The organism is Aeromonas sp. s3, assembly GCF_040907805.1.
GTDB lineage: Bacteria > Pseudomonadota > Gammaproteobacteria > Enterobacterales > Aeromonadaceae > Aeromonas > Aeromonas dhakensis.
On record NZ_JBFOCQ010000012.1, the window covers coordinates 113,136 to 169,784 of the forward strand.

55 protein-coding genes and 2 tRNA genes (2 of these 57 running past the window's edge) are annotated in these 56,649 nt (G+C 62.1%); 24 read left to right on the plus strand and 33 right to left on the minus strand.

What is annotated here, in order from left to right; translation table 11 throughout:
• The 8 genes from rodA to AB5Y98_RS06510 all read left to right on the plus strand — a co-directional run.
• On the plus strand, positions 1-1,053 hold the 3' portion of the coding sequence (rodA, locus tag AB5Y98_RS06475) for a rod shape-determining protein RodA (RefSeq protein WP_005298235.1). Its footprint begins 51 nt before the window's first position; 1,053 of the gene's 1,104 nt are visible here — the last part of the coding sequence; its start codon lies off the left edge, out of view; the stop codon is at positions 1,051-1,053.
• Positions 1,053-2,051 (plus strand): lytic murein transglycosylase B, encoded by a 999-nt coding sequence (mltB, locus tag AB5Y98_RS06480; protein WP_368231555.1) that lies wholly within the window; start codon positions 1,053-1,055, stop codon positions 2,049-2,051. Before rodA ends, mltB begins: the two co-directional genes overlap by 1 nt.
• Complete coding sequence (locus AB5Y98_RS06485) at positions 1,993-2,958, plus strand: septal ring lytic transglycosylase RlpA family protein (RefSeq protein ID WP_368231556.1); 966 nt, start codon at positions 1,993-1,995, stop codon at positions 2,956-2,958. Before mltB ends, AB5Y98_RS06485 begins: the two co-directional genes overlap by 59 nt.
• A 194-nt stretch (positions 2,959-3,152) precedes the next feature.
• The gene (locus AB5Y98_RS06490) at positions 3,153-4,343 is read left to right on the plus strand and encodes a serine hydrolase (RefSeq protein WP_368231557.1); all 1,191 of its coding nucleotides are present in this window, start codon (positions 3,153-3,155) and stop codon (positions 4,341-4,343) included.
• Between the two features lie 294 nt (positions 4,344-4,637).
• Entirely contained in the window at positions 4,638-4,901 is a 264-nt protein-coding gene (ybeD, locus tag AB5Y98_RS06495; protein WP_005298227.1) for a DUF493 family protein YbeD, read from the plus strand.
• A 95-nt stretch (positions 4,902-4,996) separates the two neighbouring features.
• Positions 4,997-5,689, plus strand: coding sequence for a lipoyl(octanoyl) transferase LipB (gene lipB, locus AB5Y98_RS06500; RefSeq protein ID WP_005298220.1), 693 nt, complete (start codon positions 4,997-4,999; stop codon positions 5,687-5,689).
• Positions 5,686-6,651, plus strand: a complete 966-nt coding sequence (gene lipA, locus AB5Y98_RS06505) for a lipoyl synthase (protein WP_005298218.1) — start codon at positions 5,686-5,688, stop codon at positions 6,649-6,651. The genes lipB and lipA overlap by 4 nt, the downstream gene beginning before the upstream one ends.
• A gap of 161 nt (positions 6,652-6,812) precedes the next feature.
• Entirely contained in the window at positions 6,813-7,382 is a 570-nt protein-coding gene (locus AB5Y98_RS06510) for an RBBP9/YdeN family alpha/beta hydrolase (RefSeq protein ID WP_368231558.1), read from the plus strand.
• Between the two features lie 48 nt (positions 7,383-7,430).
• Here the strand turns inward: AB5Y98_RS06510 and nqrE are convergent, their stop codons facing one another.
• The 6 genes from nqrE to AB5Y98_RS06540 form a co-directional block, all read right to left on the minus strand.
• Positions 7,431-8,030, minus strand: coding sequence for an NADH:ubiquinone reductase (Na(+)-transporting) subunit E (gene nqrE, locus AB5Y98_RS06515; RefSeq protein ID WP_043170220.1), 600 nt, complete (start codon positions 8,028-8,030; stop codon positions 7,431-7,433).
• Positions 8,031-8,190: 160 nt separating this feature from the next.
• Positions 8,191-8,484, minus strand: a complete 294-nt coding sequence (locus tag AB5Y98_RS06520; protein WP_082033526.1) for a hypothetical protein — start codon at positions 8,482-8,484, stop codon at positions 8,191-8,193.
• Positions 8,485-8,802: 318 nt separating this feature from the next.
• Positions 8,803-9,306: a GNAT family N-acetyltransferase gene (locus AB5Y98_RS06525; protein WP_368231559.1), complete on the minus strand. Its 504-nt coding sequence runs from the start codon at positions 9,304-9,306 to the stop codon at positions 8,803-8,805.
• A 40-nt stretch (positions 9,307-9,346) separates the two neighbouring features.
• Positions 9,347-10,528: a MerR family transcriptional regulator gene (locus AB5Y98_RS06530; RefSeq protein WP_368231560.1), complete on the minus strand. Its 1,182-nt coding sequence runs from the start codon at positions 10,526-10,528 to the stop codon at positions 9,347-9,349.
• A 149-nt stretch (positions 10,529-10,677) separates the two neighbouring features.
• A complete protein-coding gene (gene recJ / locus AB5Y98_RS06535; protein WP_368231561.1) occupies positions 10,678-12,408 on the minus strand; it encodes a single-stranded-DNA-specific exonuclease RecJ in 1,731 nt (576 codons plus the stop codon).
• Positions 12,371-13,090, minus strand: coding sequence for a disulfide isomerase DsbC N-terminal domain-containing protein (locus tag AB5Y98_RS06540; protein WP_368204560.1), 720 nt, complete (start codon positions 13,088-13,090; stop codon positions 12,371-12,373). The genes recJ and AB5Y98_RS06540 overlap by 38 nt, the downstream gene beginning before the upstream one ends.
• Before the next feature lie 258 nt (positions 13,091-13,348).
• Between AB5Y98_RS06540 and mscL the strand changes: the two genes are divergently transcribed.
• Both mscL and AB5Y98_RS06550 read left to right on the plus strand, forming a co-directional pair.
• Positions 13,349-13,759 (plus strand): large-conductance mechanosensitive channel protein MscL, encoded by a 411-nt coding sequence (gene mscL / locus AB5Y98_RS06545; protein WP_005298202.1) that lies wholly within the window; start codon positions 13,349-13,351, stop codon positions 13,757-13,759.
• A gap of 168 nt (positions 13,760-13,927) precedes the next feature.
• Positions 13,928-15,466 (plus strand): diguanylate cyclase, encoded by a 1,539-nt coding sequence (locus tag AB5Y98_RS06550; protein ID WP_368231562.1) that lies wholly within the window; start codon positions 13,928-13,930, stop codon positions 15,464-15,466.
• Here AB5Y98_RS06550 and xerD read toward each other — a convergent pair.
• Positions 15,463-16,362 (minus strand): site-specific tyrosine recombinase XerD, encoded by a 900-nt coding sequence (gene xerD / locus AB5Y98_RS06555; protein ID WP_017783707.1) that lies wholly within the window; start codon positions 16,360-16,362, stop codon positions 15,463-15,465. The two genes, AB5Y98_RS06550 and xerD, sit on opposite strands and share 4 nt — an antisense overlap.
• Positions 16,363-16,545: 183 nt before the next feature.
• Here xerD and fldB point away from each other — a divergent pair, with 183 nt between their 5' ends.
• The 4 genes from fldB to AB5Y98_RS06575 all read left to right on the plus strand — a co-directional run bounded on the left by fldB (position 16,546) and on the right by AB5Y98_RS06575 (position 20,671).
• Entirely contained in the window at positions 16,546-17,064 is a 519-nt protein-coding gene (fldB, locus tag AB5Y98_RS06560) for a flavodoxin FldB (RefSeq protein ID WP_005298196.1), read from the plus strand.
• Between the two features lie 298 nt (positions 17,065-17,362).
• Complete coding sequence (locus tag AB5Y98_RS06565) at positions 17,363-18,763, plus strand: TldD/PmbA family protein (protein WP_368231563.1); 1,401 nt, start codon at positions 17,363-17,365, stop codon at positions 18,761-18,763.
• Complete coding sequence (locus tag AB5Y98_RS06570) at positions 18,763-20,103, plus strand: TldD/PmbA family protein (RefSeq protein ID WP_368231564.1); 1,341 nt, start codon at positions 18,763-18,765, stop codon at positions 20,101-20,103. The genes AB5Y98_RS06565 and AB5Y98_RS06570 overlap by 1 nt, the downstream gene beginning before the upstream one ends.
• A gap of 175 nt (positions 20,104-20,278) precedes the next feature.
• A complete protein-coding gene (locus tag AB5Y98_RS06575) occupies positions 20,279-20,671 on the plus strand; it encodes a VOC family protein (RefSeq protein ID WP_368231565.1) in 393 nt (130 codons plus the stop codon).
• 72 nt (positions 20,672-20,743) lie between these two features.
• Here the strand turns inward: AB5Y98_RS06575 and AB5Y98_RS06580 are convergent, their stop codons facing one another.
• The 5 genes from AB5Y98_RS06580 to AB5Y98_RS06600 all read right to left on the minus strand — a co-directional run bounded on the left by AB5Y98_RS06580 (position 20,744) and on the right by AB5Y98_RS06600 (position 26,461).
• Positions 20,744-21,670 carry a L,D-transpeptidase family protein gene (locus AB5Y98_RS06580; protein WP_324043595.1) on the minus strand — a complete coding sequence of 309 codons (927 nt, stop codon included), beginning with the start codon at positions 21,668-21,670 and terminating at the stop codon, positions 20,744-20,746.
• A 276-nt stretch (positions 21,671-21,946) separates the two neighbouring features.
• A complete protein-coding gene (locus AB5Y98_RS06585; RefSeq protein WP_368231566.1) occupies positions 21,947-23,227 on the minus strand; it encodes a glycosyltransferase in 1,281 nt (426 codons plus the stop codon).
• Positions 23,227-24,102, minus strand: coding sequence for a TauD/TfdA dioxygenase family protein (locus AB5Y98_RS06590; protein WP_368231567.1), 876 nt, complete (start codon positions 24,100-24,102; stop codon positions 23,227-23,229). The genes AB5Y98_RS06585 and AB5Y98_RS06590 overlap by 1 nt, the downstream gene beginning before the upstream one ends.
• A gap of 10 nt (positions 24,103-24,112) precedes the next feature.
• Complete coding sequence (locus AB5Y98_RS06595; RefSeq protein ID WP_042006910.1) at positions 24,113-25,087, minus strand: L-tyrosine/L-tryptophan isonitrile synthase family protein; 975 nt, start codon at positions 25,085-25,087, stop codon at positions 24,113-24,115.
• A gap of 525 nt (positions 25,088-25,612) precedes the next feature.
• Complete coding sequence (locus tag AB5Y98_RS06600) at positions 25,613-26,461, minus strand: patatin family protein (RefSeq protein WP_042049666.1); 849 nt, start codon at positions 26,459-26,461, stop codon at positions 25,613-25,615.
• Positions 26,462-26,601: 140 nt separating this feature from the next.
• On the opposite strand from AB5Y98_RS06600, the gene AB5Y98_RS06605 reads away from it, so the two are divergent.
• From AB5Y98_RS06605 to fumC, 3 genes are all read left to right on the plus strand, one after another.
• The gene (locus AB5Y98_RS06605; RefSeq protein WP_368231568.1) at positions 26,602-27,966 is read left to right on the plus strand and encodes an endonuclease/exonuclease/phosphatase family protein; all 1,365 of its coding nucleotides are present in this window, start codon (positions 26,602-26,604) and stop codon (positions 27,964-27,966) included.
• 310 nt (positions 27,967-28,276) lie between these two features.
• Positions 28,277-29,005 carry a dipeptidase PepE gene (gene pepE / locus AB5Y98_RS06610; RefSeq protein ID WP_368231569.1) on the plus strand — a complete coding sequence of 243 codons (729 nt, stop codon included), beginning with the start codon at positions 28,277-28,279 and terminating at the stop codon, positions 29,003-29,005.
• 73 nt (positions 29,006-29,078) lie between these two features.
• Positions 29,079-30,473, plus strand: coding sequence for a class II fumarate hydratase (gene fumC, locus AB5Y98_RS06615; protein ID WP_368231570.1), 1,395 nt, complete (start codon positions 29,079-29,081; stop codon positions 30,471-30,473).
• Between the two features lie 67 nt (positions 30,474-30,540).
• Here the strand turns inward: fumC and AB5Y98_RS06620 are convergent, their stop codons facing one another.
• A complete protein-coding gene (locus tag AB5Y98_RS06620; protein WP_010633120.1) occupies positions 30,541-30,915 on the minus strand; it encodes a DUF1090 domain-containing protein in 375 nt (124 codons plus the stop codon).
• 178 nt (positions 30,916-31,093) lie between these two features.
• Between AB5Y98_RS06620 and AB5Y98_RS06625 the strand changes: the two genes are divergently transcribed.
• Positions 31,094-31,447 carry a DsrE/DsrF/TusD sulfur relay family protein gene (locus AB5Y98_RS06625; protein WP_005298170.1) on the plus strand — a complete coding sequence of 118 codons (354 nt, stop codon included), beginning with the start codon at positions 31,094-31,096 and terminating at the stop codon, positions 31,445-31,447.
• Positions 31,448-31,581: 134 nt separating this feature from the next.
• Positions 31,582-32,664 carry a protoglobin domain-containing protein gene (locus tag AB5Y98_RS06630; protein ID WP_010633118.1) on the plus strand — a complete coding sequence of 361 codons (1,083 nt, stop codon included), beginning with the start codon at positions 31,582-31,584 and terminating at the stop codon, positions 32,662-32,664.
• On the opposite strand, the gene AB5Y98_RS06635 is transcribed toward AB5Y98_RS06630, so the two are convergent.
• The 16 genes from AB5Y98_RS06635 to rlmE form a co-directional block, all read right to left on the minus strand.
• On the minus strand, positions 32,658-33,875 hold the full coding sequence (locus AB5Y98_RS06635; protein ID WP_368231571.1) for an MFS transporter: 1,218 nt from the start codon (positions 33,873-33,875) through the stop codon (positions 32,658-32,660). The genes AB5Y98_RS06630 and AB5Y98_RS06635 overlap by 7 nt on opposite strands.
• Before the next feature lie 129 nt (positions 33,876-34,004).
• Positions 34,005-36,143: a polyribonucleotide nucleotidyltransferase gene (gene pnp, locus AB5Y98_RS06640; RefSeq protein WP_005298164.1), complete on the minus strand. Its 2,139-nt coding sequence runs from the start codon at positions 36,141-36,143 to the stop codon at positions 34,005-34,007.
• Positions 36,144-36,310: 167 nt separating this feature from the next.
• A complete protein-coding gene (rpsO, locus tag AB5Y98_RS06645) occupies positions 36,311-36,580 on the minus strand; it encodes a 30S ribosomal protein S15 (protein WP_005298162.1) in 270 nt (89 codons plus the stop codon).
• A gap of 143 nt (positions 36,581-36,723) precedes the next feature.
• Complete coding sequence (truB, locus tag AB5Y98_RS06650) at positions 36,724-37,674, minus strand: tRNA pseudouridine(55) synthase TruB (protein WP_019839525.1); 951 nt, start codon at positions 37,672-37,674, stop codon at positions 36,724-36,726.
• Position 37,675: 1 nt separating this feature from the next.
• A complete protein-coding gene (gene rbfA / locus AB5Y98_RS06655) occupies positions 37,676-38,110 on the minus strand; it encodes a 30S ribosome-binding factor RbfA (RefSeq protein ID WP_005298154.1) in 435 nt (144 codons plus the stop codon).
• A 55-nt stretch (positions 38,111-38,165) separates the two neighbouring features.
• The gene (gene infB, locus AB5Y98_RS06660) at positions 38,166-40,868 is read right to left on the minus strand and encodes a translation initiation factor IF-2 (RefSeq protein WP_005298153.1); all 2,703 of its coding nucleotides are present in this window, start codon (positions 40,866-40,868) and stop codon (positions 38,166-38,168) included.
• A 20-nt stretch (positions 40,869-40,888) separates the two neighbouring features.
• Positions 40,889-42,391, minus strand: coding sequence for a transcription termination factor NusA (gene nusA / locus AB5Y98_RS06665; protein ID WP_005298150.1), 1,503 nt, complete (start codon positions 42,389-42,391; stop codon positions 40,889-40,891).
• 14 nt (positions 42,392-42,405) lie between these two features.
• The gene (rimP, locus tag AB5Y98_RS06670) at positions 42,406-42,864 is read right to left on the minus strand and encodes a ribosome maturation factor RimP (protein WP_005298148.1); all 459 of its coding nucleotides are present in this window, start codon (positions 42,862-42,864) and stop codon (positions 42,406-42,408) included.
• A gap of 166 nt (positions 42,865-43,030) precedes the next feature.
• A tRNA-Met gene (locus AB5Y98_RS06675) sits at positions 43,031-43,107 on the minus strand.
• Positions 43,108-43,199: 92 nt separating this feature from the next.
• Positions 43,200-43,284 (minus strand) — tRNA-Leu (locus AB5Y98_RS06680).
• A 7-nt stretch (positions 43,285-43,291) separates the two neighbouring features.
• Entirely contained in the window at positions 43,292-43,618 is a 327-nt protein-coding gene (secG, locus tag AB5Y98_RS06685; RefSeq protein ID WP_010633113.1) for a preprotein translocase subunit SecG, read from the minus strand.
• Positions 43,619-44,383 (minus strand): triose-phosphate isomerase, encoded by a 765-nt coding sequence (gene tpiA, locus AB5Y98_RS06690; RefSeq protein ID WP_005298144.1) that lies wholly within the window; start codon positions 44,381-44,383, stop codon positions 43,619-43,621.
• A gap of 131 nt (positions 44,384-44,514) precedes the next feature.
• On the minus strand, positions 44,515-45,849 hold the full coding sequence (gene glmM, locus AB5Y98_RS06695) for a phosphoglucosamine mutase (RefSeq protein WP_005298142.1): 1,335 nt from the start codon (positions 45,847-45,849) through the stop codon (positions 44,515-44,517).
• A gap of 17 nt (positions 45,850-45,866) precedes the next feature.
• Complete coding sequence (folP, locus tag AB5Y98_RS06700) at positions 45,867-46,712, minus strand: dihydropteroate synthase (protein WP_336290592.1); 846 nt, start codon at positions 46,710-46,712, stop codon at positions 45,867-45,869.
• A 62-nt stretch (positions 46,713-46,774) separates the two neighbouring features.
• A complete protein-coding gene (gene ftsH, locus AB5Y98_RS06705) occupies positions 46,775-48,724 on the minus strand; it encodes an ATP-dependent zinc metalloprotease FtsH (protein ID WP_017765155.1) in 1,950 nt (649 codons plus the stop codon).
• A 45-nt stretch (positions 48,725-48,769) separates the two neighbouring features.
• Positions 48,770-49,399, minus strand: coding sequence for a 23S rRNA (uridine(2552)-2'-O)-methyltransferase RlmE (gene rlmE, locus AB5Y98_RS06710; protein WP_005298136.1), 630 nt, complete (start codon positions 49,397-49,399; stop codon positions 48,770-48,772).
• A 97-nt stretch (positions 49,400-49,496) separates the two neighbouring features.
• Here rlmE and yhbY point away from each other — a divergent pair, with 97 nt between their 5' ends.
• Together yhbY and AB5Y98_RS06720 are read left to right on the plus strand one after the other, a co-directional pair.
• On the plus strand, positions 49,497-49,793 hold the full coding sequence (gene yhbY / locus AB5Y98_RS06715) for a ribosome assembly RNA-binding protein YhbY (RefSeq protein ID WP_005298134.1): 297 nt from the start codon (positions 49,497-49,499) through the stop codon (positions 49,791-49,793).
• Between the two features lie 105 nt (positions 49,794-49,898).
• Positions 49,899-50,492, plus strand: a complete 594-nt coding sequence (locus AB5Y98_RS06720) for a PilZ domain-containing protein (RefSeq protein ID WP_368231572.1) — start codon at positions 49,899-49,901, stop codon at positions 50,490-50,492.
• A gap of 48 nt (positions 50,493-50,540) precedes the next feature.
• Here AB5Y98_RS06720 and greA read toward each other — a convergent pair whose 3' ends face one another.
• The 3 genes from greA to pomA all read right to left on the minus strand — a co-directional run bounded on the left by greA (position 50,541) and on the right by pomA (position 52,835).
• Positions 50,541-51,017, minus strand: coding sequence for a transcription elongation factor GreA (greA, locus tag AB5Y98_RS06725; protein ID WP_005298120.1), 477 nt, complete (start codon positions 51,015-51,017; stop codon positions 50,541-50,543).
• A 154-nt stretch (positions 51,018-51,171) separates the two neighbouring features.
• Positions 51,172-52,068 (minus strand): flagellar motor protein MotB, encoded by an 897-nt coding sequence (locus AB5Y98_RS06730; RefSeq protein WP_336290593.1) that lies wholly within the window; start codon positions 52,066-52,068, stop codon positions 51,172-51,174.
• Positions 52,069-52,076: 8 nt separating this feature from the next.
• On the minus strand, positions 52,077-52,835 hold the full coding sequence (gene pomA, locus AB5Y98_RS06735; protein WP_005298116.1) for a flagellar motor protein PomA: 759 nt from the start codon (positions 52,833-52,835) through the stop codon (positions 52,077-52,079).
• A 219-nt stretch (positions 52,836-53,054) separates the two neighbouring features.
• Between pomA and xseB the strand changes: the two genes are divergently transcribed.
• From xseB to dxs, 3 genes are read left to right on the plus strand one after another with little or no spacing between them, the layout of a single operon-like run.
• Positions 53,055-53,306, plus strand: coding sequence for an exodeoxyribonuclease VII small subunit (xseB, locus tag AB5Y98_RS06740; protein WP_005298113.1), 252 nt, complete (start codon positions 53,055-53,057; stop codon positions 53,304-53,306).
• Positions 53,307-54,197, plus strand: a complete 891-nt coding sequence (ispA, locus tag AB5Y98_RS06745) for a (2E,6E)-farnesyl diphosphate synthase (protein WP_324053346.1) — start codon at positions 53,307-53,309, stop codon at positions 54,195-54,197.
• A 21-nt stretch (positions 54,198-54,218) separates the two neighbouring features.
• Positions 54,219-56,084 (plus strand): 1-deoxy-D-xylulose-5-phosphate synthase, encoded by a 1,866-nt coding sequence (gene dxs / locus AB5Y98_RS06750; protein ID WP_042049657.1) that lies wholly within the window; start codon positions 54,219-54,221, stop codon positions 56,082-56,084.
• 77 nt (positions 56,085-56,161) lie between these two features.
• Here dxs and AB5Y98_RS06755 read toward each other — a convergent pair whose 3' ends face one another.
• Positions 56,162-56,649 carry the 3' portion of an ABC transporter permease gene (locus tag AB5Y98_RS06755; RefSeq protein WP_005298107.1) on the minus strand. The gene runs 454 nt beyond the window's last position, so the window shows 488 of its 942 coding nt (coding positions 455-942); its start codon lies off the right edge, out of view — the gene reads right to left on this strand; it ends in the stop codon at positions 56,162-56,164.

Here is a 56,649-nt window from a genome sequence, read left to right on the forward strand (position 1 = left end):
TTGCCGCTGCTGCTCGGCCTGCTGACCCTGATGTCCCTCTCCATGGTGGTGCTCTACTCCGCCTCCGGTCAGGATGTCGACTCCATCGTGCGCCAGCTGGTGCGTGGCGGACTGGCGTTCGCCCTGATGATCGGCATGGCCCAGCTGCCACCCTCCCTCTATGCCCGCTGGTCGGTGCCCCTGTTTGCAGTGGTGGTGCTGCTGCTCATCGCGGTGGACGTGTTCGGCCACATCGGCAAGGGTGCCCAGCGCTGGCTGGACCTCGGCTTCATGAAGTTCCAGCCCTCCGAGGTGATGAAGCTCTCCATGCCTATCATGGTGGCCGCCTGGCTCAGCCGCCATTCGCTGCCGCCCAAGTTCAGCCACCTGGTGCTGAGCCTCATCATGGTGCTGCTGCCCACTCTGCTGATCGCGGCCCAGCCCGACCTTGGCACCTCCATCCTGGTAGCCGCCTCCGGCTTCTTCGTGATCTTTCTGGCGGGGATCAGCTGGTGGCTCATCGGCCTCGCGGTGCTGCTCATCTGCGCCTTCATGCCGGTGCTCTGGTTCTTCCTGATGCACGACTACCAGCGCCAGCGGGTGCTGATGCTGCTAGACCCTGAGAAGGATCCGCTCGGCCGTGGCTACCACATCATCCAGTCCAAGATCGCCATCGGCTCCGGCGGCGTGTTCGGCAAGGGCTGGCTGCAGGGCACCCAGTCCCAGCTCGAATTCCTGCCCGAGCGCCACACCGACTTTATCTTCGCAGTGTTCAGCGAGGAGTTTGGCCTGGTGGGGGTCGCCCTCCTGCTGGTGATCTACCTCTACATCATCAGCCGCTGCCTGTTTATCTCCATGCAGGCCCAGAACAGCTTCGAGCGCCTGCTGGGCGGTGCCCTGACGCTGACCTTCTTCGTCTATGTGTTCGTCAACATGGGGATGGTGAGCGGCATCCTGCCGGTGGTGGGGGTCCCCCTGCCGCTGGTGAGCTACGGCGGCACCTCCATGGTGACCCTGATGGCCGGCTTCGGCATCCTGATGTCCATCCAGACCCACAGAAGGCTGCTGGCCTGATGCGACTGGCCGGTTTGCTGCTCTCTCTCGTTGCCCAGGCCGCAGCGGCGGCCGTCGAGCCCCCCGGGCTCGCCCGGCTCGCCGAGCAGCAGCAGGTGCCGCTGGCCGAGCTACAGGCCGCAGCCGCCCAGGCCAGCCTGCGCCAGGAGGTGCTCGACACCATCAGCCGCCCCTGGGAGGCCAAACCCTGGCATCGCTACCGGCCGCTGTTCATCACCCCGGAGCGGATCCGGGACGGGGTCAGCTTCTGGCAACGCCACGCCGCCACCCTGGCGCGGGCCGAGCAGACCTATCAGGTGCCGGCCTCCCTCATCGTCGCCATCATCGGCATCGAGACCTTCTACGGCCGCCAGATGGGCCGTCATCCGGTGCTCGACAGCCTCTACACCCTGGGCTTCCACTACCCCGAGCGGGCCGACTTCTTCGCCAAGGAGTTTGCCCAGCTGGTGCTGCTTGCCCGGGAAGAGAAGTGGCCACTCACCCTTCTCAAGGGCTCCTATGCCGGCGCCATGGGGATGGGTCAGTTCATGCCCTCCAGCTATCGCCACTACGCGGTCGACTTCGACAGTGACGGCAAGCGCGATCTGTTCGCCAATCCGGTGGATGCCATCGGCAGCGTCGCCAACTATTTTGCCGAGCATCAGTGGCGCTGGGGGGAGTCGGCGGTCGAACCCGCCTTGATCGGACTGGCGCCAGTGGGTACCCTGCTGGGGCCTGCCCCCGAGCTGACCCAGACCTGGGCCGAGCTGGCCGCCGCGGGCATTGAACTCGCCACCCCGCTGGCACCCGACACGCCGGTGAAACTGCTGGCATTGGAACAGGCCGATGGACCGGAATACTGGGTCGCGCGCCACAATTTTTACGTGATCACCCGCTATAACCGCAGCCCGCTCTATGCGATGGCGGTGCATCAACTCAGTCAAGCAATCCAGGACGCGTATGCATTACAGCCACAAACTTTTCCCGCTCAGCCTGACCTTGTTGCTGGCCGCCTGTAGCAGCCAGCCGGAACAGCTTCCCCCGCCTCCCGAACCGGTCCAGCCGGAAAAACCCCAGGTCATCGAGATCCCGCAGGCCACCGGTGCCATCCCGCGCCCCGAGCCCCTGAGCGCCAGCGGCAACCGTGACTACTGGATAGGCAAGCAGAAGAACGAGGTGTGGCGCGACATCAAGCACTACAGCGAAGAGGGAACCGCCAGCTGGCTCTCCCAGGATCTGGACGGCCAGAAGACCGCCAACGGCGACGTGCAGGACAGCAAGCTGTTCAGCGCCGCCCACCGCAACCTGCCGCTGCCAAGCTATGTGCGGGTCACCAACCTGGAGAACGGACAGGAGACCATAGTGCGGGTCAACGATCGCGGCCCCTTCGGCAGCGATCGGCTGATCGACCTCTCCCATGCCGCCGCCAAGCAACTGGGGATGGTGGAAGGGGGCGAGGCGCGGGTAAGGCTCGAGCTCATCAACGACACCCCGGATCAGATGGTGCTCATGGCCCCCATGAAGCCCATCGAGATGACGCCGACCACCCCGGCCGCTGCGGCCCCCGTCGCTCAGGACGGCTTCGTCGGCCAGCCCACCGAGCTGGCCATGGCCACGCCGGCGGCAGAAGAGCCGGCCCCCGTCAAGGCGCCGGTCACCAAACCCGCCAAACCGGCAGCGGCCAAGACGGCGGCGCCCGCCAGCAGCGGCGAGGGCAAGATGATCCAGGTGCTGGCCAGCGGCTCGCAGGCACGGGCGGAGGCGATGGGCAAGGTAATGACCCAGCGTCACGGCCTGCCCTATCGGGTGGACGCCCATGGTGCCATCTTCCGGGTGCTGATCGGCCCCGTGCCTGCCGACCAGCAGGCCGCCACCCTGGAGAAAGTGCGCCAGGGGGGGCTGGAGCAAGCCTTCATCGTCCCCTGAGCGTCTCAAGCTCAAGCTGACCGAACCGCCCTCTGTGGCCCGCCATCACGTCGTTTCCCGGCGTGATGGCGGCAACGGAGGGAGAAAAAACCAGACCAGATGGCACGTCGGGCTTTGACCGACGGTCGCTTCTGGTATAGTGAAGCCCGCATTTTTAACTTGGGTTACCCCAACCAGGCACCAGGAATTTCAAGATGTCCAAATTTGCCCGTTCAGTTATTCTGGCCTCCCTGATAAGCGCCACCGCCCAGGCCAACACGCCTGTACCGACGCCGAACGCCAACCCCGTGGTGGTTCCGGCCGCGCCGGAGATCTCCGCCAAGGCCCACATCCTGATCGACTACTACTCCGGTCAGGTACTGGCCGAGCAGAACGCCGAAGAGCGTCTGCCGCCCGCCAGTCTGACCAAGATGATGACCTCCTACATCATCGGCCAGGAGCTGCTGAAGGGGAACATCAAGCGCACCGACATGGTGACCATCAGCCAGAACGCCTGGTCCAAGAACTACTCCGACTCCTCCAAGATGTTCATCGAGGTGGGCAAGCAGGTCTCCGTCGATGACCTGAACAAGGGCATCATCATCCAGTCCGGCAACGACGCCTGCGTCGCCATGGCCGAATTCCTGGCGGGCAGCACCGACTCCTTCGCCAGCCTGATGAACAGCTGGGCCGCCAAGCTCGGCATGAACGACAGCCACTTCATGAACCCGCACGGTCTGGATGCGGAAGGTCACTACAGTACCGCTCACGACATGGCGCGCCTGGGCCAGGCCCTGATCCGCGACCTGCCGGAGGAGTACAAGATCTACGCCCAGAAATCCTTTGTGTTCAACGGCATCACCCAGCACAACCGCAACCGCCTGCTGTGGGATCAGTCCCTGCAGGTTGACGGCATCAAGACCGGCCACGTCAGCCAGGTCGGCTACAATCTAGTCTCCTCCGCCACCAACAACGAAGGTATGCGTCTGATCGCCGTGGTACTGGGCGCCAGCAGCGAGGCCTCCCGCGCCGCCGAGAGCAAGAAGCTGCTCACCTACGGTTTCCGCTTCTTCCAGAGCCTGACCCCCTACAAGGGCGGCACCGAGCTGGTGACCCAGAAGATCTGGATGGGCGACAAGCCGGAAGTGAAACTGGGCGTCGACAAGGACGTCTCCGTGCTGGTTACCCGTGGTCAGGGCAACAACCTCAAGGCGGACTTCCAGCTCGAAAGCGAACTGAAGGCACCGCTGGCCAAGGGTCAACGGGTCGGCACCGTGTTCCTCAAGCAAGGGGACAAGGAGATCAAGCAGGTACCGCTGGTCGCCCTGGAAGAGGTGCAAGAGGGTGGCCTGATGAGCCGTCTGTGGGACTACCTGGTGATGCTGGTTTCCAGCTGGTTCAAGTAATCCGCACGCAGGATCCCGACCAAACAGCGGCGCCAACAGGCGCCGCTGCTGTCTTTTTGGGGTCGGGCCAGTCAATAACCCTGTAAACTGCAGGTTCCGCCGACTGACGATTTGTGGTAAAAAGCAGCACCTCCATCCCTTGTCTGCCGGTCCGGCCTTGATCCCGGCCCGGGCAATGCCCATATACACTTGAGCAGTGCCCCGCACAGACGGGAGCATGGCGGCCCCGAGGGGCCAACGGCCATTAGCCACAAGCAAGAAAGTCGTCTCGCGACGACCGCAAAAGGTGAGTAAATGAATACCAAGTTTGATGAACTGCTGGAGTTCCCCTGCAAGTTCCCGTTCAAGGTGCTCGGCGTTGCCGACCCGGCCCTGCCGGACATGGTGGTGGAAGTGCTGCAGCAGCACGCCCCCGGCACCTACAGCCCGACCGTCCAGCCCAGCTCCAAGGGCAACTACCACTCGGTCCGGGTCACTGTGACTGCCCAGAGCAAGGAACATATCGAAGCCATGTATACCGCCCTCGGCAACATAGAACTGGTTCGCTACGTCCTGTAAGTCGCCTCTTTCGCCCCGCCACCGGGGCGACTGATTATTTGCCGCCGGCGACCAGCGCCGTGCCGGCCGACCCAAGCGCCTGTCAGTGAGGAAAGATGTCACCCCAAACTCCCGCCGAGTCATCACAGTCCGCCAGCCAGCTGCTGGTGAGACAGCTGGGCCGTCGTCCCTACCAGCCGGTATGGGATGCCATGAAGGCCTTCACCGACAGCCGCACCCCCGACACCCCGGACGAGTTCTGGGTGGTGGAGCATGACCCCGTCTACACCCAGGGGCAGGCCGGCAAGGCCGAACACCTGCTCGCCCCCGGCGACATCCCGGTGGTGCAGAGCGATCGCGGCGGTCAGGTGACCTATCACGGCCCGGGCCAGCTGGTGCTCTACGTGCTGGTGGACGTGCGCCGCAGCAAGCTGACGGTACGCGAGCTGGTGACCTGCCTCGAGACCGCCATCATCAATACCCTGGCCAACAGCGACATCAGCGCCTATGCCAAGGCCGATGCCCCCGGGGTCTACGTGAAGAACGAGCTCGGCATGGAGGCCAAACTGGCCTCCCTTGGCCTGCGCATTCGCAAGGGCTGCTCGTTCCACGGGCTGGCCCTCAACATCAACATGGACATGACCCCCTTCCTGCGCATCAACCCGTGCGGCTATGCGGGCATGGCCATGACCCAGACCAGCGCCCTGGGCGGCCCGCAGAGCGTGGCCGAGGCGCAATCCATCCTGGTGGCCGAACTGGCCCGCCTGATTGGTTATCAAACAATAACAAACACCGAGAGTGAATCATGAGCAAACCCGTTCGTATGGAGCCGGGCGTCAAGCTGCGCGATGGCGACAAGATGGCCCTGATCCCGGTGAAATTCATGCCGGATCCCAACGAGGAAGTGCTGCGCAAGCCTGACTGGATGCGGATCAAGCTGCCACCGTCGAGCCAGAAGATCGAGCACATCAAGAGCACCCTGCGCAAGAACAAGCTGCACTCGGTGTGTGAGGAAGCCTCCTGCCCCAACCTGGCGGAGTGCTTCAACCACGGCACCGCCACCTTCATGATCATGGGCGCCATCTGCACCCGTCGTTGCCCCTTCTGCGACGTGGCCCACGGCCGCCCGCTGGCGCTCGACCCGGAAGAGCCGAAGAAGCTGGCGCTGACCATCAAGGAGATGGGGCTGAAATACGTGGTGATCACCTCGGTGGACCGCGACGATCTGCGCGACGGCGGTGCCCAGCACTTCGCCGACTGCATCAAGCAGATCCGCGAGCACAGCCCGCAGACCCGCATCGAGATCCTGACCCCGGACTTCCGCGGCCGGATGGAGCAGGCACTGGAGGTGTTCCGCGAGACCCCGCCTGACGTCTTCAACCACAACCTGGAAACCGCCCCGCGCATGTACCGGGTCGCCCGCCCGGGTGCCGACTACAAGTGGTCGCTGGAGCTGCTGCGCCGCATCAAGGAGATGCACCCCCATGTGCCGACCAAATCCGGCGTCATGATGGGGCTGGGCGAAACCAATGAAGAGATAGTCCAGGTGCTCAAGGACCTGCGCGAGCACGGCGTCAACATGCTGACCCTGGGTCAGTACCTGCAGCCGAGCCGCCACCACCTGCCGGTGAAGCGCTACGTGCCGCCCGCAGAGTTCGATGAGCTCAAAGACGTGGCCATGGAGCTCGGCTTCAGCCACGCCGCCTGCGGCCCCTTTGTGCGATCCTCCTACCACGCGGATCTGCAAGCCAAGGGGGAAGAGGTCAAATAAGCCTCTGCCCGCCGACAGCAAAAGAGCGCCTTATGGCGCTCTTTTTTATGCAAGTCGCAAAGCACATCCTGCTGGTTGGCGCCCCCGAAACGGGCATGTCGAGAGGCCTTGACCGCTGTTATGATGTGGCCGCCGTTATCGTCAACCGCCCAGGATATGTCATGTCTCAAACCCGCCTCTTCATCGTGCACGGTTATACCGCCTCCCCCGACGCTCACTGGTTTCCCTGGCTCAAGGCCGAGCTCGAGGCCCGGGATGTCCGAGTCGAGGTGCTGGCCATGCCTGACCCACACCACCCAAAGCCCGCCACCTGGGACGCGGCCATGGACAGCCTGGTGCGGGATCTCGACGAGCGCACCTTCCTGCTCGGTCACAGCCTCGGCTGCATCACCATACTGCGCCAGCTCGACCGGCTGCCCGCCGGCAGCCAGGTGGGGGGGATCCTGCTGGTCTCCGGTTTCGATCAGCCGCTGCACACCCTGCCGGAGCTGGATCCCTTCATGACTCCGGATTATGACCCGGCCCACATCATGGCACTGGCCCCCCGCCGGGTGGTGATCGCCTCCCGCGACGATGCCATCGTGCCCTATCCCTACAGCCAGCACCTGAGCGAACAGCTGGCTGCGCCGCTCTACAGCCTGGAGCATGGCGGCCACTTCCTAGACCGGGACGGCTTTCTGACCCTGCCGCTGGTGCGCGACCGGCTGCTCGCCATGCTGGCGGAGGGCTGAGGCAGACAACAACGGCCACCAGGGTGGCCGTTGTTGTCTTCGACCCGGCTAGAACGACATGCCGGAGAAGGACATGAAGCCGAGCGACATCAGCCCGGCCACGATGAAGGTGATGCCAATCCCCCTCAACCCCTCTGGCACATCCGCATATTTCATCTTCTGGCGCAGGCCGGCGATGGCGACGATGGCCAGCAGCCAGCCCAGGCCTGAGCCCGCTCCATACACCACGGATTCGATGAAGTCGTAGTCCCGCTGCGCCATGAACATCACCCCGCCGAAGATGGCGCAGTGCACCGTCAGCAGCGGCAGATAGATGCCCAGCGCGTGATAAAGCGCCGGAAAGTGCTTGTCCAGCACCATCTCCATCACCTGCACCAGCGCCGCCAGCACCCCGATGTAGACGATGAAATCGAGAAAGCTCAGATCAAACTCGCCGAGAAAGGTGCTCTCCGGGCGCAGGATATGGCGGTAGATCAGGTTGTTGAGAGGAATGGCGATCACCATGACCACCAGCACCGTCAGGCCAAGGCCGAAGGCGGTGTTGATGTTCTTGGAAACGGCCAGGAAGGTGCACATGCCAAGGAAGAAGGCCAGCGCCAGGTTTTCGACAAAGATCGATTGAATGAAGAGGTTTACGTAATAGTCCATCGGGTCGGCTCACAACGGGTACGAACGGGAGCCGCCTCCCTGCGCGCAAGCGGGCACGAAGGCGGAGCAAGAGGCGCCGGATCGGAGCCTGGCCCGCAGGCAGTACTCTGTGGCTGGGATCAGGATCGGATCGAACGGGCGCACGGCATACAGCCGGCCTCTAGTCGCTGTGACAGAACCGAAATTGCAGATGGTGGCAGCATCGCAGCCGCCGATGCAGATAGCCGAAGTGGTCGGCCAGCTGCCTGAGGTAGATGAGGGGCAGGAAGAACAGCAGGCCACAGAGCAGGCCGAGGATCTCGTGCTGGAACCAGGCCAGCAGCATCTGGTAGAGCTCGGCATGAGCGGCCCCTTCCAGTCGCCGCCCCTGCTCGAAGCCGAGGCGCCACTGGGAGGCAGGCGGCAGGCTGGCGCTGTCGAGCAGCCCCCGCTGGGCCGGCTCGTGCAGCTGCATCGAGCCCTCCTGCCCTCCCGTTGCCGGCCCCGGGGTTGCAACGACCCCTGCCGCGCCAGAGGCGGCAAGCCAGAGAAGGCAGGCGATGGCGAGGGCCATCGACCAGGTCGACAGTCGGCCAGGGGGCAGCAAGGGATGCATCCGGTTCAAACAAAGAGGAACAAGAGGGGCGAATTTATCACAATTCCTCGATTTATTGAATTTACCATATGGGAAATCAGCTTTAATCGATGCTAAAAACCCTGATTATCAAAAAATCCAGCAATTAAAAACCACCATGAGAGCAAGCGCCATGACGCCTGCTCTCATGGTGAGGACTCACCCCTGCTCAAAGGCCTGATGGTAGCGCACTTCACCACTGGGCATGGCGGCGCCGAACGAGCGGGCCATGAAGTACTCGGCCGGCACGCCGGGCAACGTCAACCCCGGCTCGGACACGAAGCCGAAACGGCCGTAGAAGCCGGGATCCCCCAGCACCACGCAGCCGGCCGCCCCCATCCCCTTGAGCTCGGCCAGACCCGCCTCCATCAGCCGTGATCCCAGCCCCTTGCCGTGCAGCTCGGGGGAGACGGAAATGGGGCCAAGGCCATACCAGTGCGGGCTGCCATCGCTGATGGTCACCGGCAAGAAGCAGAGGTGGCCGACCACTCGCCCCTCCTGCTCCGCCACCAGCGACAGACTGAGTGCCCCGGCCTGGCGCAATGCGCGCACGATCAGCTGCTCGTTGTGATCGGTATGGGGGGCCTTGAGGAATGCGTCCACGGTCACCGCTTCAATGGCGTCGTGATCGGCTCCCGTTTCCGGTCGAATGAGGATGTTCATAAGGGTTTCTCCGTTTGCTCTCTTTCAATGGTTGGTTTGATCAGACTGCCTGCAGGCAGCAGATCACATAGCCGTAGCAGCCCAGGTATTGGCGGTGGATGGCCACTTCCCGGCTCAGATCCTGCCAGGCTGGGCTATCCCCCAGCTCGGCGCGATGGCGCGCCAGATTGCGCTCGATGGGATCCAGATAGTTGTGCCAGGCCCTTTGCGGCAACTCGGTGTGCCACAGGCAGCGATACCCCGCCTCCTGCACCGCCTTGAGCAGGCCAGCCAGGGTCTGCATGGCGGGATAATCCCGTTGCCAGAACGCCAGCGCCTCCTCTGGCGGCGTGTCCGTCAGCCATACCAGGTCGCTCAGCACGATACAGGCATCAGGGCCGGCAAGGTGCGCCCGCCAGGCTTTGAGCGCATTGGCCACCCCTATGGTGTAGGCGCTCCCTTCGGCCCAGATAAGGTCGGCGGGGGCCAGCTCCACCGGCAGCGCCGCCATGTTGGCGCACAGGGTGGTGACCTGCTCAAAGCCAGCCGCGCTGACCGATCTGGCCACGGCGGCCAGCGCCTCCTCGTCGAGGTCAATGGCCACGATGGCGGCATCCGTCACCTGTGCCAGCGCCAGGGTGGCGGCGCCGCGCCCGCAGCCCATGTCGAGGATCCGGCGAGGTGCCATGGGCAGCGCGGCAAACTGCTGCTGAGTGAAGGCGCAATCCCCCGGCCCCCAATAACTCATGCCATCCAGCAGCAGCTTGAAATCGCGGATATAGCGCTCATGTTCATTCATGTCTTTGCTGAGCCACTGCAGGTGATAACGCTCTTTTTCACTGAATCCCTGCTTCATCATCCAGGTAAAGTAGGCCTGCGGGGCTTGATGCTGCAATTGCCGCTGCCAGGCCTTGAACTCGTCGCCGGAGTCCGCACGCAAACCGGCGAGATCCGCCAGCAGATCCCTGGCGCGTTGCATCCGCGCCAGCTCCTCATCCAGCTCCCTGACCCGGGTCTGCAGCGTTGCCTGCTCCAGCTCCCCCGCCAGACAGGCGAGGCACTGCTTGAGGCTGAGCCCGCCGGCCTGCAGGGCCTGCACCATCCGCAACCGCTGCAGATCTTCATCGTCGTAGTGGCGATAACCGTTGGCGCCCCTTGTGCCCGCAATCACCCCCAACTTCTCGTAATAGAGCAGGGTGGAGCGGGCCAGGCCGCAGCGCCTGGCCAGTTCGGATATTTTCATGACAGCGACTCGCAATGGGGTCCGTGACCCGATGAAGGGAAGCTTAAACTGTGAAGCAATAGACGGGTCAACGGCAAAATCCGGGTTCATACCATAAAAAAACGGCCACCCTGAGGTGGCCGTCATCGGCAGCAAGAGAGACTCACGGATCAGAGGCCGGCGGCTTCCAGATGCTCCACCAGCAGTTGCACGCTGCGGTTGCCGCGCCACTCGTTGACGTCGAGCCGGTAGACCAGCCGCACCCGTTTGACCGAGGCATCGGGCCAGCGCTGCAAGTCGACCCCGAAGGCGATGGCATCCACCGCGTGGCCGGAATCCGTGGTCAGCATCATCTTGAGGTGCTTCTCCCCCACCAGCCGCTGCTGCACCAGCACGAACTCGCCGTCGAACAGCGGCTCGGGGAAGGCCTGACCCCAGGGGCCGGAGGCACGAATAAGCTCCGCCAGCTCGAGGGTGAGCTCGTCCGGCAGCAGTTCGCCGTCGGTGAGCAGCACCCCGGTCAAGATCTCAGGGGTCACCAGCTCGCCGATGACCGCCTCGAAGGCGCGACCGAAGGCCTCGATATTGGCCTTGGGCAGGGTCAGCCCCGCCGCCATGGCATGACCGCCAAACTTGCCCATCAGGCCGGGGTGACGGGTGTCGAGCAGTTCCAGCGCATCGCGCAGGTGCACCCCGGGGATGGAGCGCCCGGAGCCCTTGAGCTCGGTCTCGCTGCTCTCGGCAAACGCGATGACCGGGCGGTAGTACTTCTCCTTCACCTTGGAGGCCACCAGCCCCACCACTCCCTGATGCCACTCATCCCGGTGCAGCACGATACCGGAGGGCACCTCGCCGTCACGAAACCGGATCTGCTCCAGGGTGGCCAGCGCATCCTGCTGCATCCCCTGCTCGATCTCCTTGCGCTCCTGGTTGAGGCTGTCCATCTCGGATGCTAGCTGGCGCGCCAGGTTGAGGTCGTCACTCAGCAGACAGGCGACCCCGAGGGACATGTCGTCGAGCCGGCCCACCGCGTTGAGGCGCGGCCCCAGCGCAAAGCCGAGATCGGCGGCGCACAGGCGACGACCGTCGCGACCGGACACGTCCACCAGCGCCTGGATGCCGGGGCGGCAGCGGCCGGCCCGGATCCGCTGCAGGCCCTGATGGACCAGGATGCGGTTGTTGCCATCGAGCGCCACCACGTCGGCCACCGTGCCAAGGGCCACCAGATCCAGGTAATCCGCCACATTGGGGGCGCGCAGCCCCTGGCGCTCATACCAGCCGCTCTGGCGCAGATGGGTGTTGAGGGCCGCCATCAGGTAGAAGGCGACCCCGACCCCGGCCAACGACTTGGAGGGGAAGTCGCAGCCATGCTGGTTGGGGTTCACTATCGCGTCGGCGTCAGGCAGCTCCTGGCCCGGCAAATGGTGATCGGTAACCAGTACCTGCATGCCGGCCGCCTTGGCTGCCGCCACCCCGGCGATGCTGGAGATGCCGTTGTCCACCGTGATGAGGAATTCGGCGCCGCGGGCCACCGCCAGCTCGACGATCTCGGGGGTGAGGCCATACCCGAACTCGAAGCGGTTGGGCACCAGAAAATCGATGTGGCGGCCACCCATGGCGCGCAGGGCCAGCACGCACAGGGCCGAGCTGGTGGCGCCGTCACAGTCGAAGTCACCGACGATGAGAATGCGCTTTTGCGCCGTCAGCGCCTCGGCCAGCAGGGGCACCGCCTGCGCCATGCCGAACAGGCGCTGGGGTGGCAGCAGCTGATTGGCGCTGCGCTCCAGCAGGGCAGGGTCTTCGACTCCACGGCTGGCGAAGATTTGCCGCAGCAAGGGATGAAGGGTGGCGGGCAGATGGGAATCATCCACGCGCGGACGACGACGGATTAGCAGGGGCATCGATGTGATCCAGTATCTTGAGCAGTTGTTCAGGGCTCTGATAACCGCGCAGCAGGTCGCCATTTGGCAGGACCCAGCTCGGCAGCGCCTTGATCCCGAGCCACTGGCTCAGGCCGATATGATGGGCAAGGATCTCATTACAGCCGCTCTCAGGCAAACGATCACTGAGTTCGAGTTCACGAAGCAGCCCGGGATCGCACCAGCGCGCCTGCGCCTCGGCCAGTTCGGCAAAGGGGCCGAGCACCGGCAGCAGTTGCACACTCACCCCCCTCGCCTGCAAGGCGGGCAGCTCATCCAGGGTGGTGCGACAGCCGCGGCAGGCGAGATCGGTAAACAGGGTGAGGCGGTGGCGCTCGGGCACGGCCTTGAGCTGCATCCGCCGCTCGCCGATCTGGGCTAGGGCCAGCTGCCGCTGTTGACGCTGGCCCAGCATGGTGAGGTTCTTCATGTCGTGGGCCAGATCCAGCATGGTACCCAGCAGCACATGGTCGCCCCTGGCATCGGTATAGAGGGGCCCCTGCGCGGTGCCAAGCAGATAGAGGCCGGAGACCGGCGTCTCGTCCACCAGATAGACCTGCACCCCGAGCCGCCGCTCTATGGTCTGTTTCAACAGTTGGGGATCCATCCCCGCGCTGACGGCAAAAGAGCCCAGCAGCATCATTCCCAGCAGTAAATAGTGCACTTTTTTACTCACTTGGCATGAACGAATGGACTCACAAGGTTACTCAGCAAATATGCTCGCCTCAACTGCTTGATTACTGATTGGTTAATAGAAGGGTCGCAAAAAAATCCCGATCTGACAGGTTGCCAATCGGGCAAAGCCCCAGCAAGCTAACCGGGACGACAGGAAACACGACGGTCATCCTCTGTTTTCCTGATGCTTTATTATTCAAACACCAGGGCGGCTCAGGCCGCTGCTAGCCCATTTTTGGAGGGGAAAATGAGTCTGATTCAAGAGTTCAAGGCCTTTGCATCCAGAGGCAACGTCATCGACATGGCGGTCGGTATCATCATCGGGGCCGCCTTCGGCAAGATCGTCTCCTCCTTCGTCGGTGATGTGATCATGCCGCCCATCGGCCTGATCCTGGGGGGCGTGGACTTCAGCGACCTCGCCGTGACCCTGAAGGCCGCCGAGGGCAGTGCGCCGGCCGTGGTCATCGCCTACGGCAAGTTCATCCAGACCATCATCGACTTCCTGATCATCTCCTTCGCCATCTTCATGGGGCTCAAGGCGATCAACACCCTGAAGAAGAAGCAGGAAGAGGAAGCCGCGGCACCGGCCGGCCCCACCAAGGATCAGGAGCTGCTGACCGAGATCCGCGATCTGCTCAAATCCCAACAGGGAAAATAAGCGCCAGCTCCTGTCGTGTACTGGAAAAAAACCGCCTTCGGGCGGTTTTTTAGCTACATCAGCAACGGAACACTTTACACTTGGCATCACCCAGACCCTGATCTGCATCCGCCCCCCATCCCACGCACATCATGCTTGAATGAATGTAAACCTACAGGAATCATCGCCATGACATCCCCGACAGTGAAGACCAGAGCGAAACATGGTTTCATTCTGCGCTATTTGCTGTTGCTCTCCCTGCCCCTGCTATTGATGACAGCCAGCAACCTCTATCTGTTTTTCATCAAACAACAGAACGTAGTACGCGAGCGCATGGAATTTTTCAGCAGCAGTACGGCCCAGCAATGGGACAACGCGCTGAGCTCGGTCGAAGAGCAACTCAATATTCTGGCGGTGGATCTCGCCAACCATGACGGCGTGCTCCCGCCGGAAATGCGGGCGCGGCACTACTCGGTGTGGCAGCAGCTCAGCCGCTCGGGCAGCCTGCTGAAGGGGCTCTACTATGTGCAGCGGGACAATACCCTGGTCAACTTCAACCATCAGCTCCCCCCTTCCCCCCAGGCAATGGCCAAACAGGCATGGTATCTGGAGGCCATCCATACGCCGGGTATCAATATCTGGAGTGCCCCCTATCTCGACACCGTCCAGCACATCCCGGTGGTGACCCTGTCGCGGGCGGTCTTGAACCACAGCGGCAAGATAGTGGCCGTGATTGGTCTGGACGTCGAGCTGTCGCGAGTCTCGGACCGGATCGGGCGCATGCTGCAGGGCGGCAAGCAGATGACCTACCAGCTCTACGATCGCAGGTATCAGCGCATCGTGGCGCACAGCAACCCGCTGCTGAACGCCACCCCGCTAGACGAGCCCTGGTTATCCCAGCTCCAGGGGAAAAATGGCGCGATCCAGAGCCAGGATGACGAACTCATCGCCTACTACACCCTGGCCAACAACCCCGGCTGGCAAGTCATCATCATCTACCCCTTCAGCAACTCCTTCGTCATCAGGGAGCTGCTGCCCAACATGATGATGGGGCTGTTGCTGTCGCTGGTCATGTTCATCCTGGTGGCCGTCATCTTCCATCAGCGGCTGGAGAACACCATCGGCATGCTGGTGCAGGTGGTGCGCCAGTTGCGGATCACCCCGCCGGGACAGCCCCTCATCATCCCCCGCATTCCGGGCATCGAGGAGCTGGAGGACGAGATCACCCTGATTTCCGACCAGATGCAGGCGGAGAGCGAGAAGGCCCAGCGCGATGCCCTGACCGGGCTCTACAACCGCCGCTACATGGACACCCTGCTGAGCGAGCTGCACCAGCAACATAGCCCCTATGTGCTGGCCATCATCGACATCGACAACTTCAAGCAGATCAACGACCGTCATGGCCACCCCGCCGGCGACAGCGTGCTCAGACGCACCGCCTCCCTGGGCAGCCAGTTGCTGGAGGGCAAGGCCACCCTCTGCCGCTTTGGCGGCGAGGAGCTGGTCGCCATCTTCGAGCAGGGGCGGCTTAAGGAGGCACAGCAGCAGATGGATCAGTGGCGCCGCGCCATGGCCACGCAGAACTGGCGCGAACCGGGCTTGACCGTCACCTTCAGCGGCGGGCTGGCCGAGGCGCTGGATGCCCCGCCCGCCGAGGTGCTGGCCCAGGCGGATGCCGCCCTCTATCGCGCCAAGCAGGAGGGGAAAGATCGCCTCTGTCTGGCCTAGGCGCGCGGGTGGTGCTGGCCGTGCAGCGCCTTGAGCCGCTCGTTGGCCACGTGGGTGTAGATCTGGGTGGTGGAGAGATCCGCGTGACCCAGCAGCATCTGCACCACCCGCAAGTCGGCGCCGTGGTTGAGCAGGTGGGTGGCGAAGGCGTGGCGCAGGGTGTGGGGAGATAGCTCCCCGCTGATGCCGGCCCGCAGGGCATAGAGCTTGATGCGGTGCCAGAAGGTCTGGCGGGTCATCATCTGGGCCCGCTTGGAGGGGAACACCACGTCCGAGCTGGTGCCCCCCAGCAGCAGGCCGCGCCCCTCACGGTAGTAACGCTCCAGCCAGTACACCGCCTCCTCCCCCATGGGGACCAGCCGCTCCTTGTTGCCCTTGCCCACCACTCGCACCAGCCCCTGGCGCAGGCTGACATGCTCGGCGGTCAGCCCCACCAGCTCGGAGACCCGCAGCCCGGTGGCGTAGAGCAGCTCGAGCATCGCCTTGTCGCGCAGCTCCAGCGGGTCATCCACCAGCGGCGCTTGCAGCAGCGCCTCCACCTCGGCTTCGCTGAGATCCGATGGCAGCTTCTTGGGCAGCTTGGGCCCCTCCAGCAGCACGGTGGGATCGTCGCTGCGCAGCTTCTCCCGATTGAGATACTGGTAGAAGCGGCGCAGGGCCGACAGGAAACGGGCCGTGCTGCTGGCCGCGAACTGCTGGTCCACCCGCCAGGCGAGGTAGTGCTGGATGTCGTCCAGCCCGGCCAGCAGCAGGGAGCCCCCCTGCTCGTCGAGCCAGAGGGAGAATTTTTCCAGATCGGTGCGATAGGAGCTGACCGTGTTGTCGGAGAGGCCCCGCTCCAGCCAGAGGGCGTCGAGAAACGGCTCGATCAGGGGATGGGATTCAGCTTTGCTCATGGTACGCCGCGCTCAGGGAAACAGTCCCCCATTGTAACGTGTCGACCCACCCGGCCCGCAAGGCAGGCTTGTCCATGGCCCGGCAAGAAGTGAAGCGCGCCGGGCAATCTGCTAGACTGGCGCCCACCCCGGGCGCCGCTGTGCCGGTCACGCCCCTTGCCTACTGCGATCAAGAGAAGAGCGATGAAGATTGGTTTGTTTTACGGCTCTACCACCTGCTACACCGAGATGGCCGCCGAGAAGATCCGCACCCTCATTGGCCCGGAGCTGGTCGATCTCCACAACATCAAGGACGTGCCCCTCATCCGCATGCAGGAGTACGACATCCTGATCCTAGGCATCTCCACCTGGGACTTCGGCGAACTGCAGGAGGACTGGGAATCCCGCTGGGAAGACATTGCCGACCTGCATCTGGAGGGGCGCATCATCGCCCTGTTTGGCCTCGGCGATCAGCTGGGCTATGGCGAATGGTTCCAGGATGCCCTCGGCATGCTGCATGACCAGCTGGTGCCCAAGGGGGTCAAGCTGGTGGGCTACTGGCCCAACGAGGGGTACGAGTTCGACGCCTCCAAGGCGCTCATCGACGATGGTCGTCACTTCGTCGGCCTGGCCCTCGACGACGCCAATCAGTACGACCAGACCGAATCGCGCATCGAGCAGTGGGTCGACCAGATTTTGAGCGAGATCCACGAACTGCTGTGACGCCGGGTTTTCTGACAGCAGTGGCGATGGCCCCCTGCCATCGCCCGCTTCCCGCACGGCATGTCGAAAAAGGCCTTGTGACAGGCCCATTGAACAGACGTCAGCTGCGACGCTTCCCCGCCTGCCGCCCCAGGTTTCGGACCACCGGGCGCATAAATCGCACCGATTTTCTCAATCGGTATCATCGTATGACGCTATAGCGACTTTTTTATGCTGGTCTGCAACAATGGAAGCGACACCCCATAACAATCACAGCCGGGTGTCGGAAGCAAACGGACAGACCAGAAAAGGACATTCTATGACCCCATTCTCCCTGTTGGCCCCCGCCATCGCCCGCGACGTGCTCGATCACGCGCTGGCGCTGGGTGCCGACTTCGCCGAGCTGTTTGTGGAGCGCAAGCGCCGCAGCCAGCTCAGCCTGCTCTCCAGCCAGATAGAAAACATCAGCGGTGGCCTCGATTTCGGCATCGGCGTACGCCTGTGCTACGGCCACAAGGTGCTCTACGGCTACACCAACCTGGCCGATCGTAACGAACTCTTGCGCATCGTCACCCTGCTGGCGGCCAAGGACAGGCGTGACCCCGTGGTCACCGCCACCGCCTTCGATTTCACCCGCCTGAACGATCGCAACCCGATCGCCCTGCCCCTGTCGGCCGACAAGCTGCTGGAGCAGAAGATCGCCTACCTGCACGCCATGGATGCCGCGGCCCGCGCCGAGAGCGACAAGGTGAGTCAGTTTGCCGGCAACGTGCTGGGCTGGGAGCAGGAGGTGGAGATCTTCAACAGCGAAGGGGTGCAGGTAAGCGATCGCCGCCACTACAACCGCATCATGGCCCAGACCATCGCCGCCCTTGGCAGCGAACAGAGCGTCGGTTACGAAGCCCCCGGCGCCATGATGGGCTGGGAGCACGCCGCCAGTATCGATCCCCGCGAGCTGGCCCTCACCGCCACCCGCCAGGCGCTGGTGAAGCTGGGGGCGGCCCCCTGCCCGAGCGGCAAGCTGCCGGTCATCATGGAGAGCGGCTTTGGCGGCGTCATCTTCCACGAGGCGTGCGGCCACCTGCTGGAGACCACCTCGGTGGCCAAGAAGGCCTCGGTATTCCACGACAAGATGGGCCAGCTCATCGCCAATCCGGTGGTCAGCGCGGTGGACGAAGGCTTGCAGGGCAACGCCTGGGGCTCCATCAACGTCGATGACGAGGGAATGGCGACCCAGCACACCCAGCTCATCAAGGATGGCGTGCTCACCGGCTTCCTGGTGGACCGGATGGGGGCCCTTCGCACCGGCTACGCCCGTACCGGCTCCGGGCGCCGTGAATCCTACAAGTTCGCGCCGGCCTCGCGCATGCGCAACACCTATATCGAGCCGGGCAATCACAACCTGGACGACATGCTGGCGACGGTGGAGCACGGCATCTATGCCAAGCGGATGGGGGGCGGCTCGGTGCAACCCGGCACCGGCGAGTTCAACTTCAACGTGCAGGAAGCCTACCTCATCGAACACGGCAAGATCACCCGGCCCCTCAAGTCGGCCACCCTGATCGGCACCGGCCCGCAGGTGCTCAAGGAGATCTCCATGGTGGGGCGCGATCTGGCCCTCTCCGCCGGCATGTGCGGCTCGGTCTCCGGCTCCATTCCTGCCTCGGTCGGCCAGCCGCCGCTCAAGGTTGACAGCATTCTGGTCGGAGGGAACGCCTGATGAGCCAACTCGACATGAACCAACTGCTTGCCCGCTTGCTGGACCAGGTCGCCGACCTCGGTGCCGAGGCGGACATCATCGCCAACCAGGACAAGGCCTTCTCTCTCAAGGCCGACAAGGGTGAACTCAGCGAATACAAGGTCACCAGCAGCCAGCAGATCGGTATTCGGCTGATAAAAGAGGGTCGGGTCGGCATCGCCTATTCGGAGTCTCTCGACGAGTCTGCGCTGGCCGCCATGGTGCAGGATGCGCTGGATGCCAGCCGCTTCGCCAAGGTGGACCCGGATCAGACCATCGCCGTGCAGCAGAGCCGGCTCACCACCGACTGCGCCGAGATCAATCAGCCCGACACCACCCCAGTGGAGGAGAAGATTGCCCTGGCCCTGCGCCTCGAATCGGAGATGCTGGCGCTGCCGGACGTGACCGGCGCCCCCTACAACAGCTTCTTCGAGGGAGAGGGCCGGCTGTGGCTCGCCAACAGCCAGGGCAGCCTCTGCCAGCACCAGGCATTCAGCGTCGGCTGCTACAGCTCAGCCCTCATCGAGCGCGACGGCCGTCAGTCCATGTTCTCCCAGGGGCAGTATGAGCGCCGCTTCGATGCGCTGGACAGCCAGACCCTCATCCAGCAGATCCACGCCGTGGCCGACGGCCTGCTGGCGGGAGACGCGGTGCCGAGCGGTCACTACAGCGCCATCTTCGACACCAATGCCCTGGCCAGCCTGTTCGGCTGCTTTCAGGCAGCGCTGTCGGGCAAGTGGGCCCAGCAGGGGATCAACCCCTGGCGGGTCAAGCTGGGCCAAAGCGTGGCTTCCCGCTGGCTCACCCTGGAGAGCCGGGCCTATATGCCGGGCGGCATGCACATCAAGGCCTTCGATGGCGAGGGTGCCGCCACCCGGGATCTGCTGCTGATCGGCGAAGGGGAGCTCAAGACCCTGCTGCACAACAGCGCCACCGCCCGCCACTTCGGTGTGGCCAGCAACGGCTCGGCGGCCCGCAGCGCCCGCAGTGCGCTGGATGTCAGCCCGCGCCACCTGGTGTTCGGGCTCGGCCCCCACAGCGAGGCCGAGGCGCAAGCAGGCGAGTATCTGGAGCTGGTCAAGCTGGACGGCCTGCACTCCGGCGCCGATGCGGTGAGCGGCGACTTCTCGTTCGGCGCCTCCGGTTTCCTGTGCCGGGACGGCGTGCGGGTGGCACCGGTACGCGGCATCACGGTAGCAGGCAACTTCTATCGCCTGCTGAGTGAGCTGGAAGCGGTCGGCAACCTGCTGCACCACGACGATGGCAAGAGCTTCTATGCGCCGCTTATCCGCTTTGGCGGATTGAGCATCGCCGGCAAGTAACTGTATATCGAGGGAAAAAACCTCCAGTTCCCCACCCGAAAGCGGCGCCTGATGGCGCCGCTTTTTTAGCTCTGGCGCCCCTCATGGGCCACTCCTAACCTCTAAGAAGCTGTCTACGACCTGCCGCGAGAGGTCGTCAGCAAGGAACAGAGCCGCCGGTCGCATCGGCCGGCACATGCAGGAGATCATCAAGATGGACAATACCCTGGTCTGGGCCGACATTCCGACACGGGATCTGGAGCGCGCCATGGCCTTCTACTCGGCCCTGCTCGACGTGCCGGTCACGCCGATACAGGAGGAGATCCGCTTCGCCATGCTGCGCCACGACGGCAACAACGCGGCGGCCTGTCTCGGCCCCATGGACAAGTACCACCAGCCGGGGCACTCGGGCCCCCTCATCTACCTCGCCCTGGGCGATCGCCTGCAGGAGGCCGAGCAGCTGGTGCCCAGCATCGGCGGACGAGTGCTCGAGCCCCTGCACAGCATCGGCAGCGGCCATGGCTCCCGGGTCATCATCGAAGATACCGAGGGCAACTGGCTGGCCCTCTATGCCCCGCCGGCCGGCTGACGACGGCTGCCCCCAGAAACAACAACGGCGACCTGATGGTCGCCGTTGTGCATGAGTCAGTCTCCCGGGTCATCAGACCTGCGGGTTGAGACGGGTCGGCATGCCGGTACGCTGTTCCAGCACCTGTTTGACCACGTTGGAGTCGCTCTCAGCGTGGGCGATGAAACGGGTGGTGGCCGGGGTCATGGGCAGCGGCACGGAGGCGGTGGAGTTGAACTCCGCCTCGGTGCGTGACAGCGGCTCGTGCACTTCCATGTAGCGGCTGCCATCCGGCTCGACCGTGGTCTTGACCGGCTGGTTGACGAACTGGACGCGAGTACCGACCGGCACGTTGTCGAACAGGTACTTGATGTCGTCGGCACGCAGGCGCACACAACCGCTGCTCACCCGCAGGCCGATGCCGAAGGTGGCGTTGGTGCCGTGAATGGCGTACAGGTTGCCGATGTAGAGCGCATGCAGGCCCATGGGGTTGTCCGGGCCGGCCGGCCAGACCGCTGGCAGGGTCTTGCCCTGGGCGGCGTAGCGGCGACGGATGTTCTCGGTCGGGGTCCAGGTCGGGTTGGCACGCTTGCGCTCAACCTTGGTGATCCAGTTCTCCGGGGTGTTGACCCCCAGCTGGCCGATGCCGATGGGCAGCACCTGCACCACGTTCTTGCCTTTCGGGTAGTAGTAGAGACGCATCTCGGCCACGTTGATGACGATCCCTTCGCGGGGAGCGTTCGGCAGGATCAGCTGATGGGGAATGATCAGCTTGCTGCCAGCCTTGGGCAGGTAGGGGTCGACGCCCGGGTTGGCTTCCATGATGTTGGTCAGACCCAGCTGGAAGTCAGAGGCGATCTGCTCCAGCGGACGGTTGTCCGCGGGCACCACGTATTCCTGGTTCTCGCCGATCAGGCGGCTGTTGGCGGCGGGCAGCTGGTATTCAACGGCGGCAGCCTGCTGGCCGGCCAGTGCCAGCGTACATAAAAGAGCCGAAGCGGCAATGCGAAGGGGATTCATAAAATTCCTGTGTGGTTTCCTGTACCAAGTTGGCCGAAGGCCGTGTCATCCTCGGTTGCGCCGGGGCCCGAAGCTGGCGTCCGCGGTCGATTACCGAGCGCGCATTCTTTCCTGAGTCGGCCAAAATTTCAACGTCGAAAACGCTCTTTTTTGCATGAAAAAGCGCATCCGGCGCCACTGGCGCAGCCTGCTGTCATTATGGCCACGCTAGCAGCCACAAACTGAGCAGAAGCTGAACAAAAAGGGAGGCCGCCTGGCCTCCCCTTCATCACGCTATCAAGGTCGTCCGCCGAGCAGATCCGCCACGCTCGCGGCGATGGCGGCGCGGCCATCAAGTGCCGCCATCTCGTCGGCCAGCAGTTGGGCCCTTGCCCGATAGCGCGGCTCGCCAACCACCTTGCGTACCGCCGTGGCCACCATGGCCGCCGTCGGCTCGTTGCTGTGCAGATTGATGCCGGCACCGCTCCAGGCCACCCGGGTCGCCACCTCCGCCTTGTCCTCTCCGGTACCCGCCACCACCAGCGGCACCCCGTGGGCCAGCGCGGACTGCACTGAGCCGTAGCCGCCGTTGGTCACCAGAGCGGCGGCGCGGGGCAGCGCCAGCTCGAACGGCACGTGGTCGGTGACGATGGCATTGGCCGGAACGGCATCGCCCAGCAGCGCCGGATCCCGCCCGCCGGTGGTCAGCAGCAGTTGCAGCTCGTCGCCGGCCAGCCCCTGCATGGCCGGCAGCAGCAACTGCCCCAGATCCACATTGGCCAGGGTGCCCTGGCTGACGATGACCAACGGCCGCTCGTCGAGCCTCTCCCACCAAGGCGGCGTCAGCTCAAGCCGGGGTGGCAGCAGCGGGCCGACATAACGGAGCACCCCCTCCAGCTCCGGCCGCTCGTATTCAAAGCCGGCGCAGGAGAGCTGCAAGAAGGCATCGGGCGCCGTCACCATCACGTCGGTGAAGGGGGCCGTCAGCGGCGGCGCCCCCGCCTCGGCCAGGGCGGCATCAAAGCGCTGTTGCACCTCCCTTTGCAGTTGCCGGGTCGGCTCATCGAGCCAGGGCAGCTCGCCAAGGGAGCGGCGCAGCTCGGGGGGAATGCGTGGGCCGTAGAAGATGGCGTCCGGACTCGAGTAAGAGACAGGGTTCACCCCCAGCATCAGGATCGGCACCGGCCGGCCATGGGGCTGCTGCAGCAAGGGCAGCACGCCGTAGAAGCCGTTTTCCACCAGCAGCAGATCCACCCCCTCCGCCGCGATCAGCGCCCTCAGCTGCCTGTCGTGCTGCGCCATGGGGGCGGCGAAGAAACGCTTGAGCGCCAGCGCCATCTGGGCGGTACCGCTCAGGCTGGCCCGCTCGGGAAAGTGCCGCTCCAGCGACCGGTAGTCAAAGTCCACCTCGGGGGCGAAGGGCACGAACTCGGCGCCAGTGTCACGGATGTGCCGCTCGAACAGGGCGCCGCACAGCATCAGCACTCTATGCCCCTGCGCCACCAGCTGGCGAGCCGCCGCCAGCATGGGATTGACGTGGCCCGGGGTGGCGGTGGCCGCCAGCAACAGGGTCGCCATCACGCCGCCCCTTGCGGCGCCAGCGCCGGGTTGAGGCAGACCGGGCTGGCCTGGATGTGGACCCGCTGGATGTGGCGGGCGGAGCGGGCGGTGAACCCCTCGCGGCCGTGCAGCAGGCCGAGGTTGTCGGCGATCACCACATCTCCCCCTTGCCACTGGTGGGCATAGAAGTAGCGCGGATCGTAGAGCCGCTCGTGAAGATCCTGCAGGAAGGCGGCCTGCTCGGCCGGCGCCACCCCCTCGATGTCGAGGGCATGCTGGTTGAGAAAACGCACTCCCTCGCGCGGCGGCTCGTTGTAGCGCAGCACTGTCTCGCCGCTCACCGGGTGAGGCACCAGCAGCGACGAGCTCACCTGGCCGCCGTAGTGCACCACCTGCTTGATGCGATAGGTGATGTGCACCCGCTCCCAGCGGGCCAGCCGCTCACCGTCCAGCTCGGTGAGCAGCTGGCGGGTATTGATGAAGGTGGTGCGCCCCCCTTCGTCCGCCGCCGGGGCGTGCACGCAGTGAAACAGCTGGAACTCGGGCAGGGTCGGCTTGTACATGCCGTCCCAGTGCAGCGGCACATAGCTGGAGTCGAAGATGTGGTCGGTGGCGTTCTCGTGCTCCTTCACGTCCAGCACGGCGCCGAAGGGCCACATCATGATCTCGCCCCACTCCTCGCCGTAGCGGGTCAGCCGCTCGGGATCGGTGAAGCCCGACTCGAACCCGCGCAGGATCAGCACGCCGTGGCGGCGGGCCAGCTCGCGCAGCGCCTCGATAGCCAGGCTCTGCACCGGCTGGCCATTGCGGGCCGGCTCAATCAGCAGGCCGAACGGGGCCTGCGGCAGGATGCGGCAGCGCTCGCCGCCGAGGGTAACGATGGATGCAGTCATGGGAAACTCCTCAGGCGGCGGCCTGCTTGCCGTTGATCAGGTAGTGGCTCGGACGGCCGTGGATGTGGACCAGCTCATGCTCCATCGCCAGAACGTCGCGCCGCTTCATCAGCACGAACTGGCCATCCAGGTTGGCCGCCACCCCGTGCCAGGGGGTGAGCCAGTCATCCCGGGTCGGCAGCATGTGGATGCCCATCTTCAGGCTGTGGCTCGCCTGGGGGTGGATGGAGAGGCGGATCGCCTCGGGGAAGCGCTCCGCCAGCAGGTTGCCCCAGGCGCGGCTGCGCTGGATCACCGCATGAGTGCGCCCCTTGGCATCCCGCTGCAGCGCCGTATTGGAGAGCGGGGTGTCCGGCAGCTGGCTGTCTTCATAGAGGAAGCGGGTCATGGCGCGATAGAGGCGAATGCCCTCCTCGGTGCTTCTCACCTCCTGGGCAATCAGTTCCAGCGGCTCGGCGTAGCGCTCCACCAGCTGTTCGCGCAGGGTGTCGAAGTCGCGGCTGGCGCAAAACTCGGCCATGCCCGCCACCATCCCCAGGTGGAAGACCCCGAGATGGGTCGCCCCCAGCTCCAGGATCAGCTGCTCGATATGGGCCTGATAGGCGTCGATGGCCGGGTCCGCCACCCGGATGAGGTCACCGAACACGTGGCCGTCCGAGCAGATGAGGATCCGCATGCCGGGCGCGTAGTGCAGCTGGATGCGCTGGCAGAGGTGGTTGAGAAAACTGAGGGAGAGCCGCTCCGCCATGTCCGGCAGAGAGCCCAGCACCTTGTTAGGATTGGGCGACTTGGTGGGAAAGGCGGGCAACACGCAGAGGATGGTCTCGCCCCGCTCGATGAAGTCTTGCAGACGGGGGATCTGGATGGCGGCCACCTCTGCCTCCTCCTGCTGCCGATCCAGGATGGGATCGGGGAAGCGGCGGCGATAAGGCAACAGCTCGGCAAATATATTCTGGGCAATTTGATGGGAAGATAAACCACTCATTATTCCGGCTCCTTTGGCAGGATTAAAATCAATAAAGATGACTCTTTATCAATGCGTCCAGTCTCTGTTGTTATTATTTGCGTATCCGTTTGCTACCCAAACGAATCGAGAGGGGACAGTAGCCGAGATAAAGTCAGGCTATCAATTCGCCATTGATGTAAACAGCTTCAACCCTGCGCTAATAATCTTTACCGCATAAGCAATTCACATTTATCTATATGAATAAAAACAAAATAATGAATATTTAATCGATTACCAAAAGCCCTTTTCCCAAAAAGTTCCCTAGCCATTATTTTATTTGGTCACAAGTTGACTCAGCCATTATTTAGCAGAGCTTAATAGTGATAGCGGCTCAACGGAATAATAGTGACCATTTCGCCGAAAATATCGCAAGCAATTATTTATTCACATAATAAGCCGATGCGCCATGGCCGGGTTCCGGGATGGCGCAGACACAAAAAACCGGGTGGCCCCGGTTCTTTGCATCTCGTCCCAGCGATGCTGCCTATGGTCGACCGAATCTCCTCAGGCCGGCACCGGCTCCGCCGCCAGATAGTCGAGAGCTGCCTGCCAGCCCATCCGGTAACCCTGCTCCAGCCTCGCCCGGTCGGTGGTCATGCGGCCGACCCGAAAGTTTGCCGGCGGTACTATGACCCGGATGCGGCAATCGGCCGGCGGCTGGCGGATGAAGTCGATGGCATCGTTGTAGCTTTGATGGCGCGACAGGCTGGCCCGAGCCAGCGCAGGCGTCTCGCGCAGCAGGTAGCGATGCAGGGCGGGCAGGCGCGGCGCCCGCTTGCGATAACCCAACGGGCGGGAGAGCACCACTGTGATGTCGCGCGCCCCCTGCTCATAGGCGTGGCGCACCGGAATGGAGTCGGCCACCCCGCCGTCCGTCATGGCCTCCCCGTCGATGCGCACGAAGTCCCGGTAGACCAGCGGCACCGAGCAGGAGGCCTTGATCTGCTGCTCCAGCTCGGCGGCGTTGGCCCTGAGGTAGGCGGCCTGGCCGTCCGCTACCCGGGTAGTCACCACCGTCAGCGGCACCGGGTTGGCGGCAAAGCGCGCCAGATCGAGCCGGCACTCGCGAATGGTGATCGCCCACAGCCAGTCGAGATCGAGCCAGTGACCGCCGCGCACGAACTTGGCCAGGTTGATGAACTCGGGACGGCAGGAGTAGTCGGTGATGACGTTGTGGTTGCGCCCCTGCTGGCCGGCCAGAAAGGCCGCCAGATTGACCGCCCCGGCCGATACCCCGATGCAGTGATCAAACGCCGTGCGCCCCTTGGCCAGAAACGCATCCAGCACCCCGGCGGCAAAAATGCCGCGCATGGCGCCCCCCTCGACCACCAGGGCCGTTTGTCGCCGACTCATCTCGCCTCCCCGTTTTGCTCTGTGAATGGTCTCACACTTTGGCCCATTCAGAGCCCGGCTGCCTGCCGGGATCCCTATAATGGGCCCTCCTTCGCTCCCCATGAGCAAGGTATAACTTATTGATGCTACGGAATATTACAATGAAAAATATCAGCAAGTCCCTGCTCGCGGCTGCCATTTCCCTCGGATTGATGGCAGGCTGTAACAGCCATAATGACTCCGAGACCCCGACCCCCATGGTTCGCTTCGCTACCTTCAATCTCTCCTTCGATCGCACCGCCGCCGGCATGCTCGCCGGTGAACTGGCCCTCAGTCGCACCGAGCAGGATGCTCTGCTGGCCCGCCTCGCCGATGGCACCTTGAGCGGCGCCGAGAAGACCAAGGCCCTCGACGTGCAGCAGATCCGCAACATCGCCGAAATCATCCAGCGCACCCGGCCGGACGTGTTCCTGCTCAACGAATTCGACAATGACGGCAAGGGCAGCGACACCAAGGACCTCAAAGCCTTCAACGACAACTACCTGGCCCATGCCCAGCACGACGAGGTGAAGGCCATCAGCTACCCGGTGCTGCAGAACTTCGCCACCAACACCGGCCTGATGAGCGGCCATGACCTCAACCTGGACGGCAAGGTCAACAACGGGCCGGACGACGCCTGGGGCTTTGGCAACTACCACGGCCAGTACGCCTTCGCCGTGATGTCCCAGTACCCCATCGATACCAAGCAGATCCGCACCTTCCAGAAATTCAAGTGGAAGGACATGCCGGGCGAAGCAAACCCGGTCATCGACGACTGCAACAATGCCAAGGCGCCGATCCCGGCCGGCCGCCAGTGTGGCGATGCCTGGTATGACGACGCCGCCTGGCAGGCCTTCCCGCTCTCGTCCAAGAACCACGCCGATGTGCCGGTGCGCATCAAGCGCGGCAACAAGGAGGAGGTGATCCACTTCCTCATCTCCCACCCGACTCCGCCCATCTTCGGCAACGCGGCGCGCCACAACGTCAAGCACAACCGGGCCGAAGTCGCCTTCTGGCAGGATTACGTGGAGACCGCCAGCTACATGGTGGATGACGCCGGCAAGGCCGGTGGCCTGCCCGCGGGCGCCAGGTTCGTCATCGCCGGCGATCTCAACGCCGATCCCCAGATTGGCGATGGCGACCTGACCGCCATTCAGGACCTGCACAACCATGTGCTGGTCAACCAGGCCGTCACCAACGGCGCCCTGATCCCGGTCAGCCAGGGCGGCCCCGAGTGCCTCGCCAGCCAGCCGGATCTGTGCAAGCGCAACAACAACCGCCCCACTCCGGAGCGCATCACCAGCAGCAGCGGCCTGCAGCTCGACCACGTGCTGCCCTCCGCCAACCTGAACGCGGTCGCCTCCGGCGTGTTCTGGCCGGCCAGCTTCGAGCCTGGCTACCACCTGGTGTATGACGCCAAGCTGGGCATCGCCAAGGGTGTCAGCTCGGATCACCGCCTGGTGTGGGTCGACTTCAAGCTCGACTGATCGCGCCAGACTGACCAAGGGGGCCTGCGGGTCCCCTTGTGCTTTTGTGGCCGCCGATGAAATTCAAAGAGACCCCTGGATCTCCTCTGCTCTACAGCCTCATCGCGTCCATATGCCACCCGCTCGGCACCATGACCCCAGTCGTAGGCCCATCAGTGCCTGACCTCTCTTTGGTCAAAAAACGGTCTCATCAGGGTACATGGCGAGTCGATCACAGAACCCGACGCCGGATCGGGCTAGAATGGGGGCTTCCGTCACCCGGCCGGGGCCGGTGACCTCTTCGCGCTTTCACTTATCGAGGACACGCTTCATGGAACTGCTTCTTCTCAGCAACGGCAAAGCCACCGAATGCCCGGGTCTGCTCGGCTGGGCCCGGGATCGGGTGCAGACCCTGCTCGCCCGCAAACAGGTCAAGCGCATCCTGCTGATCCCCTACGCGGTGATCCGCAGCGACTGGGATGCCCGTGCCCTGGAGCTCAGCGAGAGCCTAGGAGTGGAGGCCATCAGCATCCACCAGTTCGACGATCCGGTGGACGCCATCCAGCAGGCGGAGGCCATCTTCATCAGTGGCGGCAACACCTGGCGCCTCAACCAGCTGCTGCACGAGAACGGCCTGGTGGTGCCCATCCAGCGCGCCGTGCGCGAGCGGGGCGCGCCCTATGTGGGCTGGAGCGCCGGTTGCAACGTGGCGACCCCGAGCATTCGCACCACCAATGACATGCCGGTCTGCAGCGCCGCCGTGCTGCCTGCGCTGGGGCTGTTCCCGCTGCAGATCAACCCCCACTATCTGGACGCCAGCATCAGCGGCCACATGGGGGAGACCCGCGACGAGCGCCTGGCCGAGTTCTGCGCCATCAACCCGAGCGAACACGTGGTCGCCCTGCGCGAGGCGAGCCTGCTGCAGGTAAGTGGTGAGCAGATCGAGTACTGGAGCGCCCGCGGCGAAGGCTTCAAGATCTTCAAGTACGCCGAGACCACCCAGGAGTTCACCACGGCGGCGCCGCTGGCCGAGCTGACGCCGTTTCGCCCCCGCGGCTGAATGACACTGACCGACGGATAATTCGACAGGGGCGCAGGATGTCGCCCCTTTTTCGCAATGAAGGGAGAACGAGATGAAGAGCAGGAGTGAACACGACAGCTTCGGCGAGATAGCCGTGCCGGCCGACCGGCTGTGGGGAGCCCAGACCCAGCGCTCCCTGCAGCACTTCGATATCTCCGGCGAGCGCCAGCCGATGGCGCTGATCCACGCGCTGGCCCGCATCAAGTCAGCCTGTGCCCGGGTCAACCACGCCAAGGGGCTGCTGCCCGCCCGCACGGCGCAGGCCATCATGAGCGCCGCCGACGAGATCCTGTGCGGCCAGCATGATGAGGAGTTCCCGCTGCGGGTATGGCAGACCGGCTCCGGCACCCAGACCAACATGAACCTCAACGAGGTGCTGGCCAACCGGGCCAGCGAGCTGCTCGGCGGCCCCCGCGGCGAGGGGCGACTGGTGCACCCCAACGACGAGGTGAACAAGAGCCAGTCCAGCAACGACGTTTTCCCGAGCGCCATGAACCTGGCCGCCGTCACCACCCTCACCCGGCAACTGCTGCCCGCCCTGGCCACCCTGAGCGCTACCTTGGCCAGCAAGGCGGCTGCCTTCGACGACATCGTCAAGATAGGCCGCACCCATCTGCAGGATGCCACCCCGCTCACCCTGGGGCAGGAGTTCTCCGGCTGGGTGGCCCAGCTCGAGCAGGGGGAGCGCCATATCCGCGCCGCCCTGCCCCATTTGTGCGAGCTGGCGCTGGGGGGCACTGCCGTCGGCACGGGCCTCAACACCCCGCCCGGTTTCGCCGAGGCGGTGGCCGCCACCCTGGCCGAACAGACCGGCCTGCCGCTGGTGAGCGCCCCCAACAAGTTCGAGGCGCTGGCCGCCAGCGACGCCCTGGTCCATGGCCACGGCGCCCTCAAGACCCTCGCTGCGTCCCTCATGAAGATCGCCAACGACGTGCGCTGGCTAGCGAGCGGCCCCCGCAGCGGGCTCGGCGAGCTGCTCATCCCGGAGAACGAGCCCGGCTCCTCCATCATGCCCGGCAAGGTCAACCCGACCCAGTGCGAGGCGCTCACCATGCTGTGCGCCCAGGTGATGGGCAACGACGTCGCCATCAACATCGGCGGCGCCAGCGGCAACTTCGAGCTCAACGTGTTCAGGCCGATGATCGCCCACAACTTCCTGCAGAGCGTGCGGCTGCTGGCGGACGGCATGCAGAGCTTCCACGATCACTGCGCGGTCGGCATCAGCCCGAACCAACCCCGTATCGACGAGTTGCTGGCCCGCTCCCTGATGCTGGTAACGGCGCTCAACCCTCATATCGGCTATGACAAGGCGGCAGAGATCGCCAAACGGGCCCACCATGAGGGGCTCAGCCTGCGGGAGGCGGCCATCGCCTCCGGTCACCTCACGGCGCAGCAGTTCGATGCCTGGGTGGTGCCGGCCGACATGGTGGGCCGGCGCGGCAGCTGAAGCACCCTGGCGGAAGACACGAGATAAAAAAGAAGCCGGGCTGCGCCGGCTTCTTTTTATCGACAAATCAGGATTTGATCAGCTTGCTGAGCGCGTCCAGCTCGCGCTGGGCGGCCAGCAATTTGGTCTGGGCCTCTTCCAGCTTGGCCTGCTTCTTGGCGATCTTGTCGGGCTTGCCCGTCACCCGGGCGTTCTGCAGCTCGACTAACCGCTCGTTGACCTGCTCCTTGAGCTCGGCCACCCGCTGCTGCTGCTCCTTGAACAGGCCCGCATCGGTGCAATGGGTCTCGATATTGCGCAGGGCCCGTTCCAGCCCGGCCACCTGGTCCCCGTTGTCGTGCGCCTTGGCAATGGCCAGCTGCTCCTTGACGGCCTGCTGGCGCGCCTTGCAACCGACAGCCTCGCTGCCGTAGGCCTGACCGGCCAACAGCAGCATGCTCATTCCGATAACCTTCCACATAACGACCTCGTTCCCCTGTCATGTTTGATGGCCGCCTATCAGACCGTACTCGGCCGGCCGGGTCAAGGCGCGGGCAAACCGCTACGACAGAGTTTGTGCGACGTCACGCCAATGGTGGGCTGCTGGGTCTACAATGGCGACTTTCATGAAGGAGTCTGTTATGAATCAAGAGATTGTCATCATCGCCAACGGCGCCCCCTATGGCAGCGAATCCCTGTTCAATGCCCTGCGCCTGGCCATCGCCCTGGGCGAACAGGGCGGTACCAGCCTGAAACTGTTTCTGATGTCCGACGCGGTCAGCGCCGCCCTGGCGGGCCAGGCCCCGGCCGAGGGCTACAACCTGCGCCAGATGCTGGAGATCCTGCTGGCCCAGGGGGTCACCATCCGCCTTTGCAAGACCTGTACCGATGCTCGCGGCATCACGGCACTGCCGCTCATAGAGGGGATCGAGATCGGCACCCTGCCGCTGCTGGCCCAATGGACTCTGGCCGCCCACAAGGTGCTCACCTTCTAGCACAAGGCAAAAATGGGCGCAGAGTTGATCTGTCACAACACTGCGCCATTTGAAAACCTGCTCCCGGCTGTTAATGTCTACACTGTCAATTACATAACAATGTGTGCGCCTTTATTTTTGCTCGGGAAACTGTCATGAACCCAACCGAACAGACGCTGCTGGAACAGATGCGGATCACAGAGTTCGAAATCGCCCATCGCAAGGAGCTGCTGCTGCTGGACGAGCAGGATTTCCTCCTGCTCGCCAGCTATCGTCCCAAGATCGAGCCCCACATCGACGCCCTGGTCGACAAGTTCTACACCCTGCAGACCGGGATCACCGAGATTGCCCTGCTGATCGGCGACGCCGACACCCTGACCCGGTTGCGGGCGGCCCAGCGCCGCTACATTCTCGACCTGTTCAGCGGCCTGTATGACCTGGAGTACGTCAACAACCGGCTGCGCATCGGGCTGGTGCACAAGCGGATCGGGGTGGAACCCAAGCTCTACCTGGCCGCCATCAATACCCTGAAAGGGCTGCTCATCGAGGATATCTTCACCCAGATCCCCAGCGAGCAGGAGCGGGTCACCATGCTCACCGCCCTCGACAAGCTGTTCCTGTTCGACATCACCCTGGTGTTTGAGACCTATATCCGCAGCCTGGTGTCGGAGATCGAGTCCTCCAAGGAGAAATCCGAGCTTTACGCCAAGGCGCTGGAGGAGAAGGTACGCGAACGCACCCAACAGCTGGAGGAGATGAGCCGGACCGATGCCCTCACCGGCCTGCTCAGCGTGCGCCATCTGCAGGAGAACCTCACCCGCACCCTGCGCACCTGCCAGCGTCGCTCCGAGCCTGTGGTCATCGCCTACCTCGACATCAATGACTTCAAGCAGATCAACGACACCCAGGGCCATCAGCGGGGGGACGAGATCCTGCGCATCGTCGGCGACTGCATTCGCCAGGTGTCGCGGGTGGAAGATAGCTGCTTCCGCTACGGCGGGGACGAATTCTGCCTGATCCTGCCCAACTGCAACGAGGATCAGGCCAGGGACGTCTTCCTGCCCCGTCTCAACAAGACACTGGCCGAACGGACCGGTGACGTGACCCTCAGCATAGGGCTGGTGCAGACCGGGCCGGTGCAGTTCGACGAGGGCAACAGCCTGATCCGGCTGGCGGACGAGCGCATGTATGCCGCCAAGAAGGCGATGAAACAGGTCGCCCAGAAAGGTACTCACTGACCCGGGTTGGCCCGGGCCAGCTCGGGGCGCGGAATGCGGGCGCCCCACTCATAGAGCAGGAAGGTCAGCAGACAGAGCAGCGCCATCAACGCATAGAGCAGCTGCCCGTTCCACTGGGCAAGGATCCAGCCTCCCAGCAGGGCGCCGATGGCGCCACCCAGCCCGGCCAGCGCGCCGGCCCCGAAGTAGCTCCCCTTCAGATGCGGGGGCGACATCTGATCGATCAGCACGTTGAGCAGCGGGAACAGTATGGTCTCCCCCACGCTCAGCATCAGCACGGCGCCGATCCAGTGCGACCACTGCTGCGGATCCCCCAGCGCAAACAGCACCTGAGCCCCCAGAAACAGGGTGATGCCGACCTGCAGGCGCACCTTGCCCGGCCAGCGGGCCAGCAGATGCAGCAGGGGAAACTGCAACAGCACCACGGTCAGGGCATTGGTGGCTACCAGGATGGCGATGAGGCTTGCCACCTCCGGGGTCCCGGTCCGGGTCAGGTACTGCACCAGCGGTGAGTGGAACTGGGAATAGACCAGGTTCATCAGCAGGTTGGCCAGCACCAGCAGCAAGAAGCCCCGATCCCGCCACAGCACCTTGATGGCCACCCGCAAGCCCAGCTCGTTGCCACGGGTCACCGCAACCCTGCTTTGCGCAAATCCCCAGAGGAAGGCAGCCCCCAGCAGCAGATAGCTGCCGCTGAGCAGCAGGAAGGTCTGCTGCTGGGCATTGATGCCCAGGGTCACCCCCAGCAAGGGGCCGAGGGCCGCCCCCAGGTTGAGCAGAAAGTAACGCAGGTGCAGCGCCAGCTCGCGGGCCTTGGCCGAAGCCAGGCTGTCAGCCATCAACGCCTTGCCGGGCGCATCGATGAGACCGGAGGAGAGGCCGCTGCCGAGCACCCCGAGCCCGAGCCAGAATACAGAGTGGGAAAAGCCGAGCAGACCGTAGCAGAGCACCGAGACTAGGCAGCCCGCCAGCAGGATGTTGCGCCGCCCCAGCTTGTCGGAGAGCCAGCCGCCATAGAAACTGACCAGAGTGGAGATGGCTGCGGTCGCCCCCAGCATGGCGCCGATGGCGGTCGCCGAAAGACCATACTCCCGATAGAGCAAGATGGAGAGAAACGGCCAGACCATGTAATAGCTGGTGCGCACCATGAAGGTGCCCAGGATCACGGTCCAAACCAGGGGAGGAAACTGCCTGAGGAGGGCCCACGACATCACACTGCTCCTTGTTGCCCGTCGCGCGAGAAGCCTTTCGTTATAATAAGGGGCCTCAAGAGAGACAACATCAGGCCACGAATATAAAAAAAGCCGACCCTGAGGTCGGCTTTTTCACGGCTCGGCGACTTATTCGGCAGCCGGCTCTTCAACGGCAACGGCAGCCGGAGCGGCGGCAGCTTCGGTCGGGGCGTTCGCTTCCTTGATGGATAGACGTACGCGGCCCTGACGGTCCACTTCCAGTACCTTCACCTTCACCACGTCACCGATCTTCAGGTAGTCGGCCACGTTCTGCACGCGTGCATCGGTGATCTGGGAGATGTGTACCAGACCGTCTTTGCCCGGCAGGATGTTGACGAAAGCGCCGAAGTCGGCCAGACGGACGACCTTGCCTTCGTAGATGCGGTTCACTTCGATCTCGGCGGTGATGGCCTCGATGCGGCGGATCGCTTCCTTGGCGGCGTCACCGTCAACGGCGGCGATGCGGACGGTACCGTCATCATCCAGCTCGATGTTGGTGCCGGTCTCTTCGGTCAGGGCGCGGATCACGGAACCACCCTTGCCGATGACGTCCTTGATCTTCTCCGGGTTGATCTTGATGGTGTGGATGCGCGGGGCGAAATCGGAGATCTCGGCACGCGGCGCCTGGATGGCTTCGTCCATCACTTTCAGGATGTGCAGGCGAGCACCACGAGCTTGCTTCAGGGCAATCTCCATGATCTCTTTGGTGATGCCTTCGATCTTGATGTCCATCTGCAGGGCGGTCACACCTTCGGTGGTACCGGCAACCTTGAAGTCCATGTCGCCCAGGTGATCTTCGTCACCCAGGATGTCGGACAGCACGACGAAACCTTCTTCTTCCTTCACCAGACCCATGGCGATACCGGCAACGGAGGCCTTGATCGGCACACCGGCGTCCATCAGCGCCAGGGAGGAACCACAGACGGAGGCCATGGAGGAGGAGCCGTTGGATTCGGTGATTTCAGAGACCACGCGTACCACGTACGGGAACTCGTCGGCGCTCGGCATCACGGCAGCAACGCCGCGCTTGGCCAGACGGCCGTGACCGATTTCGCGGCGCTTCGGGCTACCCATCATGCCGGTCTCGCCGACGCAGTATGGCGGGAAGTTGTAGTGCAGCATGAAGCGATCGGCGCGGTTGCCAGTCAGCTCGTCGATGTTCTGGGCGTCACGCTCGGTACCCAGGGTCGCAACGACCATGGCCTGGGTTTCACCGCGGGTGAACAGGGCGGAGCCGTGGGCACGCGGCAGTACGCCGGTGGCGACGGACAGGGCGCGGATCATTTCCGGATCGCGACCATCGATACGCGGCTCGCCACGAACGACGCGACCACGGACGATGCGGCTTTCCAGGCTGTGGAACTCTTCGCCGATCTTCTTGGCATCTTCTTCCACGCCGGAAGCGATGACTTGTTCAACCACGCGAGCCTTGATGGCACCGATGGTTTCGTAACGCACGGCCTTCTCGGTGATGCGGTAGGCTTCACCCAGCTCAGCTGTCGCCAGCTCGGCAACCTTGGCTTTCAGCGCTTCGTTGACGGCAGGCGCAGTCCAGTTCCACGGCTTGGTGCCGACGTCGGCAGCGAATTCGTTGATGGCGTTGATGACGGCCTGCATCTGCTCGTGACCAAAGACCACGGCGCCCAGCATCACCTCTTCGGAGAGAATGGCCGCTTCGGATTCCACCATCAGCACGGCGTTGGCGGTACCAGCAACCACCAGATCCAGATCGCTCTGGGGCAGTTCGGTAGTGGTCGGGTTCAGCACGTACTGACCGTTCATGTAACCCACGCGGGCTGCACCGATCGGGCCGCCGAACGGGATGCCGGAAATGGCCAGTGCCGCGGAGGCACCGATCATGGCAACGATGTCGGGAGAGACGGCCGGGTTCACGGACATGACGGTGGCAACCACCTGAACCTCATTGAGGAAGCCTTCCGGGAACAGCGGACGAATAGGACGGTCGATCAGACGGGAGATCAGGGTCTCGCCTTCGCTCGGGCGACCTTCACGACGGAAGAAACCACCCGGGATACGACCAGCAGCATAGGTACGCTCCTGGTAGTTGACGGTCAGCGGGAAGAAATCACGGCCGTGATCGGCCTCTTTCTTGCCAACGACGGTCACAAATACGCAGGTATCGTCCATGCTGACCATGACGGCCGCAGTGGCTTGACGGGCCATCACACCGGTTTCCAGAGTGACGGTGTGTTGACCGTACTGGAATGACTTTACAATAGGATTCACGTGAATTTCCTTTTTACAATTTGGCGCTTTAAATTCGCGTGCAAGTATACTTGATTCGATGCAAAAGGTAAGCAGTGACACAAATTCTGTGAGGGCGGCAACAGCCTGACGCACAATAAAAAAGGGGAACCCGGAGGTTCCCCTTTTTCGCGAAATCTGATGGTCGATTAACGACGCAGACCCAGCTTGGCGATCAGAGCAGCGTAACGCTGAACGTCTTTACGCTTCAGGTAGTCCAGCAGCTTACGACGCTGGGAAACCATGCGCAGCAGACCGCGACGACCGTGGTGATCCTTGGAGTGCTCCTTGAAGTGACCTTGCAGATGGTTGATCTGGGCAGTCAGCAGGGCAACTTGCACTTCGGGGGAGCCAGTGTCGTTGGCGCAACGAGCGTTGTCAGCAACGATTTGAGCTTTGATCTCAGCATTTAGAGACATGGTAATACTCCAGTAGAGTGTTTAAAGGTTCACAGCCAATCTCTAATTCAGCCGTGAAATGAGGGCGGTATCATAATCGTCCCCGCCCCTTTTCGCAACGATAAAGACGCGCAACGGGCAAGCAACCTGATACCGCCGGAGGATCACTCCTCGTCGTGGTAGCGCACCAGACGCTTGGGCGCCACGCGTCCCTCGTCGTCGATCTCGCCAACCCCGATGAATTCGCGCTCCGGGCCGACCGTCATGCGGACCTGGCCGCTCTGCGGGCTGCCTGCCACCTGCACGGCCTGGCCCTGGTTCACATAGGCGGCCACGGCAGCCAGCATGTTCACCTCGGGCAGGGAGGCCACCGCGGTATCCATCGGCAGCAGCAGGGGATCCAGCTGCTCGCGCGGCGGAATGCTCTCAGCCTTGGCCTGCTCAAAGATGCACTCGAGCTGCTCCAGGGTCAGCATCCGCTCATAGGGGTAGCTGGCTACCTGGGTGCGGCGCAGCTGGGTGACGTGGGCGCCACAGCCCAGCACTTCCCCCAGATCGTCCACTAAGGAGCGAATGTAGGTACCCTTGCTGCAGTGCACTTCAAGTCGCACCTCATCCCCTTCAAAGCTCAGCAGTTTGAGCTCGAAGACGGTGATGGGACGGGCTTCCCGCTCGATCTCGATGCCTTCGCGGGCATATTCGTAGAGCGGACGACCGTTGTGCTTGAGGGCCGAATACATGGACGGCACCTGCATGATGGGGCCGCGGAACTGGTCCAGCGCCTCGATCAGGGTACCCACGGCCACGTTCACCGGACGGGTGGAGACCACCTCGCCATCGGAGTCGCTGGTGTTGGTACGCTCGCCCAGCTTGGCGGTCACCTCATAGCGCTTGTCCGCCTCCAGCAGATACTGGGAGAACTTGGTGGCCTCGCCGAGGCAGATCGGCAGCATGCCGGTTGCCAGCGGATCCAGGGCACCGGTGTGACCGGCCTTGGCGGCGTTGTAAATCCGTTTGACCTTCTGCAACACATCGTTGGAGGTCAGGCCGGTCGGCTTGTCCAGCAGCAGGATACCGTGTACGTCACGGCCCTTGAAACGACGTCTACGAGACATCTCAGGCTTTATCCTCAGTAGTGTCATCCGGCGCGGCTTCGTCTTCTTCACGACCGGATTCGGCCATGCGACGCTTGTCTTCGCGGATGGTGTTGGTCACCAGGTTGGAGAGGCGCATCCCCTCAACCAGGGTCTGATCATAGAAGAAGCGCAACTCGGGCACCACGCGCAGGCGCATGGCGCTGCCCAGCAGGCTGCGGATGTAGCCGGCAGCTTCGGTCAGCGCCTTGAGCCCTTCCTTGATGCGCTCAGCATCATTTTCCAGCTGCAAGAAGGTGACATACACCTTGGCGTAATTGAGGTCACGGGACACTTCCACATCGGAAACGGTCACCATGCCGATGCGCGGGTCTTTTACCTCGCGCTGCAGAATGAGCGCAATTTCGCGCTGGATCTGCTGTCCGACCCGACGGGTCCGGCTAAATTCTCTGGCCATATTCTATCCTGCGATAAAAGGGGGCCGCGGCCCCCTATTTAATCTGACTCTTGGCTTACAGAGTCCGTTGGATTTCAACGGTCTCGTAAACTTCGATCTGGTCGCCTTCGCGTACGTCGTTGTAGTTCTTGACCGCGATACCACACTCGTAGCCGTTCTTGACTTCGTTGACGTCATCCTTGAAGCGACGCAGGGATTCCAGCTCGCCTTCATAGATAACCACGTTGTCGCGCAGAACGCGAATGCGGTTGGAACGCTTGACCACACCTTCGGTAACCATACAGCCGGCAACGGCGCCGAACTTCGGTGACTTGAAGACGCTGCGCACTTCGGCCAGACCGATGATTTCCTGACGGTACTCGGGGGCCAGCATGCCGCTCATGGCCTGCTTCACTTCGTCGATCAGGTCATAGATGACGGAGTAGTAACGCAGATCCAGGCTCTCGGCATCGATGACCTTGCGAGCAGAGGCATCGGCACGGACGTTGAAGCCCACCAGGATGGCGCTGGACGCGGCCGCCAGAGTGGCGTCGGTCTCGGTGATACCACCCACGCCGGAACCCACGATCTTCACCTTCACTTCGTCGGTGGAGAGCTTGACCAGCGCATCGCAGATCGCTTCCACGGAACCCTGTACGTCGGCCTTGATCACCACGTTCACTTCGGACACTTCGCCTTCGGTCATGTTGGCGAACATGTTCTCCAGCTTGGCCTTCTGCTGGCGAGCCAGCTTGACTTCGCGGAACTTGCCCTGACGATAGAGTGCCACTTCACGGGCCTTCTTCTCGTCACGCACGACGGTGGCTTCGTCACCGGCAGAGGGAACGCCGGACAGGCCGAGGATTTCCACCGGCAGGGACGGACCCGCTTCCTTGATCTCACGACCCAGTTCGTCACGCATTGCACGGACACGGCCGTATTCGAGACCACACAGCACGATGTCGCCCTGACGCAGGGTACCTTCCTGTACCAGCACGGTGGCAACCGGACCACGGCCCTTGTCGAGGAAGGACTCGATCACGACGCCGTTGGCCATGCCGTCAACCACGGCTTTCAGCTCCAGGACTTCAGCCTGGATCAGAATGGCTTCCAGCAGGTCGTCGATGCCTTCGCCAGACTTGGCGGAGACGTGCACGAACTGGCAGTCACCACCCCAGTCTTCGGACATGACGTTGTAGCGGGCCAGCTCGGTCTTGACGCGATCCGGATCCGCTTCCGGCTTGTCGATCTTGTTGACCGCAACAACCAGCGGCACACCGGCAGCCTTGGCGTGCTGGATGGCTTCGATGGTCTGCGGCATCACGCCGTCGTCTGCTGCAACGACCAGCACCACGATGTCGGTTGCCTTGGCACCACGAGCACGCATGGAGGTAAACGCCGCGTGACCCGGGGTATCCAGGAAGGTGATCATGCCGCTGTCGGTCTGTACGTGGTACGCACCGATGTGCTGGGTAATACCACCGGCTTCACCGGCCGCCACCTTGGCTTTACGGATGTAGTCCAGCAGCGAGGTCTTGCCGTGGTCAACGTGACCCATGATGGTCACGACCGGCGCGCGCGGCTTGGCTTCGGAGGTTTCGTCACGATCGGACAGCACCGCCTCTTCCAGCTCGTTCTCACGACGCAGCACCACCTTGTGACCCATCTCCTCGGCGACCAGCTGAGCGGTCTCCTGGTCGATCACCTGGTTGATGGTGGCCATGGCACCCATCTTCATCATCACCTTGATGACTTCAACACCCTTGACGGCCATCTTGTTGGCGAGCTCTGCCACTGTGATGGTCTCGCCGATGATGACGTCACGGTTGACTGCGGCAGCCGGCTTGTTGAAGCCGTGCTTCATGGCGTTCGGGGTAGCCACCTTGCCACGCTTGCCTTTACGGGCGCGCGGGTCACGGGAGTTGCGGTCGTTGCGATCGTCGTCGCGGCGACCGGCCTTCTTCGGCCCCTTGGCAGCTGCAGCGGTGCGGCGGCTGGTCTCTTCCTTGCGATCCAGCTCGTCTTCAGCAGCCTGGGCGTGCTTGGAGGTGGTCACATGGTAATCGCTGCTCTCTTTGGCGCGAGCAGCTTCTTCTTCAGCCCAGCGGGCTGCGTTCTGTTCCGCCATGACGCGAGCCTCTTCGGCTTTCTTGGCGGCGAGTTCTTCAGCCTTTTGCAAAGCTGTTTGTTCCTGTTGGCGCTTCAGTTCTTCTGCTTCGCGCTTGGCCATCTTTTCTGCCTCTTGCTGAGCTGTGCTACTGGCTGCTTTGGCGGGCTGTTGAGCCTGTCGAGCCTTTTGTTGTGCCTCGATCCGCGCCTTTTCCTCAGCTTCACGACGAGCCTGCTCAGCCTCACGGCGAGCCTTCTCTTCAGCATCGAGACGAGCCTTCTCTTCGGCTTCGCGACGAGCTTTTTCTTCTGCTTCCAAACGCGCTTTTTCCTCGGCTTCCGCCTGACGCTGTTCATCTTCCAGCGCCGAGCGTCTTACATAGGTGCGAGACTTGCGCACTTCTACCTGCACTTCCTTGTTCTTGCCGCCAGTCCCCTGAACACTGATGGTGCTCTTGGTCTTGCGTTGCAAGGTCATGCGGGCAGGTGCGGCGACCTCGTCACCTCCATGCTGTTTCTTCAGGTGAGTCAGCAGAGTCTGTTTCTCAGACTCGCTGACCATGTCGTCGGCCTTGCTCTTGCTGATACCGGCATCGACAAACTGCTGGAGAAGACGATCAACCGGTGTGTCGATGTCAGTGGCAAGTTGTTTGACTGATACTTCTGCCATTCATTTTCCTCCGTTTGATCTTAACTAGACTGCTCTTCTCCGAACCAACAGATATTGCGAGCAGCCATAATCAGCTCACCGGCCTTCTCGGCGGTCAGCCCTTCGATATCAGCAAGGTCATCGATGCCTTGCTCTGCCAAATCTTCTAGGGTACCGATGCCGCGAGCGGCCAGGGCGTACGCCATTTCACGACCGAGGCCGTTCAGATTGAGCAGTTCTTCGGAAGGTTCAACACCTTCAAAGGATTCTTCTTTGGCCAGCGCCTTGGTAGTCAGGGCGTCTTTGGCACGCTTGCGCAGCTCTTCGACCATGTCTTCATCCAGACCGTCGATGGCCAGCAGCTCGTTGACCGGTACGAAGGCGATCTCTTCCAGGGTGGAGAAGCCCTCTTCCATCAGCAGGCCGGCGAAATCGTCATCGATGTCGAGGGTGCTGGTGAACAGGTTCATGATGCGGTCGTTTTCGGCCTGGTGCTTGGCACGCATGTCCTCGACGGTCATCACGTTCAGTTCCCAACCGGTCAGCTGGGAGGCCAGACGCACGTTCTGACCGTTGCGGCCGATGGCCTGAGCCAGGTTGGCGGCTTCCACGGCGATGTCCATGGTGTGGTTGTCTTCATCGACGATGATGGAGGCCACATCAGCCGGCGCCATGGCGTTGATCACGTACTGGGCCGGGTTGTCATCGTACAGCACGATGTCGGCGCGCTCGCCGCTCAGCTCGGCGGAGACCGCCTGAACGCGGGCACCGCGCATGCCGATACAGGCACCGATCGGGTCGATGCGGCGATCGTTGGTCTTGACCGCGATCTTGGCACGGGAACCCGGATCACGGGCGGCGCCCATGATTTCGATCATCTCTTCGCCGATTTCCGGCACTTCGATGCGGAACAGCTCTTTCAGGAAGTCCGGGCTGGAACGGCTGACGAACAGCTGGGAACCACGGGCTTCCGGACGCACAGCGTAGAGCAGGCCACGGATGCGGTCGCCCGGACGGAAGGTCTCGCGCGGCAACATGTCGTCGCGGAAAATCACGGCCTCGGCGTTGCTGCCCAGATCCAGGATCACGTTGTCGCGGTTGCTCTTCTTCACCACGCCACTGATGATGGTGCCTTCTTTGTCCTTGAACTGGTCAACGACTTGTGAACGCTCGGCTTCGCGCACTTTCTGCACGATGACCTGCTTGGCGGTCTGGGTGGTGATGCGGTCGAAGGTGACGGAGTCGATCTGATCTTCAACATATTCACCGATCTGGATATCCGGCTGCTCGATCTGCGCCGCTTCCAGGGTGATCTCGGCGTAGGGGTTTTCCATGGCGGCCTGATCCGCGATGACCACCCAGCGGCGATAGGTGTCGTAGTCGCCGGTCTTGCGATCGATCTCTACCCGAACTTCGATCTCGCCTTCATATTTTTTCTTGGTCGCCGTCGCCAGTGCGGTTTCCAGAGCCTGGAAAATCTTCTCGCGGGGAACCGCCTTCTCGTTGGACACTGCGTCAACGACCAGCAAAATCTCTTTATTCATATCCGATAGCCTCGTTAACCAAAGTTCGGCACTATGTTCGCTTTTTGGATATTGGTGAAAGCCAACACTTCGTCCTTACCATCTACCGTCAGAGTGATCATGTCGCCCTGCACGGCTTTGATTACGCCTTTGAACTTGCGGCGGTTGTTTGTTGCCATCCGAAGCGAAACCGCCGCCTCTTGGCCAACGTATTTTTCGAACTGGGCAACCTTGAACAGGGGACGATCCAGACCCGGGGAGGACACCTCGAGGTAATACTCCTCGGTGATGGGATCCTCGACGTCCATGATGGCGCCAACCTGATGGCTGACTTCTGCACAGTTCTCGACGCTCACGCCATGCTCGCCGTCGATGTAGACGCGCAAGGTGGAGTGTTTACCCGCACGGATAAACTCGATACCCCACAGTTCAAAACCCAAGGCAACGACAGGAGCCTCGAGCAGATCGGTCAAACGTTGTTCCAACGTAGCCAAAGTCACCCTCCGAAAAACAAAAAAAGGGCATAAAGCCCAGATAGAAATAGATTCAGAGTAAATTGCACATAACAAAAAGCCCCGATGTCAAATCGGGGCTTGGCGCTTTACCCTGATTGTCGCCTCGCAGCGACCGCCTTCCTGAGCGTAGGAAATGCGTGAAATTTGGTTGCGGGGGCCGGATTTGAACCGACGACCTTCGGGTTATGAGCCCGACGAGCTACCATGCTGCTCCACCCCGCGTCCGAAATCGTGCGAGATTATAGCCACTTCACTCTCGTCACACAAGACTGACTGGCTATAACACACCTGGTCACCCAGGCTTACTGCTTAATTGGTGCCGTGGGCGGGACTCGAACCCGCACACCCTAGAGCACTACCCCCTCAAGATAGCGTGTCTACCAATTCCACCACCACGGCAAAACTCTTACTCGGGAACGTCAGTGTCTTTCTTTACTGGCGCTTTGCTCTGCTCAACCTGTTGGGTTTGTTGCAGATTTTCCCATTCACTACCCTGTTTGACCTTGTTGCTGGACATAGAGCCAAGCACCAGGCTAATCAAAAAGAACAGAGTAGCCAAAATCGCTGTTGTGCGGGTCAGGAAACTGCCTGAACCACCGGAGCCGAATACGGTATTCGATGCCCCTGCGCCGAAGGAGGCGCCCATGTCAGCCCCTTTACCTTGCTGAATCATCACTAGACCAATCAGAGCCAGTGATACCAGCAGATAAACGACCAAAAGAATCTCGTACATTTAACTTGCACCCTTTGCCGCTTCAACAATTCCCAAAAACGTCTGGTCATCGAGACTTGCTCCACCAATCAGGCCGCCGTCAACGTCGGGCTGGGCAAACAACTCTCTCGCATTGGCCGGTGTCACGCTCCCACCATAGATGATTCTGACTTTCTCACCTATGACCGGAGTATCCTCCGCCAAGCGACCACGTATAAAGGAATGAACCTCTTGTGCCTGCTCGGGTGTGGCGCATTTACCTGTACCTACAGCCCAAATCGGCTCGTAGGCGATGATAGCATTATCGAAAGCCATCGCGCCATTTTTCTCTATGACGATATCCAGCTCTTCGGCAATCACCTCGAAGGTTCTTCTTGCCTGCCTTGCCGCACCCGACTCGCCCAAACAGAGGATTGGAACAAGTCCTGCAGACCTGGCCGCCGCAAACTTCTCTGCGACGATAAAACTGGTCTCACCAAAGAGACGCCTGCGCTCGGAGTGCCCTACCAATACGTATCGACACCCTGCCTCGACCAGCATCTGACACGAGACTTCACCCGTGTAAGCGCCCTGTCTGTGCTGACTCACATTCTGAGCCCCCAACTTCATCACCCTCTGCTCACCGAGCAGAGCGGCCGTGAAGTCGAGATGCACATGGGATGGACACAAGACCACGTCTACCTGCTCACCAATGCCTTTCAGGCACTGACCGGCAAACTGCTCTAACTGCGACCTACTACCGTGTAACTTCCAGTTGGCTGCTACAAACGGCTTGCGATGTCCCATCGGCAACTCCCTTGCGAAAGCGGGGCTGATAATATCCAGAGGATTGTCAGCTGACAAGCGCTATTTTTAAATTTTTGAATCGTTTGAACAAGATACAACCAGGGCGGCTAAAAAGCCGCCCCATTTGTTCATTAAAACGCCGATTCAACCTGTTGTGCAATGCGTTGTGCCATATCGCGCACCTGTTGCTCGTGCTCCCCCTCCACCATGACGCGGATCAGGGGTTCAGTGCCGGACTTGCGCAGCAGCACACGGCCACGACCGGCCAGCTCCTGTTCCACCCTGGCCACTTCCTGCTGTACGGCGTCAGCCGCCAGCGGGTCCTTGCCTTCGGCAAAGCGCACGTTGACCAGCACCTGCGGGAACTTGTTCATGCCGGAGCGCAGCTTGGCCAGCGGCATCTCCGCGGTACAGATGGCGGTCAGCACCTGCAGGGCGGCGACGATGCCATCCCCGGTGGTGGTCTGATCCAAGCAGATGATGTGACCGGAGTTCTCGCCACCGATGCGCCAGCCCTTCTCGTTCATCATCTCCAGCACATAGCGGTCACCCACCTTGGCGCGGGCGAACGGAATGCCCAGGGTCTGCAACGCCAGCTCCAGCCCCATGTTGGCCATCAGGGTGCCGACAACACCGCCCTTGAGGCGGCCGTTACGCAGAGCATCGCGGGCGATGATGTAGAGGATCTCGTCACCGTCGATGATGTAGCCGGTGTGATCCACCATCACCAGGCGATCGCCATCGCCGTCGAAGGCAACGCCGAGATCAGCCTTGCACTCCAGTACCTTGGCGGCCAGTGCCTCCGGGGCGGTTGAGCCGACGCCGTCATTGATGTTGAGACCATCCGGGCTGCAGCCGATGGCGATCACCTCGGCCCCCAGCTCGCGGAAAACGGAAGGCGCGATGTGATAGGTGGCACCATGGCCGCAATCCACCACCATCTTCAGCCCTTCCAGACTCAGATTGGAGGGGAAGGTGCTCTTGCAGAATTCGATGTAACGACCGGCGGCATCGTCGATACGCAGCGCCTTGCCAAGCTCGGCGGACTCCACGCACTTCAGTTCGTGATCCAACTCGGCTTCGATGGCCAGCTCGACCTCGTCAGGCAGCTTGGTGCCATCGGCGGAGAAAAACTTGATGCCGTTGTCATAATAGGGGTTATGGGAAGCACTGATGACGATGCCTGCCTCGGCACGGAAGGTGCGGGTCAGGTAGGCAACGGCCGGGGTGGGCATGGGGCCCATCAGGATGGCCTTGAGACCGGCGGCGGAAAGACCCGCTTCCAGCGCCGACTCCAGCATGTAGCCAGAAATGCGGGTATCCTTGCCGATCAGCACCTTGCGGGTACCCTTCTTGGAGAGCACCTTGCCCGCGGCCCAGCCCAGTTTCATTACGAAATCGGGAGTGATCGGGTATTCACCCACCTTGCCGCGTACACCGTCGGTGCCAAAATACTTTCTTGCCATAGTCTGTTCTCGATTTTTTATTTGGATATGAAATCTTGTCCCGTCATGACCATCCAGCCGGTGCGCAGAGCATCCATGGTCGCTCGCACATCGTGCACCCGGATGATCCGGGCACCACGCTGCATCCCGACAAGGGCACAGGCCAGGCTGCCGGCCAGCCGTTCATCAACCGGGCGACCGAGCAAGTTGCCTATCATAGACTTTCGCGACATGCCGACCAAGAGCGGCAGCTGGTAATCGAGCAATGACTCCTGCAGTGCCAGCAGCTGATAGTTGTGCGCAAGGGTCTTGCCAAAACCGTAGCCAGGATCCAGCAGCAGCTGTTCACGAGCGATGCCGGCCGTCAAACAGGCGGCGATCCGCTCATCAAAGAAGGCTCTCACCTCCCCCAACAGATCATCGTAATGGGGCTCCGCCTGCATGGTTCTCGGTTGCCCCTGCATATGCATCAGACACACAGGGACGTCGGCAGCGGCGGCCGCAGCCAGTGCACCAGGTTCGAGCAGGGCTCGTACGTCGTTGATAAGGTGGGCCCCCGCCGCGCTGCCCTCCCGCATGACCGCCGCCTTGGATGTGTCGAGGGAGATCATCACGTCGAGCTCACGCACCATGCGCTCCACCACGGGAAGGACCCTGTCCAGCTCCTCCTGCTCGCTCACGTCGGGAGCGCCGGGACGGGTCGATTCACCACCGATGTCGATGAGGGTTGCCCCCTCCGCCACCATCTGGCGCGCATGGGTCATCGCCCGCTCCAGCTGATTGAAATGACCGCCGTCGGAGAAGGAGTCAGGTGTCACATTGAGGATCCCCATGACGTGGGGACGTTCGAGGGAGAGGCTGAGCCCCTTGCTGATTAGCTGCATCTTCACTTCCATGGACATAAAGAAAAACCCCGGGGCCAGCCCGGGGTTTGTATCATCACGACTTATTTGGCAGGCAGGTCGTTGGCCTTGTCGATATCGACATCGGCAACCTGTTCCGCCTCGGTCACGGTCGGCTTGGGCTCGGGTGCCACAGTCGCACCACCCTGCGGGGTATCGCCGTGCTCGTCATGCCAGTTGCTGGGAGCACGCACTTCGCGACGAGCCATCAGATCATCGATCTGCTTGGCATCGATGGTTTCGTACTTCATCAGCGCATCTTTCATGCTGTGCAGCACGTCCATGTTGTCCAGCAGGATCTGCTTGGCACGGTCGTAGTTGCGGTCGATCACCTGCTTGACCTCGGCATCGATAATGCGGGCGGTGTCATCGGACATGTGCTTGGCCTTGGCCATGCTGCGGCCGAGGAACACCTCGCCATCTTCTTCCGCGTAGAGCATGGGACCGAGACGCTCGGACATGCCCCACTGGGTCACCATCTTGCGGGCGATGTCGGTGGCACGCTCGATATCGTTAGATGCACCAGTCGATACCTTCTCGGCACCGTAGATCAGCTCTTCCGCCAGACGACCGCCGTACAGGCTGGAGATCATGGACTCCAGATGTTGCTTGGAGTGGCTCCAGCGATCCTGCTCCGGCAGGTACATGGTCACACCCAGCGCACGGCCGCGCGGAATGATGGAGACCTTGTAGACAGGGTCATGATCCGGTACCACGCGACCAATGATGGCGTGGCCCGCTTCATGATAAGCCGTCATCTCCTTCTCGGACTCTTTCATCACCATGGAGCGACGTTCTGCGCCCATCATGATCTTGTCCTTCGCCTTCTCGAACTCGGCCATGGACACCACGCGGCGGCTCTCGCGCGCGGAGAACAGAGCGGCTTCGTTGACCAGGTTGGCCAGATCGGCACCGGAGAAACCAGGGGTACCGCGGGCGATCAGCGCCGGGTTGACGTCATCCGCCAGCGGCACCTTGCGCATATGCACCTTGAGGATCTGCTCACGGCCACGAACATCCGGCAGACCGACCACGACCTGACGGTCGAAACGGCCCGGACGCAGCAGTGCCGGATCCAGTACGTCAGGACGGTTGGTAGCGGCGATGACGATGATGCCTTCATTGCCCTCAAAGCCATCCATCTCGACCAGCATCTGGTTCAAAGTCTGCTCGCGTTCATCGTGACCACCGCCCAGACCGGCACCACGCTGGCGACCGACGGCGTCAATCTCATCGATGAAGATGATGCAGGGGGAGGATTTCTTGGCCTGCTCGAACATGTCGCGTACCCGGGAGGCACCCACACCCACGAACATCTCGACGAAATCGGAACCCGAAATGGTGAAGAAAGGCACCTTGGCCTCACCCGCAATGGCCTTGGCCAGCAGGGTTTTACCGGTACCGGGAGGGCCTACCAGCAGTACGCCGGTCGGGATCTTGCCGCCCAGTTTCTGGAATTTGCTCGGGTCGCGTAGATAGTCGACCAGCTCCTTGACCTCTTCCTTGGCCTCATCGCAACCTGCTACGTCGGCGAAGGTGGTCTTGATCTGATCCTCACTCATCAGGCGAGCCTTGCTCTTGCCAAACGACATGGCACCTTTGCCACCGCCGCCCTGCATCTGACGCATGAAGAAGACCCAGACACCGATCAGCAGCAGCATCGGGAACCAGGAGATAAAGATGGAGGTGATCAGAGACGGCTCTTCCGGCTTCTCGCCCATCACTTTGACATTGTGATTGAGCATGTCGTTGAGCAGCTGGGGATCCGGCGCCGGGATGATGGTGGTGAAGCGTTCACCGGTGCGCTTGACGCCATTAATGACCTTGCCATCCATCCGTACTTCACGGATCTGCTCTTGGGTCACTTCTTTAACGAAGCTGGAATAGTCCAGCTGGCGACTGGTGGTATCGCTGGGGCTGAAGCTATTGAACACCGACATCAACACGACGGCGATGACCAGCCACAGGATTAGGTTTTTCGCCATGTCACTCAAATCAGTAACCTCGCAGACTGACAGTTAACGATGAAGGTTAGGGTACTACAGTTTAAAACCGGTAGCCACAATGTAGACTTCTCGTGAACGGGCACGAGAAGAGTCTGGTTTACGAATCTTGACAGCAGAGAAAAGCTTACGGATTTCATTGAGATAGATGTCAAATCCCTCCCCCTGGAATACCTTGACCACGAAACTGCCGTTGGAACGCAGGACCTGATTGCACATGTCCAGCGCCAGTTCGACCAGATACATGGAACGGGCCTGATCCACCTGCTGGGTACCGCTCATGTTGGGTGCCATGTCGGACATGACGACGTCAACCTTGTCCGGACCGACCCGCTCAAGCAGGGCTCCCAGTACAGTTTCCTCCCGAAAGTCTCCCTGCAGGAAATCGACACCGGCGATGGAATCCATCGGCAGAATATCGCAGGCGATCACCCGCCCCTTGTCACCGACCTGATCGATGGCAAACTGGGACCATCCACCGGGGGCCGCCCCCAAGTCCACCACCGTCATACCGGGCTTGAGCAGTTTGTCCTTGCCCTGGATCTCGTCGATCTTGAACACGGCACGGGAACGCAGCCCCAACTTCTGGGCTTTCTTGACGTATTGATCGTCAAAATGCTCTTTTAACCAGCGGGTTGAACTGGGGGAATGTTTTTTCTGGGTCATGATTGTCGACTTTAAAAAACCACAAGGGTTATTAGTATTAAGGGCTAAGTGGGGGTAGAATACGCCCCTTTCAACCCTGACTTATGAAGAAATTGCCATGATTCTCAACAATAAACAGAAACAGTACCTCAAGGGCCTTGCCCACAGTCTGAAGCCGGTCGTCCTGCTGGGACAACACGGTCTGACCGAAGGTGTGCTGGCCGAGATCGATCTGGCGCTCAACCACCACGAGCTGATCAAGGTTAAGGTTGCGTCTGAAGATCGTGAGATGAAACAGCTAGTTATGGATGCCATCGTCCGTGAAACCGGCGCGGTGAAAGTACAGAGCATCGGCCACGTGCTGACCATCTACCGTCAGGCCAACGAGCCGAAAATCCAACTGCCCCGCAAGTAACAGGAAAGAGCATCGCTCTTTCCTCTCATTTTCTCTCTTCCCAAGTCGCTTGCCAAAGTAGTCGCCAGGCCCTTAACCTGCGATGAATACTCGTGGAAACCCGCTATGGATCACCATCAGATTCTCACCGAAGATGAACTGGCCATGCTACGGGACTTGGGAAACGATCAGGAGACGGCCGCCGGACAACCCCTGAGCGGTTATCTCGCCACTCCCCTGCTTGGCCTGTTGCAACGCGCCGACCAGCTGGTGCTGGAAGCCCGCTTCGCCGGACACCAGCTCCTCTTCCCACTGCGTTTCACTCAGGGCGATGACGGCTTCGTCGAACCACGCATCGCCGCCCCCGTCATCAAGGAGCTGGGTTACCCCCATCCTCGCACCTGGCGGCTGGATGAACAGGCCCGCTTCCAGATGGGAGAAGAGGACTACCTGGTGCACAGACTGTCGCTGGACGGGCTGGTGGTGGAAGGCTTGCCGGCCGAGCTGGCCATGGATACCACGCTGGCAGGCACCCTGCTGCTCGAAGGTCTCCCTCCTCTGCTACTCAGCGCAGAGCCGGTCAGGCGGATCCACCGTCGCAACGGCATACAGGGCTGGGCACTGCACTTCCAGATGGCCAGAGAAGATCTTGAACAGCTGCGCGGCTGGATGTTTCAGCGCCATCAGGACGCCTTCACCCAGGCTTATCAACCCCGCTGAATACAAACAGGGGAGCCGGGCTCCCCTGTTGCTGCCTGAACGCTTACCTCAGAGGTAGGCGACTTCCAGGATCTCGTACTCCACGTCGCCGGACGGCGTCTTGACGATGGCGACATCGTCCACTTCCTTGCCGATCAGGGCGCGGGCAATGGGCGAATTCACAGAGATCATGTTCTGCTTGATGTCCGCCTCGTCGTCACCCACGATGCGGTAGACCACCTCTTCTTCCGTCTCGCTCTTCAGCAGCGTCACGGTCGCCCCGAAGATGATGCGACCATTGTTGGTCATCTTGGTGACGTCGATCACCTGGGCGTTGGAGAGCTTGCTCTCAATTTCCTGGATACGGCCTTCACAGAAACCTTGCTGCTCACGGGCAGCATGATATTCGGCGTTTTCTTTCAGATCACCATGTTCACGGGCATCTGCAATCGCTTCGATAATCTGCGGACGAAGCTCGGTCTTGAGATATTCGAGCTCTTCACGCAGCTTTTCAGCGCCGCGAACAGTCATCGGAGTATGATTCATAGTCGAAACCTGGGTTGCTTGAAAAGAGAAGCTGCGGCTATCAGAGAGAGCCGCAGCTGTCGGTTCGGATGAGGCATCTTAATATGAAGCCGGCACAAAATCCATGTCGGTCCCTGCGAGGCAGATCGCGCTTTGCCATCACAATTGTCTGTGACTATTTCTGCTCCTGGGCGCTGATCGGCGCAGATACCGTCGGTTTGCCCTGCATGATGGAGATCTCCACCCGCCGGTTCATGCGCCGGTTCTCCGGTGTCGTGTTGGGCACCAGCGGCTGAGTATCCGCCATGCCCTGCACCACCAGCCGGCTGCCATCGAAACCGGGCACCTTGATCATCTGGTGGGCCACCGCCACAGCCCGCTGGGAGGAGAGTTCCCAGTTGGACTGGAACAGCTCATCCTCGGTGGCCACGTTGTCGGTATGGCCGGAGATGGTGATCTCGCCGGGTACATCCTTGAGCAAGGCGGCGACCTTGCGCACCACCGGCCAGAACTGGGGCTGCAGGAAGGCGGAGCCCGCCGGGAAGGCGGCTTTCTCGCGGATCCGGATGATGATCTGCTGGCCCAGCGCCTCAATCTCGATCGCCCCATCCTGGATCTGTGCCTTCATCTGATCCGCCAGCGCCTTGGCCAGCGCATTGGACTGCTCCTGCTGCTGTTTCTGCGCCTCCTGCTGGGTGTCGCCCCCCACCGGCTTGTCTTCGCTCTTGTCATGACCACCAGCCTTGTCGGCGTCACCGGGCTGGAATTCCAGCTCGGTCTGGGTCATGTCGATGGTCTGCTGCATGATGGTATCGATGGGCGTTGGTTCCGGGCGACCCGGTCTGAACTCCTGGGCAATGACGGAGGTTCCCTTGGGGATGTCCTTCACCTCGAGGATGTTCTGGACCCCGAACGCCTTCTCCATGGAGCCGGCAATCTGCTTGAACTTCTGCACATCCATCTCGGCAAACGAGAGCAGCAGCACGAAGAAGCACATCAAGAGCGACATCAGATCGGCGAAAGTGCCCATGTAACCGGGCAGCCCGGGGGGCGGACATTTGCAATCAGACATACAGCCCCCTATTCATCGCCATTGTTGCGTTTCGACTGGTTGAGGTAGTTCTGCAACATGGACTGGATCACCCGCGGGTTCTGGCCATCTTGAATACCCATGATGGCGTCCAGCACCAGGCAGCGACTCAGCTTCTCCTCACCGCTGCGCAGCTCCAGCTTGTCGGCAATCGGGATGGCAAGCATGTTAGCCTCGATGGCGCCGTACAGAGTGGTGAGCAAGGCTACCGCCATGGCCGGGCCGATGGATTTGGGATCGCTCATGTTGGCCAGCATGGCCACCAGCCCGACCAGGGTACCGATCATCCCCATGGCCGGCCCCAGATCCCCCAGCGAGCGAAACACCTTGATGGCGATGACATGGCGCTCGGCGGTGAGCTCTATGTCTTTTTCCATCACGGCACGGATGACGTCGGCGTCGTGACCGTCCACCAGCATGTCGATGCCCTTTTTCATGAAGGGGTTGGGCACCTCGGCCGCTTCCAGCGCCAGAAAACCACCCTTGCGGGCCGCATCGGCCAGCTCGACTGCCTTGACGATCAGATCGTCGAGCTTGTCTCCCTTGTACATGAATGCCTTGCCGGCCACCTTGAACGCCATCAGGAACTGGCCGATGTTGAACTTCATCATGGCGATAAAGATGGAGCCTAACACCGTGATGCAGATTGAAGGAACGTCAATGTACATCCCCACAGGGCCACCCAGCAGCATGCCATAGATGACCACCCCAAATCCCAGCACTATGCCAATCAGACTACCTAGATCCACATCCCTACTCCTGTCAGCTGAAATTTGTTGTATCTGTAGTTTGTTGAATTTTCTGCTATTGGCTCACCAGCGGCAAGGGCCGCTACCATTTTCCCCTTTGGAAGATGGCTTATTATCGGCCACTTTTCCGAGAGTTTAAGCCGATGGCATTTTTCTGCCTCCCCCCTGCCCGCCGTCGATGTTAAGATAAGCCGTTTTTTTCAATCCCCGAGGATGGACATGGCCAGTAAAAAAATCGACCGCCTGAGTTTTGATGCCACTCTGGAAGAGCTGGAAACCATAGTTCATCAACTGGAACAGGGCTCCCTGCCGCTGGAAGAGGCCCTCAAGCAGTTCGAACAGGGCATTCACCTGGTGCGTGCCGGCCAGCAGAAGCTGGAGCAGGCCGAGCAGAAGATCCAGATCCTGCTGACTCAGGCCGATGGCAGCGAGCACGCAGTTCCCTTCCAGCCAGAGCAAGGAGAGGAGTGAGTGACGCTGGACGATTTTTCCCGCCTGCACCGGCAACGTATTGACGACTGTCTATCTGCACAACTTGAATCCTTGCCACCCATGGCCCCCCGCCTGCGCGATGCCATGCGCTATGGTCTGCTGCTGGGTGGCAAACGGGTACGCCCCTTTCTGGTCTACGCCGTCGGCGAGATGCTGGGAGTAAAGCGCGAGCTGCTGGACGGCCCCGCCGCCGCGGTGGAGTGCATCCACGCCTACTCCCTGCTGCACGACGATCTGCCCGCCATGGATGACGACGATCTGCGTCGCGGCCAACCGACAGTACACAAGGCATTTGATGAAGGCACCGCCATCCTGGCCGGTGACGCCCTGCAGACCCTGGCCTTCGCCATTCTGGCTGATCACCCGATGCCGGATTCGCTGCTGGGCAACCGGGTGCGGATGCTGAGCCGGCTGGCGCGCGCCTCCGGTTATCTCGGCATGTGCGGTGGCCAGGCGCTGGACCTGCAGGCGGAAGGACGTCAGATCACCCTGGCCGAGCTGGAACAGGTACACCGCCACAAGACCGGGGCTCTCATCGAGTGCGCCGTGGCGCTTGGCGCCCTGTGCAAGGCCGACGTGGATGAAACCATCCTGAGCGCGCTGCAAAGCTATGCCGCCGCCATCGGTCTCGCCTTCCAGGTGCAGGATGACATCCTCGACATCACAGGCGATACCGCCACCCTCGGCAAGCGGCAAGGTTCCGATCTGGCGCTGGAAAAGAGTACCTATCCGGCGCTGCTGGGGCTCGACAATGCCCGTGAGCTGGCTCGCGAACTGCATGGTAAAGCCTTAACAGCCTTGCAATCTTTGCCCTACAATACCGACATTCTGGAAGCGTTTGCCGATTACATCATCGAGCGAACCCACTAAACGCTGGATAACAGTAACAATATGAGCGTTGATATAAGCAATTTCCCCAACCTGGCCCTCGCGGATACGCCGGTCGAGTTGCGATCCCTGCCCTTCGAGCGACTGCCTGTGCTGTGCAACGAACTGCGTGAATATCTGCTGCGTTCGGTGAGTCGCTCCAGTGGTCATCTTGCCTCCGGGCTCGGCACCGTCGAACTGACGGTGGCGCTGCACTACGTCTACAACACCCCGTTCGATCGACTGGTGTGGGACGTGGGCCACCAGGCTTATCCCCACAAGATCCTGACCGGTCGCCGCGATCGGATGCAGAGCATCCGCCAGAAAGACGGTTTGCACCCCTTCCCCTGGCGCGGCGAGAGCGAGTATGACGTGCTCTCCGTCGGTCACTCCAGCACCTCCATCGGTGCGGCGCTCGGCATGGCCGTGGCGGCCGAGAGCGAAGGGCTGGGGCGCAAGGTGGTGGCGGTGATCGGCGATGGCGCCATCACCGCCGGCATGGCGTTCGAGGCGCTCAATCACGCCGGCGATGTTCACAAGGACATGCTGGTGGTGCTCAACGACAACGAGATGTCCATCTCCGAGAATGTCGGGGCACTGAACAACCACCTGGCCCGCATCATGTCCGGCAAGCTCTACACCACCATCCGCGAGGGTGGCAAGAAGGTGCTGGCCGGCCTGCCGCCGGTCAAGGAGCTGGCCAAGCGGGCCGAGGAACACCTCAAGGGAATGGTGGTGCCCGGCACCCTGTTCGAGGAGTTCGGCTTCAACTACATAGGTCCCATCGACGGCCACGACATCGAGGCTCTGGTCGAGACCCTGCGCAACATGCGCAATCTCAAGGGGCCGCAGCTGCTGCACGTCAAGACCAAGAAGGGCAAGGGCTACGAGCCCGCCGAGAAGGACCCCATCGGTTATCACGGCGTGCCCAAGTTCAATCCGGACGAGTGCACCCTGCCCAAGGCGAGTGGCGGCAAGCCGAGCTTCTCCGCCATCTTCGGCCAGTGGCTGTGCGACATGGCGGCCAAGGATGAGCGGCTGGTCGGCATCACCCCGGCCATGCGCGAAGGCTCCGGCCTGGTGAAGTTCAGCCAGCAGTATCCGGATCGCTACTTCGACGTGGCCATCGCCGAGCAGCACGCGGTCACCTTCGCCGCCGGTCTCGCCATCGCCGACCAGAAGCCGGTGGTCGCCATCTATTCAAGCTTCCTGCAGCGGGCCTACGACCAGCTGATCCACGACGTGGCGCTGCAAGAGCTGCCGGTGCTGTTCGCCATCGACCGAGCCGGTCTGGTGGGGGCTGACGGCCCGACCCATCAGGGGGCATTCGATATCAGCTTCCTGCGCACCGTGCCCAACATGGTGATCATGACCCCGTCCGACGAGAACGAGTGCCGTCAGATGCTCTACACCGGCTACCAGTGCAACGGGCCGGCGGCGGTACGCTACCCCCGCGGCAGCGGCACCGGCATCCAGGTGGAGAGCGAGATGCAGGCGCTGGCGCTCGGCAAGGGGCGGATTGTGCGTCAGGGCAAGGGCACCGCCATCCTGGCGTTCGGCACCCTGCTGCAACAGGCCAAAGCGGCTGCCGAGGCGCTCGACGCCACCCTGGTGGACATGCGTTTCGTCAAGCCGATGGACGAGGCCCTGGTGCTCTCCCTGGCCGCGACCCACGATCAGTTCGTCACCCTCGAGGACAACGCCATCATGGGTGGCGCGGGCTCTGCGGTGAACGAGCTGCTGATGCGCAGCAAACAGTGCAAGCCGGTGCTCAACCTCGGCCTGCCGGATCGCTTCGTGGAGCAGGGTACCCAGGAGGAGATCTACGCTCTGCTGGGGCTCGATGGCGCCGGCATCCAGCGCAGCATCGAGCAGTGGCTGCAGGCTTGACCCTCAGCACACAGAGCAAAAGGGCGCCGTTATGGCGCCCTTTTCGTTTGTCTGTCTCGTTTGTTTATCTGTGACCATCAGCCCTTGTAGAGCTTGGGATTGAACACATCCCGCAGCCAGTCACCCAACAGGTTGATGACCAGCACCAGCACCACCAAGCAGATGCCCGGGAAGGCGGTGATCCACCAGGAGCCGGAGAAGATGTAGTTGAAGCCCACGCTGATGAGCGAGCCCAGCGACGGCTGATCCACCGGCATCCCCAACCCCAGGAAGGAGAGCGCCGCCTCGCTCATGATGGCGTTGGCCACCTGCACCGTGGAGATGACCAGGATCGGCGACAGGCAGTTGGGCAGAATGTGGCGGAACATGATGCGCGGGGCACGAAAGCCCATCACCTTGGCCGCTTCCACATACTCCTTTTTCTTCTCCGCCAGTACCGAGGCGCGCACGGTACGGGCGTACTGCGGCCACTCGGCGATGCCGATGATCACCACCAGCATCAGGATGGCGAACTTCGAGTAGAACTCGGAACCAAAAGTAGCCTGGAAGATGGCGGAGATGATGA

Excerpts from the sequence above, each read along its gene's own strand:
- mltB (WP_368231555.1), top strand. The coding sequence starts at position 1,053 with ATGCGACTGGCCGGTTTGCTGCTCTCTCTCGTTGCCCAGGCCGCAGCG.
- AB5Y98_RS06485 (WP_368231556.1), top strand. The coding sequence starts at position 1,993 with ATGCATTACAGCCACAAACTTTTCCCGCTCAGCCTGACCTTGTTGCTG.
- AB5Y98_RS06490 (WP_368231557.1), top strand. The coding sequence starts at position 3,153 with ATGTCCAAATTTGCCCGTTCAGTTATTCTGGCCTCCCTGATAAGCGCC.
- ybeD (WP_005298227.1), top strand. The coding sequence starts at position 4,638 with ATGAATACCAAGTTTGATGAACTGCTGGAGTTCCCCTGCAAGTTCCCG.
- lipB (WP_005298220.1), top strand. The coding sequence starts at position 4,997 with ATGTCACCCCAAACTCCCGCCGAGTCATCACAGTCCGCCAGCCAGCTG.
- lipA (WP_005298218.1), top strand. The coding sequence starts at position 5,686 with ATGAGCAAACCCGTTCGTATGGAGCCGGGCGTCAAGCTGCGCGATGGC.
- AB5Y98_RS06510 (WP_368231558.1), top strand. The coding sequence starts at position 6,813 with ATGTCTCAAACCCGCCTCTTCATCGTGCACGGTTATACCGCCTCCCCC.
- nqrE (WP_043170220.1), bottom strand. The coding sequence starts at position 8,030 with ATGGACTATTACGTAAACCTCTTCATTCAATCGATCTTTGTCGAAAAC.
- AB5Y98_RS06520 (WP_082033526.1), bottom strand. The coding sequence starts at position 8,484 with ATGCAGCTGCACGAGCCGGCCCAGCGGGGGCTGCTCGACAGCGCCAGC.
- AB5Y98_RS06525 (WP_368231559.1), bottom strand. The coding sequence starts at position 9,306 with ATGAACATCCTCATTCGACCGGAAACGGGAGCCGATCACGACGCCATT.
- AB5Y98_RS06530 (WP_368231560.1), bottom strand. The coding sequence starts at position 10,528 with ATGAAAATATCCGAACTGGCCAGGCGCTGCGGCCTGGCCCGCTCCACC.
- recJ (WP_368231561.1), bottom strand. The coding sequence starts at position 12,408 with ATGCCCCTGCTAATCCGTCGTCGTCCGCGCGTGGATGATTCCCATCTG.
- mscL (WP_005298202.1), top strand. The coding sequence starts at position 13,349 with ATGAGTCTGATTCAAGAGTTCAAGGCCTTTGCATCCAGAGGCAACGTC.
- AB5Y98_RS06550 (WP_368231562.1), top strand. The coding sequence starts at position 13,928 with ATGACATCCCCGACAGTGAAGACCAGAGCGAAACATGGTTTCATTCTG.
- xerD (WP_017783707.1), bottom strand. The coding sequence starts at position 16,362 with ATGAGCAAAGCTGAATCCCATCCCCTGATCGAGCCGTTTCTCGACGCC.
- fldB (WP_005298196.1), top strand. The coding sequence starts at position 16,546 with ATGAAGATTGGTTTGTTTTACGGCTCTACCACCTGCTACACCGAGATG.
- AB5Y98_RS06565 (WP_368231563.1), top strand. The coding sequence starts at position 17,363 with ATGACCCCATTCTCCCTGTTGGCCCCCGCCATCGCCCGCGACGTGCTC.
- AB5Y98_RS06570 (WP_368231564.1), top strand. The coding sequence starts at position 18,763 with ATGAGCCAACTCGACATGAACCAACTGCTTGCCCGCTTGCTGGACCAG.
- AB5Y98_RS06575 (WP_368231565.1), top strand. The coding sequence starts at position 20,279 with ATGCAGGAGATCATCAAGATGGACAATACCCTGGTCTGGGCCGACATT.
- AB5Y98_RS06580 (WP_324043595.1), bottom strand. The coding sequence starts at position 21,670 with ATGAATCCCCTTCGCATTGCCGCTTCGGCTCTTTTATGTACGCTGGCA.
- AB5Y98_RS06585 (WP_368231566.1), bottom strand. The coding sequence starts at position 23,227 with ATGGCGACCCTGTTGCTGGCGGCCACCGCCACCCCGGGCCACGTCAAT.
- AB5Y98_RS06590 (WP_368231567.1), bottom strand. The coding sequence starts at position 24,102 with ATGACTGCATCCATCGTTACCCTCGGCGGCGAGCGCTGCCGCATCCTG.
- AB5Y98_RS06595 (WP_042006910.1), bottom strand. The coding sequence starts at position 25,087 with ATGAGTGGTTTATCTTCCCATCAAATTGCCCAGAATATATTTGCCGAG.
- AB5Y98_RS06600 (WP_042049666.1), bottom strand. The coding sequence starts at position 26,461 with ATGAGTCGGCGACAAACGGCCCTGGTGGTCGAGGGGGGCGCCATGCGC.
- AB5Y98_RS06605 (WP_368231568.1), top strand. The coding sequence starts at position 26,602 with ATGAAAAATATCAGCAAGTCCCTGCTCGCGGCTGCCATTTCCCTCGGA.
- pepE (WP_368231569.1), top strand. The coding sequence starts at position 28,277 with ATGGAACTGCTTCTTCTCAGCAACGGCAAAGCCACCGAATGCCCGGGT.
- fumC (WP_368231570.1), top strand. The coding sequence starts at position 29,079 with ATGAAGAGCAGGAGTGAACACGACAGCTTCGGCGAGATAGCCGTGCCG.
- AB5Y98_RS06620 (WP_010633120.1), bottom strand. The coding sequence starts at position 30,915 with ATGAGCATGCTGCTGTTGGCCGGTCAGGCCTACGGCAGCGAGGCTGTC.
- AB5Y98_RS06625 (WP_005298170.1), top strand. The coding sequence starts at position 31,094 with ATGAATCAAGAGATTGTCATCATCGCCAACGGCGCCCCCTATGGCAGC.
- AB5Y98_RS06630 (WP_010633118.1), top strand. The coding sequence starts at position 31,582 with ATGAACCCAACCGAACAGACGCTGCTGGAACAGATGCGGATCACAGAG.
- AB5Y98_RS06635 (WP_368231571.1), bottom strand. The coding sequence starts at position 33,875 with ATGTCGTGGGCCCTCCTCAGGCAGTTTCCTCCCCTGGTTTGGACCGTG.
- rpsO (WP_005298162.1), bottom strand. The coding sequence starts at position 36,580 with ATGTCTCTAAATGCTGAGATCAAAGCTCAAATCGTTGCTGACAACGCT.
- truB (WP_019839525.1), bottom strand. The coding sequence starts at position 37,674 with ATGTCTCGTAGACGTCGTTTCAAGGGCCGTGACGTACACGGTATCCTG.
- rbfA (WP_005298154.1), bottom strand. The coding sequence starts at position 38,110 with ATGGCCAGAGAATTTAGCCGGACCCGTCGGGTCGGACAGCAGATCCAG.
- infB (WP_005298153.1), bottom strand. The coding sequence starts at position 40,868 with ATGGCAGAAGTATCAGTCAAACAACTTGCCACTGACATCGACACACCG.
- nusA (WP_005298150.1), bottom strand. The coding sequence starts at position 42,391 with ATGAATAAAGAGATTTTGCTGGTCGTTGACGCAGTGTCCAACGAGAAG.
- secG (WP_010633113.1), bottom strand. The coding sequence starts at position 43,618 with ATGTACGAGATTCTTTTGGTCGTTTATCTGCTGGTATCACTGGCTCTG.
- tpiA (WP_005298144.1), bottom strand. The coding sequence starts at position 44,383 with ATGGGACATCGCAAGCCGTTTGTAGCAGCCAACTGGAAGTTACACGGT.
- glmM (WP_005298142.1), bottom strand. The coding sequence starts at position 45,849 with ATGGCAAGAAAGTATTTTGGCACCGACGGTGTACGCGGCAAGGTGGGT.
- folP (WP_336290592.1), bottom strand. The coding sequence starts at position 46,712 with ATGCAGCTAATCAGCAAGGGGCTCAGCCTCTCCCTCGAACGTCCCCAC.
- rlmE (WP_005298136.1), bottom strand. The coding sequence starts at position 49,399 with ATGACCCAGAAAAAACATTCCCCCAGTTCAACCCGCTGGTTAAAAGAG.
- yhbY (WP_005298134.1), top strand. The coding sequence starts at position 49,497 with ATGATTCTCAACAATAAACAGAAACAGTACCTCAAGGGCCTTGCCCAC.
- AB5Y98_RS06720 (WP_368231572.1), top strand. The coding sequence starts at position 49,899 with ATGGATCACCATCAGATTCTCACCGAAGATGAACTGGCCATGCTACGG.
- greA (WP_005298120.1), bottom strand. The coding sequence starts at position 51,017 with ATGAATCATACTCCGATGACTGTTCGCGGCGCTGAAAAGCTGCGTGAA.
- AB5Y98_RS06730 (WP_336290593.1), bottom strand. The coding sequence starts at position 52,068 with ATGTCTGATTGCAAATGTCCGCCCCCCGGGCTGCCCGGTTACATGGGC.
- xseB (WP_005298113.1), top strand. The coding sequence starts at position 53,055 with ATGGCCAGTAAAAAAATCGACCGCCTGAGTTTTGATGCCACTCTGGAA.
- dxs (WP_042049657.1), top strand. The coding sequence starts at position 54,219 with ATGAGCGTTGATATAAGCAATTTCCCCAACCTGGCCCTCGCGGATACG.